58 protein-coding genes and 1 pseudogene (2 of these 59 running past the window's edge) are annotated in these 54,293 nt (G+C 71.4%); 37 read left to right on the top strand and 22 right to left on the bottom strand.

What is annotated here, in order from left to right:
- Positions 1-636, bottom strand: partial view of an FAD-dependent oxidoreductase gene (locus ACIRSS_RS05980; protein ID WP_400891090.1) — the 5' portion only. 537 nt of this gene lie to the left of the window's left edge; the window shows 636 of its 1,173 coding nt (coding positions 1-636); it begins with the start codon at positions 634-636; its stop codon lies off the left edge, out of view.
- A 23-nt stretch (positions 637-659) separates the two neighbouring features.
- Positions 660-1,415, bottom strand: a complete 756-nt coding sequence (locus ACIRSS_RS05975; RefSeq protein ID WP_400891088.1) for an SDR family NAD(P)-dependent oxidoreductase — start codon at positions 1,413-1,415, stop codon at positions 660-662.
- A 141-nt stretch (positions 1,416-1,556) separates the two neighbouring features.
- On the opposite strand from ACIRSS_RS05975, the gene ACIRSS_RS05970 reads away from it, so the two are divergent.
- From ACIRSS_RS05970 to ACIRSS_RS05955, 4 genes are all read left to right on the top strand, one after another.
- The gene (locus tag ACIRSS_RS05970; protein ID WP_400891086.1) at positions 1,557-2,216 is read left to right on the top strand and encodes a TetR family transcriptional regulator; all 660 of its coding nucleotides are present in this window, start codon (positions 1,557-1,559) and stop codon (positions 2,214-2,216) included.
- Between the two features lie 58 nt (positions 2,217-2,274).
- A complete protein-coding gene (locus tag ACIRSS_RS05965) occupies positions 2,275-2,682 on the top strand; it encodes a DUF6153 family protein (RefSeq protein ID WP_400891083.1) in 408 nt (135 codons plus the stop codon).
- A 55-nt stretch (positions 2,683-2,737) separates the two neighbouring features.
- The gene (locus ACIRSS_RS05960) at positions 2,738-3,352 is read left to right on the top strand and encodes a DUF305 domain-containing protein (RefSeq protein WP_400891080.1); all 615 of its coding nucleotides are present in this window, start codon (positions 2,738-2,740) and stop codon (positions 3,350-3,352) included.
- Between the two features lie 64 nt (positions 3,353-3,416).
- Positions 3,417-3,611 (top strand): BlaI/MecI/CopY family transcriptional regulator, encoded by a 195-nt coding sequence (locus ACIRSS_RS05955; RefSeq protein ID WP_400891077.1) that lies wholly within the window; start codon positions 3,417-3,419, stop codon positions 3,609-3,611.
- A 17-nt stretch (positions 3,612-3,628) separates the two neighbouring features.
- On the opposite strand, the gene ACIRSS_RS05950 is transcribed toward ACIRSS_RS05955, so the two are convergent.
- A complete protein-coding gene (locus ACIRSS_RS05950; RefSeq protein WP_400891074.1) occupies positions 3,629-3,970 on the bottom strand; it encodes a hypothetical protein in 342 nt (113 codons plus the stop codon).
- 121 nt (positions 3,971-4,091) lie between these two features.
- Positions 4,092-5,474, bottom strand: a pseudogene (locus ACIRSS_RS05945) (IS1634 family transposase).
- A gap of 129 nt (positions 5,475-5,603) precedes the next feature.
- Between ACIRSS_RS05945 and ACIRSS_RS05940 the strand changes: the two are divergent.
- Positions 5,604-5,960 (top strand): VOC family protein, encoded by a 357-nt coding sequence (locus ACIRSS_RS05940; RefSeq protein WP_400891071.1) that lies wholly within the window; start codon positions 5,604-5,606, stop codon positions 5,958-5,960.
- Positions 5,961-5,963: 3 nt separating this feature from the next.
- On the opposite strand, the gene ACIRSS_RS05935 is transcribed toward ACIRSS_RS05940, so the two are convergent.
- On the bottom strand, positions 5,964-6,620 hold the full coding sequence (locus ACIRSS_RS05935; RefSeq protein ID WP_400891069.1) for an alpha/beta hydrolase: 657 nt from the start codon (positions 6,618-6,620) through the stop codon (positions 5,964-5,966).
- A gap of 455 nt (positions 6,621-7,075) precedes the next feature.
- On the bottom strand, positions 7,076-7,732 hold the full coding sequence (locus ACIRSS_RS05930; protein ID WP_400891067.1) for a TetR/AcrR family transcriptional regulator: 657 nt from the start codon (positions 7,730-7,732) through the stop codon (positions 7,076-7,078).
- A 167-nt stretch (positions 7,733-7,899) separates the two neighbouring features.
- Here ACIRSS_RS05930 and ACIRSS_RS05925 point away from each other — a divergent pair, with 167 nt between their 5' ends.
- The 7 genes from ACIRSS_RS05925 (at position 7,900) to ACIRSS_RS05895 (ending at position 15,337) form a co-directional block, all read left to right on the top strand.
- The gene (locus tag ACIRSS_RS05925) at positions 7,900-9,084 is read left to right on the top strand and encodes a cytochrome P450 (RefSeq protein WP_400891065.1); all 1,185 of its coding nucleotides are present in this window, start codon (positions 7,900-7,902) and stop codon (positions 9,082-9,084) included.
- 12 nt (positions 9,085-9,096) lie between these two features.
- The gene (locus ACIRSS_RS05920; RefSeq protein ID WP_400891063.1) at positions 9,097-9,294 is read left to right on the top strand and encodes a ferredoxin; all 198 of its coding nucleotides are present in this window, start codon (positions 9,097-9,099) and stop codon (positions 9,292-9,294) included.
- A gap of 317 nt (positions 9,295-9,611) precedes the next feature.
- Entirely contained in the window at positions 9,612-10,757 is a 1,146-nt protein-coding gene (locus ACIRSS_RS05915; RefSeq protein WP_400891060.1) for a VOC family protein, read from the top strand.
- On the top strand, positions 10,754-11,689 hold the full coding sequence (locus tag ACIRSS_RS05910; RefSeq protein WP_400891058.1) for a fumarylacetoacetate hydrolase family protein: 936 nt from the start codon (positions 10,754-10,756) through the stop codon (positions 11,687-11,689). Before ACIRSS_RS05915 ends, ACIRSS_RS05910 begins: the two co-directional genes overlap by 4 nt.
- Positions 11,686-13,569 (top strand): acyl-CoA synthetase, encoded by a 1,884-nt coding sequence (locus tag ACIRSS_RS05905; protein ID WP_400891055.1) that lies wholly within the window; start codon positions 11,686-11,688, stop codon positions 13,567-13,569. The genes ACIRSS_RS05910 and ACIRSS_RS05905 overlap by 4 nt, the downstream gene beginning before the upstream one ends.
- Complete coding sequence (locus ACIRSS_RS05900) at positions 13,566-15,071, top strand: bifunctional 3-(3-hydroxy-phenyl)propionate/3-hydroxycinnamic acid hydroxylase (protein WP_400891053.1); 1,506 nt, start codon at positions 13,566-13,568, stop codon at positions 15,069-15,071. Before ACIRSS_RS05905 ends, ACIRSS_RS05900 begins: the two co-directional genes overlap by 4 nt.
- 35 nt (positions 15,072-15,106) lie before the next feature.
- Positions 15,107-15,337: a hypothetical protein gene (locus ACIRSS_RS05895; protein WP_400891051.1), complete on the top strand. Its 231-nt coding sequence runs from the start codon at positions 15,107-15,109 to the stop codon at positions 15,335-15,337.
- Here the strand turns inward: ACIRSS_RS05895 and ACIRSS_RS05890 are convergent.
- The gene (locus tag ACIRSS_RS05890; protein WP_400891048.1) at positions 15,334-17,892 is read right to left on the bottom strand and encodes a LuxR C-terminal-related transcriptional regulator; all 2,559 of its coding nucleotides are present in this window, start codon (positions 17,890-17,892) and stop codon (positions 15,334-15,336) included. The two genes, ACIRSS_RS05895 and ACIRSS_RS05890, sit on opposite strands and share 4 nt — an antisense overlap.
- Positions 17,893-17,951: 59 nt before the next feature.
- Between ACIRSS_RS05890 and ACIRSS_RS05885 the strand changes: the two genes are divergently transcribed.
- The 6 genes from ACIRSS_RS05885 (at position 17,952) to ACIRSS_RS05860 (ending at position 24,904) form a co-directional block, all read left to right on the top strand.
- On the top strand, positions 17,952-19,118 hold the full coding sequence (locus ACIRSS_RS05885) for an acyl-CoA dehydrogenase family protein (protein WP_400891046.1): 1,167 nt from the start codon (positions 17,952-17,954) through the stop codon (positions 19,116-19,118).
- Positions 19,119-19,127: 9 nt separating this feature from the next.
- Positions 19,128-20,789: an alpha/beta fold hydrolase gene (locus ACIRSS_RS05880; RefSeq protein WP_400891044.1), complete on the top strand. Its 1,662-nt coding sequence runs from the start codon at positions 19,128-19,130 to the stop codon at positions 20,787-20,789.
- Entirely contained in the window at positions 20,786-21,577 is a 792-nt protein-coding gene (gene phaZ, locus ACIRSS_RS05875; protein ID WP_400891042.1) for a poly(3-hydroxyalkanoate) depolymerase, read from the top strand. Before ACIRSS_RS05880 ends, phaZ begins: the two co-directional genes overlap by 4 nt.
- A gap of 13 nt (positions 21,578-21,590) precedes the next feature.
- Entirely contained in the window at positions 21,591-23,093 is a 1,503-nt protein-coding gene (locus ACIRSS_RS05870; RefSeq protein ID WP_400891040.1) for a long-chain fatty acid--CoA ligase, read from the top strand.
- A 78-nt stretch (positions 23,094-23,171) separates the two neighbouring features.
- The gene (locus ACIRSS_RS05865; protein ID WP_400891038.1) at positions 23,172-24,422 is read left to right on the top strand and encodes a PP2C family protein-serine/threonine phosphatase; all 1,251 of its coding nucleotides are present in this window, start codon (positions 23,172-23,174) and stop codon (positions 24,420-24,422) included.
- A 62-nt stretch (positions 24,423-24,484) separates the two neighbouring features.
- Positions 24,485-24,904 carry a DUF6292 family protein gene (locus ACIRSS_RS05860; protein WP_400891035.1) on the top strand — a complete coding sequence of 140 codons (420 nt, stop codon included), beginning with the start codon at positions 24,485-24,487 and terminating at the stop codon, positions 24,902-24,904.
- A 48-nt stretch (positions 24,905-24,952) separates the two neighbouring features.
- Here ACIRSS_RS05860 and ACIRSS_RS05855 read toward each other — a convergent pair whose 3' ends face one another.
- Positions 24,953-25,669 carry a hypothetical protein gene (locus ACIRSS_RS05855; RefSeq protein WP_400891032.1) on the bottom strand — a complete coding sequence of 239 codons (717 nt, stop codon included), beginning with the start codon at positions 25,667-25,669 and terminating at the stop codon, positions 24,953-24,955.
- A gap of 192 nt (positions 25,670-25,861) precedes the next feature.
- Between ACIRSS_RS05855 and ACIRSS_RS05850 the strand changes: the two genes are divergently transcribed.
- From ACIRSS_RS05850 to ACIRSS_RS05840, 3 genes are read left to right on the top strand one after another with little or no spacing between them, the layout of a single operon-like run.
- The gene (locus ACIRSS_RS05850) at positions 25,862-26,779 is read left to right on the top strand and encodes an undecaprenyl-diphosphate phosphatase (RefSeq protein WP_400891030.1); all 918 of its coding nucleotides are present in this window, start codon (positions 25,862-25,864) and stop codon (positions 26,777-26,779) included.
- Positions 26,780-26,805: 26 nt separating this feature from the next.
- Positions 26,806-27,171 (top strand): BlaI/MecI/CopY family transcriptional regulator, encoded by a 366-nt coding sequence (locus ACIRSS_RS05845; RefSeq protein WP_400891027.1) that lies wholly within the window; start codon positions 26,806-26,808, stop codon positions 27,169-27,171.
- A complete protein-coding gene (locus ACIRSS_RS05840; RefSeq protein WP_400891024.1) occupies positions 27,168-28,082 on the top strand; it encodes a M56 family metallopeptidase in 915 nt (304 codons plus the stop codon). The genes ACIRSS_RS05845 and ACIRSS_RS05840 overlap by 4 nt, the downstream gene beginning before the upstream one ends.
- Positions 28,083-28,104: 22 nt before the next feature.
- Here the strand turns inward: ACIRSS_RS05840 and ACIRSS_RS05835 are convergent, their stop codons facing one another.
- Positions 28,105-29,727: an alkaline phosphatase family protein gene (locus ACIRSS_RS05835; protein WP_400891021.1), complete on the bottom strand. Its 1,623-nt coding sequence runs from the start codon at positions 29,725-29,727 to the stop codon at positions 28,105-28,107.
- A 237-nt stretch (positions 29,728-29,964) separates the two neighbouring features.
- On the opposite strand from ACIRSS_RS05835, the gene ACIRSS_RS05830 reads away from it, so the two are divergent.
- The 3 genes from ACIRSS_RS05830 to ACIRSS_RS05820 are packed head-to-tail and all read left to right on the top strand — an operon-like array spanning position 29,965 to position 32,909.
- Positions 29,965-31,002 (top strand): glycosyltransferase, encoded by a 1,038-nt coding sequence (locus ACIRSS_RS05830; RefSeq protein ID WP_400891018.1) that lies wholly within the window; start codon positions 29,965-29,967, stop codon positions 31,000-31,002.
- On the top strand, positions 30,999-31,691 hold the full coding sequence (locus ACIRSS_RS05825) for a polysaccharide deacetylase family protein (RefSeq protein ID WP_400891016.1): 693 nt from the start codon (positions 30,999-31,001) through the stop codon (positions 31,689-31,691). Before ACIRSS_RS05830 ends, ACIRSS_RS05825 begins: the two co-directional genes overlap by 4 nt.
- 45 nt (positions 31,692-31,736) lie before the next feature.
- A complete protein-coding gene (locus tag ACIRSS_RS05820; RefSeq protein ID WP_400891015.1) occupies positions 31,737-32,909 on the top strand; it encodes an alpha/beta hydrolase in 1,173 nt (390 codons plus the stop codon).
- Here ACIRSS_RS05820 and ACIRSS_RS05815 read toward each other — a convergent pair.
- A complete protein-coding gene (locus tag ACIRSS_RS05815; RefSeq protein WP_400891013.1) occupies positions 32,888-33,157 on the bottom strand; it encodes a hypothetical protein in 270 nt (89 codons plus the stop codon). The two genes, ACIRSS_RS05820 and ACIRSS_RS05815, sit on opposite strands and share 22 nt — an antisense overlap.
- Positions 33,158-33,330: 173 nt before the next feature.
- Between ACIRSS_RS05815 and ACIRSS_RS05810 the strand changes: the two genes are divergently transcribed.
- Genes ACIRSS_RS05810 through ACIRSS_RS05785 form a run of 6 tightly spaced genes read left to right on the top strand, consistent with a single transcriptional unit; the run spans position 33,331 to position 38,047 of the window.
- The gene (locus tag ACIRSS_RS05810; RefSeq protein WP_400891011.1) at positions 33,331-34,260 is read left to right on the top strand and encodes an ABC transporter ATP-binding protein; all 930 of its coding nucleotides are present in this window, start codon (positions 33,331-33,333) and stop codon (positions 34,258-34,260) included.
- A complete protein-coding gene (locus ACIRSS_RS05805) occupies positions 34,257-35,096 on the top strand; it encodes an ABC transporter permease subunit (protein ID WP_400891008.1) in 840 nt (279 codons plus the stop codon). Before ACIRSS_RS05810 ends, ACIRSS_RS05805 begins: the two co-directional genes overlap by 4 nt.
- A 22-nt stretch (positions 35,097-35,118) precedes the next feature.
- Positions 35,119-36,369 carry a sensor histidine kinase gene (locus ACIRSS_RS05800; protein ID WP_400891005.1) on the top strand — a complete coding sequence of 417 codons (1,251 nt, stop codon included), beginning with the start codon at positions 35,119-35,121 and terminating at the stop codon, positions 36,367-36,369.
- Entirely contained in the window at positions 36,366-37,040 is a 675-nt protein-coding gene (locus ACIRSS_RS05795) for a response regulator (protein ID WP_400891003.1), read from the top strand. Before ACIRSS_RS05800 ends, ACIRSS_RS05795 begins: the two co-directional genes overlap by 4 nt.
- A 33-nt stretch (positions 37,041-37,073) precedes the next feature.
- Entirely contained in the window at positions 37,074-37,370 is a 297-nt protein-coding gene (locus tag ACIRSS_RS05790; protein WP_354817329.1) for a PadR family transcriptional regulator, read from the top strand.
- The gene (locus tag ACIRSS_RS05785; protein WP_400891001.1) at positions 37,367-38,047 is read left to right on the top strand and encodes a hypothetical protein; all 681 of its coding nucleotides are present in this window, start codon (positions 37,367-37,369) and stop codon (positions 38,045-38,047) included. The genes ACIRSS_RS05790 and ACIRSS_RS05785 overlap by 4 nt, the downstream gene beginning before the upstream one ends.
- Before the next feature lie 27 nt (positions 38,048-38,074).
- Here ACIRSS_RS05785 and ACIRSS_RS05780 read toward each other — a convergent pair whose 3' ends face one another.
- The 4 genes from ACIRSS_RS05780 to ACIRSS_RS05765 all read right to left on the bottom strand — a co-directional run bounded on the left by ACIRSS_RS05780 (position 38,075) and on the right by ACIRSS_RS05765 (position 40,473).
- On the bottom strand, positions 38,075-38,224 hold the full coding sequence (locus ACIRSS_RS05780; RefSeq protein ID WP_400890999.1) for a hypothetical protein: 150 nt from the start codon (positions 38,222-38,224) through the stop codon (positions 38,075-38,077).
- 31 nt (positions 38,225-38,255) lie between these two features.
- On the bottom strand, positions 38,256-38,483 hold the full coding sequence (locus ACIRSS_RS05775; protein WP_400890996.1) for a hypothetical protein: 228 nt from the start codon (positions 38,481-38,483) through the stop codon (positions 38,256-38,258).
- A 104-nt stretch (positions 38,484-38,587) separates the two neighbouring features.
- A complete protein-coding gene (locus tag ACIRSS_RS05770) occupies positions 38,588-39,238 on the bottom strand; it encodes a response regulator (RefSeq protein ID WP_400890994.1) in 651 nt (216 codons plus the stop codon).
- Positions 39,226-40,473, bottom strand: a complete 1,248-nt coding sequence (locus ACIRSS_RS05765) for a sensor histidine kinase (protein ID WP_400890993.1) — start codon at positions 40,471-40,473, stop codon at positions 39,226-39,228. The genes ACIRSS_RS05770 and ACIRSS_RS05765 overlap by 13 nt, the downstream gene beginning before the upstream one ends.
- A gap of 274 nt (positions 40,474-40,747) precedes the next feature.
- On the opposite strand from ACIRSS_RS05765, the gene ACIRSS_RS05760 reads away from it, so the two are divergent.
- Positions 40,748-41,149, top strand: coding sequence for a hypothetical protein (locus ACIRSS_RS05760; RefSeq protein WP_400890990.1), 402 nt, complete (start codon positions 40,748-40,750; stop codon positions 41,147-41,149).
- A gap of 33 nt (positions 41,150-41,182) precedes the next feature.
- Complete coding sequence (locus ACIRSS_RS05755) at positions 41,183-41,665, top strand: ATP-binding protein (protein ID WP_400890987.1); 483 nt, start codon at positions 41,183-41,185, stop codon at positions 41,663-41,665.
- 256 nt (positions 41,666-41,921) lie between these two features.
- Here ACIRSS_RS05755 and ACIRSS_RS05750 read toward each other — a convergent pair whose 3' ends face one another.
- Positions 41,922-42,596, bottom strand: a complete 675-nt coding sequence (locus tag ACIRSS_RS05750) for a fasciclin domain-containing protein (protein ID WP_400890984.1) — start codon at positions 42,594-42,596, stop codon at positions 41,922-41,924.
- A 377-nt stretch (positions 42,597-42,973) separates the two neighbouring features.
- Between ACIRSS_RS05750 and ACIRSS_RS05745 the strand changes: the two genes are divergently transcribed.
- From ACIRSS_RS05745 to ACIRSS_RS05735, 3 genes are all read left to right on the top strand, one after another.
- Positions 42,974-43,279, top strand: a complete 306-nt coding sequence (locus ACIRSS_RS05745) for a hypothetical protein (protein WP_400890982.1) — start codon at positions 42,974-42,976, stop codon at positions 43,277-43,279.
- Positions 43,276-43,995, top strand: coding sequence for an anti-sigma factor domain-containing protein (locus ACIRSS_RS05740; protein ID WP_400890980.1), 720 nt, complete (start codon positions 43,276-43,278; stop codon positions 43,993-43,995). Before ACIRSS_RS05745 ends, ACIRSS_RS05740 begins: the two co-directional genes overlap by 4 nt.
- 292 nt (positions 43,996-44,287) lie before the next feature.
- Positions 44,288-45,247: a ferritin-like domain-containing protein gene (locus tag ACIRSS_RS05735; protein ID WP_400890978.1), complete on the top strand. Its 960-nt coding sequence runs from the start codon at positions 44,288-44,290 to the stop codon at positions 45,245-45,247.
- A 90-nt stretch (positions 45,248-45,337) separates the two neighbouring features.
- Here the strand turns inward: ACIRSS_RS05735 and ACIRSS_RS05730 are convergent, their stop codons facing one another.
- Together ACIRSS_RS05730 and ACIRSS_RS05725 are read right to left on the bottom strand one after the other, a co-directional pair.
- Positions 45,338-45,922 (bottom strand): DUF2218 domain-containing protein, encoded by a 585-nt coding sequence (locus ACIRSS_RS05730; protein WP_400890975.1) that lies wholly within the window; start codon positions 45,920-45,922, stop codon positions 45,338-45,340.
- 3 nt (positions 45,923-45,925) lie between these two features.
- On the bottom strand, positions 45,926-46,546 hold the full coding sequence (locus tag ACIRSS_RS05725) for a class I SAM-dependent methyltransferase (protein ID WP_400890972.1): 621 nt from the start codon (positions 46,544-46,546) through the stop codon (positions 45,926-45,928).
- A gap of 76 nt (positions 46,547-46,622) precedes the next feature.
- Between ACIRSS_RS05725 and ACIRSS_RS05720 the strand changes: the two genes are divergently transcribed.
- A complete protein-coding gene (locus ACIRSS_RS05720) occupies positions 46,623-47,231 on the top strand; it encodes a TetR/AcrR family transcriptional regulator (protein WP_400890970.1) in 609 nt (202 codons plus the stop codon).
- Here ACIRSS_RS05720 and ACIRSS_RS05715 read toward each other — a convergent pair.
- The 3 genes from ACIRSS_RS05715 to ACIRSS_RS05705 form a co-directional block, all read right to left on the bottom strand.
- Positions 47,212-48,570 carry a hypothetical protein gene (locus tag ACIRSS_RS05715; protein ID WP_400890968.1) on the bottom strand — a complete coding sequence of 453 codons (1,359 nt, stop codon included), beginning with the start codon at positions 48,568-48,570 and terminating at the stop codon, positions 47,212-47,214. The two genes, ACIRSS_RS05720 and ACIRSS_RS05715, sit on opposite strands and share 20 nt — an antisense overlap.
- 15 nt (positions 48,571-48,585) lie before the next feature.
- Positions 48,586-49,905: an LVIVD repeat-containing protein gene (locus tag ACIRSS_RS05710; protein ID WP_400890966.1), complete on the bottom strand. Its 1,320-nt coding sequence runs from the start codon at positions 49,903-49,905 to the stop codon at positions 48,586-48,588.
- 248 nt (positions 49,906-50,153) lie between these two features.
- On the bottom strand, positions 50,154-50,909 hold the full coding sequence (locus ACIRSS_RS05705; RefSeq protein WP_400890964.1) for a methyltransferase domain-containing protein: 756 nt from the start codon (positions 50,907-50,909) through the stop codon (positions 50,154-50,156).
- Between ACIRSS_RS05705 and ACIRSS_RS05700 the strand changes: the two genes are divergently transcribed.
- Complete coding sequence (locus ACIRSS_RS05700; RefSeq protein WP_400893391.1) at positions 50,908-51,345, top strand: MerR family transcriptional regulator; 438 nt, start codon at positions 50,908-50,910, stop codon at positions 51,343-51,345. The genes ACIRSS_RS05705 and ACIRSS_RS05700 overlap by 2 nt on opposite strands.
- 105 nt (positions 51,346-51,450) lie before the next feature.
- On the opposite strand, the gene ACIRSS_RS05695 is transcribed toward ACIRSS_RS05700, so the two are convergent.
- Together ACIRSS_RS05695 and ACIRSS_RS05690 are read right to left on the bottom strand one after the other, a co-directional pair.
- Positions 51,451-54,009: an ABC transporter permease gene (locus tag ACIRSS_RS05695; protein ID WP_400890961.1), complete on the bottom strand. Its 2,559-nt coding sequence runs from the start codon at positions 54,007-54,009 to the stop codon at positions 51,451-51,453.
- 8 nt (positions 54,010-54,017) lie between these two features.
- Positions 54,018-54,293 carry the end of an ABC transporter ATP-binding protein gene (locus tag ACIRSS_RS05690; RefSeq protein WP_400890958.1) on the bottom strand. It continues 510 nt past the right edge of the window, so only the last 276 of its 786 coding nucleotides appear in the window; the start codon falls outside the window, past its right edge; its stop codon occupies positions 54,018-54,020.

Raw genomic sequence — 54,293 nt, 5'->3', positions numbered from 1 at the left:
CTGAAGAGCACCCTCACCGGTGTGCCGGGCCACGAACGAGCCGGGGCCGGGGTCGCGCACATCGGCGTGGATGAACGTGATGCCGCTGTAGGCCGGTTGCTCGGCGGTGACGAGAGGACGTGCACGCGAGCGGATGCCGTCGGCGGCGATGACGAGGTCGGCGTCGAGCCGGCGACCATCGGCCAGGCTCACCCGGTGCCGGCCGCCCTTCAGCGGGGTGACACCGCTGACCTCGGCGCCCCAGGTGATCGTCTCCGGCGGCAGGGCGTCGATCAGGAGCCGGCGGAGCTGCACCCGGTCGATCTCCGGCCGGTACTCGCCCGCCGAGTCGTCCACGTCGAGCCGGACGGTCCCGTCCGGGTCCATCAGGCACAGCCGCTGCCCGAGCGGCCGGGCCAGCTCCTCGAACTTCCGATCGAGACCCATCTCCCGCAGAGCCAGCTGGCCGCCCTGTTCGGCTAGGTCGAGGCTGCCGCCCTGGGACCGGGCGTGCGGACTGGCATCGCGTTCGAGGACGCGCGGGGTCAGGCCGCGCTGGTTCAGCAGCCGGGCGGCGGCGAGCCCGGCGGGGCCACCGCCGAGGATGACGACGTCGGCGGTGCGTAGGGCCTGTGCCGCGGTGGCGCGTTCGGTCATGGCGGACTCCTGTCCTGGATGGTTCAGATCTGGGCGAGACCGCCGTCGACGACGATCTCCGAGCCGGTGAGGTACGAGGCTTTCTCGCTCGCGAGGAAGACCACCGCGTGCGCGACGTCTTCGGGGCGGCCCCAGCGCCCCAGGGGAACGGTGCCGGTGACGTACTCGTCGATCGCGGCCTGGAGGGTGGGGTCGGCCTGCGCGGTGAGCGGGGTCGCGATGCACCCGGGGGTGACCGCGTTGACCCGCACGCCTCGCCCGAGGACGTCGTCGTCCAGCGCGAGCGTGCGCACGAGGCTGCGCACCGCGGCCTTGCTGGCCGAGTACAGCGGGTCGCCAGGACGGCCCTTGGCCTCGGCGACCGAACCGGTGACCACCACCGAGCCGCCCCGGCGCAGCAGCGGCAGCAGCTTGACGACGCTGAAGAACACGCTTTTGACGTTGGTGGCCATCATCAGGTCGAAGTCCTGCTCACCGGTGTCGAGGATCGGCGGCGCGTCGGACCGGCCGGCGTTGGCGAACAGCAGGTCGACGTGCTGGTACCGCGCGCCGACCTGGGCGGCGACTTGCTCGATCCCGGCCACGGTCGACACGTCCGCGCCCACGGTGTGCACCGGCGCGGTGCCGCCGATCCGGTTCGCGGCAGCCGCGAGTTTGCCGGGATCGCGGCCGACGATGACCACCGCGTAACCCTCCGCCGCCAGTTCGGCCGCGGTGGCCAGCCCGATTCCGCTGCTCCCGCCGGTCACCACCGCGACCCGGCCGCTCCACTCCACCACCGCGTTCTCCCTTCGTCCGGCTACCTCACCACCGTAGCGCCATCGAGTAACAAATGTTAGTGAGTGTATTAATCGCGTGGATCACATAACACACAGAGGCACGAAGGTTATCGGCTGCCTGACGCGTGCTAGCATGCTCGGATGGGCGGCGGGCACGAGGAAGACGGCGCGCGGCTGAGCCTGCGTGAGCGCAAGAAGCTGCTCACCCGGCAAGCGCTCATCGACGCGGCCGAGGCGATGTTCGCCGAACGCGGGTTCGACGGGGTCACCGTCGCGGAGATCGCCGACGCGGTGAACGTGGCGACCAAGACCGTGTTCGTCTACTTCCCCACCAAGGAGGACTTGGTCTTCCAAGGCGAGGACGAGGTGCTGCGCAGCCTGGTCGACGGCATCCGCGACCGTCCCACCGGCACCACCCCCCTCGACGCCGTCGTGGACGTGCTCAGCACGAGCATGACCGCCAGCCCGGCCGGGGCGGTCGCCGAGCTGGAACGCCTGCACCGCATCGTCGGTGACAGCCCGGGCCTGCACGCGCGGATGCGGCTGATGTGGGAACGCTTCGAACAAGCCGTCGCCGCCGAACTCGCGGCGGAAACCGGCGTGCCGCCCCACGCACCCCAGCCGCGCATCGCGGCCGCGCAGCTCGTGATGATCTACCGCACCATGGCCTCCCCCGAGGTGATGGCCTACATCCGGTCCCACCCGAAACCCCAGCGGCGCAAGGCCTTCAGCGACTGGCTCGAGGCGGCGCGAGACATGACCGGCCACGGGATCGGCGACTACGCCCGCCGCGAGAACTGACGACCGCGCTCTCCCCCGCGGCCGCCATGGGACTGCACGTGGTTGATACGGTGAAGTCGTGACGGCGACCCGGCTCGGCAAGGTGCAGCAGGTTCTCCTCCTGTGCGCGCTCGCCTTGGGCGTCGTCGCCATGCACCACGTCGGCATGGCGAACGCCGCCGGCGGCACGGCGATGCACGCCATGTCGGCCCCTGGCCCGCAGGCAGCCACCGCTCCGCCGGAAACCGGCTCCGGTGAACACGATCCGGGCATGCCGGGCGGCCTGCACGACGTCCTCCACCTCTGCCTCGCCGTCTTGTGCGCGGCGGGCGCCCTTCTGCTGACCGTCGCCGTCCTTCTGGGCACTTCGTGGTTCACCACGACGTTCCCCCGGGCGCCCGGCTCCCGTGGCTCACCGAGCCGGGGACGCCCGCCGGACGGGAACGGCCGCACCATCCTGACTTCTCTGTGCGTTCTGCGGACCTGATCGGGCGGTTTCCCCCGACCGTCGAATCCCGCACACCCACAGAGAAAGATTTGTCATGCGCAAAAACTTCATCATCGCCGGCTTCATGCTGGCCTCCGCCGTCCTGCTCGGCGCCTGCGGCGGCAACGACTCCATGCCCGGGATGAGCTCGAGCTCGTCGGCAGCTTCACCGGCGCCTTCATCGGCCCAAGCGGAGGCGGGCCACAACGCCGACGACGTCACGTTCGTCCAGCAGATGATCCCGCACCACAGCCAGGCGCTCGACATGGCGAAGCTCGTCCCGTCGCGCAGCACCAACCCGAAGGTGCTCGACCTCGCGAGCCGGATCGAGAAGGCCCAGGACCCCGAGATCCAGCAGATGCACGGCTGGCTCTCCACTTGGGGCGCCGGTATGCCGGGGATGTCCTCGCAGTCGATGCCGGGCATGAGCGGGTCGATGCCCGGCATGATGTCCGACGCCGACCTGAAGCAGCTCGGGGCCGCCAAGGGCGCGGAGTTCGACAAGATGTGGCTGGACATGATGATCAAGCACCACCAGGGCGCGATCGACATGGCCAAGACGGAACTCACCAAGGGCGCCAACGCCGACGCCAAGGCGCTGGCCCAGAAGATCATCGATGCCCAGCAGGCCGAGATCACCGAGATGCGGGGCTTGCTCACGCAGGGCTGAGCCCGGGTGGCCGGGGCGGCCGAGTGCCGCCCCGGCCACAAGTATCCTGGCCCGGGGAGGTGCCATGCCGGGCTTGGGCGAGCTTGAAGCGTCGGTGATGGACGTGCTGTGGGACGCAACGGAACCGATGCGGGTCCGCCAGGTGCTCGACGCGCTCAACCGGCACCGCGGCCACCAGCAAAAGCTGGTCGTGCCCACGCTCGACGCCGCCGCCTCTTCCGCCAACCATCAAGGCTCACCACTCAGCACGTCGACCTGATAGACAGGCGTCACCAGTCAAGATCGATCACGCAGTCTCCTGAAAATATTGCTGCCAGGAGCGCGCCAGGCAAAAGCCATTCCCCGTCGCAATAGCTTAGGGACGCGTTTGTTCCGCCCCTCGGTCAAGTCGAGGTCAGGTACTCCACGGCCGTTGACGGCCACCTCGTAGTCCACTACTTGAGAGAAGGTCGACCTGTCACCGTGGTAGCTGTCGTACCAGCGCGACAATAACAAGGCCCCATCGATGATGCGCCATCCTTGCCTCACCACCGCATCCAACTCGGGCGTCAAGTCATCTCGACGAAGCGTGCGCAGAATCTGCACTCCGCCAACCGCTTCCGCTTCGACGTAAGCCATGACACGCCTTTTACTCCTCTGCAGCGGTACATCATCCGCACGTTCCAACTCCCACTGGAGAGCGGGGCATCCCCTCAAAATCACCGTAGACGGGTCGAACTGATACCTGACTTGGCTCAAATCAGTGCGCACCGCGGTCGTGGATGCGGGTGAGGGCATCGCGGAGGTCGTCGGGTAGCGGGTCGACGGCGGTGAGGGTGTGCTCGCCGGCCTGGATGTTGATGGTGCGGTAGCGGCGGGTGGTGCGCACGAACTTTCTTGATCGACCAGCCGGTGGTCTGCTCGATCCACCTGCTGACGGCCAGGGCGGCGAACACGACCGTCAGGTGCGCGTCGCTCGACTCGCGCTTGTGGTGGTAGATCGGCCGCGCACGTAGGTCGAGTTCAGACATTCGGAACGACTTCTCGATGTGGAACAGTCGGTGGTAGGCGTCGATCACGAACTCGGCGGTGACGTCCGGGAGGTTCGTGACGTGGCCTTTGAGGCCGGCAAGGGCGCGTGCCTTGGCTTCCAGGGTCCGGTTGACACCCTTGGTGGCGCCGGTGAGCTGGATGAACCGGTTGCGTTCGACCGCGGTCTTGCCGGCGACGGCCTGCTCGGCCTTGGCGACCTGTTCGTCGATGCCGTGCAGGGTGCGCCGAGCCCGGTCCGCCCGGTACTGGTAGTAGATGATCTGGTCGCGGCGCTGGTCCTTGGGGCCGGCAGGCCAGGGCTGGGTGAAGATGTGCCCGTCGGGGATCTGCTCATCCGGGTGCTCGTGGCGCCACGCCTGGACCACGTACGGCACGTCGGGTATCCGCGCGCCGAGGATGAACGACAACCCCGCGGCCTCGATGGCCTGCTGGTTGGCCGCAGAGATCATGCCAGCGTCGGCCACGACCGTGACATCAGCCAGCTGGTGGGCATCCATGAACGCACGGATGGTCGGCAGCATCGTAGTGGTCTCGCCCCGGTTGCCCTCGAACGCGTCAACCATCAACGGAAACCCGCTTGCGTCGGTGAGCAGCCCGATCGTGATCTGCGGCTCCAGGCGGCGTTCTTTGGAGAACCCGGGCTCACGGAACCCGTCCCCGGCATCGGTCTCGAAGTACAAGGTGGACACATCGTGGAGAACCAGTGACGCCGGCCCCAGATCAGCGGTGCGGCGCACGCCGCGGCCAACTTCTGCCGCCAGGACTCTTTCGCGAACGCGGGCAGACGCCGCTCGAGGGTCGCGTACGCCGGCGGGTCGAAACCTGCCTCCTCGACCACCCGCAGGCTGTCCAGCTTGCTGGTCGGCTCGACGATCGGTGCCAGTACCAGTAATCGGAACACCTCGTCACCACCAGCACCACTGCCGGCCTGCAACGCCGCGAAGTCCGGGCCAAAGTCGAGCTCGGGCTGCCCCACAGCCAGACGCTGCCTCGCCACCGCCTTGAGCGCCTCCAACGCCGCATCGTCATGCGCCGAGCCGATGTGCTCGATGTCCCGCGACCCGCGACGCGAGGAGTGCACGATCTGCACCGCCCTGGCCCCCGACGCCGTCTTCACCGTGCGCAGATTTTCGCCGTTCACACGACGAAACCACAGCTCAACAGCCAGCACCCTACCCAAGATCAGCGATCTTGAGCCAAAGTCGGGTAAGGTGACGGAATGGTCATGCGGGTGGCGATTCCCGTGCTGCCGTGCCGAGATGTGCAGGCAGCGCGGTCGTACTTCACGGACGCGCTCGGATTCGACACCATATTCACCTGGGAGACCCCACCTAGCTACGCGGCCGTGATCCGCGACACCGCCGAGTTCCACCTGTACGCCGAAAGCAGCGTCAGCCCGGCCAGGGTGACGGTTGTCGTCGACGACGTCGATTCCTGCCACGACGAGCTGCGCGCCCGCGGCGCCGACATCGTCGAGCCACTGGCTGACCGGCCCTACGGGATGCGCGACTTCAACGTACGGACACCCGATGGGCACTTGCTGATCTTCAGCCAGCCGCTTACCGAGCACGGGTGACCATCAGCGGACCAGCCGGAAGAATGACCGGACCTCGTCGACGAACAACGCCGGCTGCTCGAACGCCGCGAAGTGGCCGCCCTTGCCGGGCTCGTTCCAGTACCGGATGTTCGGGAACCGGCGCTCCGCCCACCGCCGAGACGGGCGCTGCAGCTCCTTGGGGAAGACCGAACAGCCGGTGGGTACGGTCACCGGCGCGCCGGCCGACCCGGAGATCCATTCGTTGACCTGCCGGAGGCTTTCCCAGTACAGCCGGGCGGATGAGGCACCGGTGCCGGGCAGCCAGTAGAGCATCAGGTTGTCGAGCAGCTCATCTCGGGTAACAACCCGATGCAGGTCGCCACCGGAGTCGGTCCACGACCAGAACTTCTCGACGATCCAGGCGCAGAGGGCGGCCGGCGAGTCGACCAGCCCGTAGCCGACCGTCTGCGGCCGGGTCGACTGCTGCGCCGTGTATCCGGAGCCCCATTCGTCCGCCTCCCGCAGTGTCGCGAGCGCCGCCCGCTCGGCACCGGTGAGGTCGTCCAACGTGGCCGGATCGGGCGGTACGAGCGGCGGCATGAGATGGATGCCGGCGACCCGATCGGGTTGCCGTTGACCGATGCTGGTACCCCAGTCGCTGCCCTGGGCGCCGAACCGCCGGTAGCCGAGCCGGGCCATCAGCTCGCACCACGCGTCGGATATCCGCTCGATCCCCCACCCCGGCGCGGCCGGCTTGTCGCTGAAGCCGTAACCGGGAAGCGATGGGCAGACCCCTAGAACCGGCCGCTTAGTGCGCAGATTTTCGCCGTTCATACGACGAAACCGCAGCTCAACAGCCAGCACTCTACCCAAGATCAGCGATCTTGAGCCAAGTCAGGTACACCATCCGCACGTTCCAACTCCCACTGGAGAGAGCGGGGTATCCCCTCAAACCACCGTAGGCCCATTGCGAGACTCGATATCGATTCGGCATGCCCCACTCGGCCACACAGCACAGCTCTTGCCAGGCTGCAGGCCCGAACATCGAGGAGCGACGACGTCGCAGCGCCGGACCCGAGCTCGCGCAGCAGGTTCGCGGAGCGGTGCACGTCGGGCGAGCAGATGGCGTTGCCCCGTCCGCGGCGCCGCAACCGTCAGGCGGCGGGGTTCGGCCGTTTGAAGACCGTGTCGAGGTCGGGTAGGGGCCTGGTGCACAGGTCGTGGGCTTCGGCGGCGGAGAGGCCGAGCATCCGCAGGACGTCCTCGGTCACCTGATCGGTGGTTTCGGCGTCGTCGCGGTCGGGGTGGCTGTGGAGCAGGCGGGCGAGGCCGAGTGCGGCGCCGGCGACCGTCAGCATGGCCAGCTCGGTGTCGCGGACGGTGAAGCGGCCGGCTCGGACGGCGGCGTCGATGTCACGGCGGGCGCGGGGGGCCAGGCCGTGGTCGGCGGTGGCCAGTTCGAGCCCGTAGTGCAGGAGCACCTTGCTGAGTTCGGGCTGGCGGCGGTGCATGCGCCCGATGAGGCGGAAGCTCTGGGCGAACGTCTGGGCCGGGTCGCTCAGGTCGGTGGTCAGTTCGTCGAGTAGCGCGCCCTGGGCTTCGAGGGCGGCTTCGACCGCCGCCTGGTACAGCTGCTCCTTCGTTTCGAAGTGGTTGTAGAACGACCCCATCCCGACGTCGGCGACCTGGGTGATCTCCAGGACCGGGACGTTCGTCCGCCCCGTCGCGATGAGCGTCTGCGCCGCCCGGACCAGTGCCGCGCGGGTTTGGGCCTTGCGCCGCTCCAAGCGGCTCGAAACCTGCTCTGGCATGGATGCTTCGTCCTCCCGGCCTGCCGAAGCACAGGATAGCGGAAGGCGTCAATCCTGACGATTTCAGCAGACGGTCTTGACTGACGACCCGTTCGTGACTGACGATATCGTCATTAACCGACGAAGAGGTGGACCGTGTGGCAGGAGTTCGCCGAAAAGGAGCAATGATGCCCCCGCGTCCCGATGTTCCCGTGTACCAGCCGGACATCTACTCGCCGCAGGCGATCCTCGACCCGTACCCGCACTACGCGAACCTGCGTGAGCTGGGCCCGGTGGTGTGGTTGCCGAAGCACCAGGTCCATGCCCTGCCCCGGTACGCGGAATGCAAAGCCGTGCTGCTGGACGATGAAACGTTCATCTCCGGCGACGGGGTCGCGCTGAACCCCGTGACGAACCGGCTTTCGCGCGGCACGACGCTCAACAGCGACGGCGAAGACCACGCTCGCCGCCGGGTCCTGGTCGCCCACCGGCTCACCCCCCGGGCGCTGCGCGGGATGAAGGACGTCGTCGAAGAGCAGGCCGCGCAGGTGGTCGAGGCCGCGGTCGCGCAGCGGATCGTCGACGGCGTCGACGTTGCGGCGGCCCTGCCTTCGGCCGTGGTTCCGGACCTCGTCGGATGGCCGCAGCAGGGACGGGAAAACCTCCTCCGCTGGGGTGCGGCAACCTTCGACTCCCTGGGCCCGCTGAACGGGCAGGCGCTGAAGGCCGTGCCCGCCGGGCTGGGAATGATGCGCTTCGCCCGCAGCGTCGTCCGGCAGCGATCGGTGCTACCGGGAAGCATGGGCGACGATCTGCTGCGCGCCGCCGACGAGGGCAAGCTCGGCCACGCCGAATGCCCGGCCCTGATGATCGACTACCTGGCGCCCTCCTTGGACACCACGCTCAGCGCGATCGCGAGCGCCTTGCACCTGTTCGCGACGCACCCTGGACAGTGGCAGCTCCTCAGGGAAGAGCCGGGCCTGATCCCCAACGCGGTCAACGAGATCGTCCGGTTCGAGTCCCCACTGCGAGCGTTCAGCCGCAAGGTCGTCCTCGACACCGAGGTGGCCGGCACCGAGCTGCCCGCGGGTTCACGCGTGCTCGTCCTCTACGCCTCGGCCAACCGCGACGCGCTGGAATGGGCGAACCCGGACACTTTCGACATCCGCCGGGAGGCGGCGCGCCAGCTCGGTTTCGGCTACGGAACGCACGGCTGCGCCGGGCAGGGCCTCGCCCGGCTGGAGACCCAGGCGATGCTGCGCGAACTCGTCGCCCGAGTCGAGAAGATCGTGCCCGCCGGCGAACCCGTGTGGGCGCGGAACAACATCATCCACCGCCTCGAGCGGCTGCCGCTCGAACTCGTCCCGGCCTGAGGGGAACGACCGATGAAGATTTCCGTCGACCACGACCGTTGTGAAGGCCACGGCCTGTGCACCGAACAGGGCCCGGCGCTCTTCGAACTCGACGACGACGGCGAACTCGTCTACCGCTTCGACGGCGGCACCGTTCCGCCGGAACACGTTGCCGCTGCACGGGCGGCCATCACCTCCTGCCCCGTCGCCGCCTTGAGGGAGATCGCGTGACACCGGGCCATTGTGGACGGATCACCCCACTCGGACGAAAGTCGCGTGAATCCCGGACGCAGCGGCCGGAAGTGCGCGCCGAAGCATCGGCCGGGTCCGCGGTCCAGCGCGTCCTTCACCGCCGCTCGGTAGAGCTGCTCCTTGCTCTCGAAGTGGTTGTAGAACGAACCCATCCCGACATCGGCCTGGGCGCCCGGAGCAGCGCGGCACGAGTGCGGACCCTCCGGACCAACCTTCGCGGATCGCCTCGGAAATGAGGAAATCGTCAGAACCACTTGACTGACGATACGCTCTAGAGTGACGATATCGTCAATCAAATGGGAGGGGCGATGATCGACCACCACGATCCCCACGCCGACCTGCACAGCGAGCAGGGCTCGTTGCCCGGCGAACACCCGGGGAGGGCGCCCAACCCGGTCGTCAAGGTGCACGACCTGGCGTGGCTGGAATTCGAGAAGCCGGACCTGGCCAAGGCCGAAGTGTTCGCCCACGCCTTCGGGTTCACCACGTCGCTGCGCACCGCGGACGAGCTGCAGCTGCGTGGCACCGAACCCGGCGCGCCCTGCGTCCTGATCCGCCGTGGCCCGCGCTCGCGGTTCACCGGACCGGCGTTCCGGGCCGCCGACCCGGCGGACGTGCTACGCCTGGCGGAGGCGACCGGGCACCAGGTCACCCGCCTGCCCGAGAGCCTCGGCGGGGCCACCGTGGACCTGCACGACCCGAGCGGCGCCCGGGTGCGGGTCGTGTCCGGCACGCACGAGTTGCCGGCGTTGCCGGCGCAGGAGCCGCTGACCTTCAACTTCGGGCACGACATCACGCGGGTGAACGCCACCCAGCGGCCGCGGCGGGAGCCGGTCAAGGTGCAGCGGCTCGGCCACGTCGTGCTGCAGACCCGGAAGTACCGCGAAACGCTCGACTGGTACCTGGCCCACCTGGGCCTCATCGTGAGCGACTTCCTCTACTACCCGGGCCAGCGCGGGCGGGGCCCGGTCATGAGCTTCATCCGCTGCGACCGCGGTGACACCCCGACCGACCACCACACCCTCGCGATGGTGCTCGGCCCGGCGAACCGGTACGTGCACTCGGCCTACCAGGTGCCCGACCTCGATTCGCTCGCCGCCGGCGGCGAGTACCTGCTCGAGCGGGGCTACCGGCGGTCGTGGGGCATCGGCAGGCACATCCAGGGCAGCCAGCTGTTCGACTACTGGCGCGACCCCGACGGGTTCCTCGTCGAGCACTTCAGCGACGGCGACGTGTTCGACTGCTCGCTCGAGCCCGGCTGGGCGCCGATGACCGCGTCGGGACTGGCCCAGTGGGGCCCGCCCGCCACCAAGGACTTCCTCGGCGTCAAACCCGGCCGGGAAGCGTTCGGCGAGCTGCGCGCCATCATCGGCGCGCTGCGCGAGGAGAACGAATTCGACTTCGACCGCCTTCGCGGCCTGCTGAAAGTAGCTGTGTCATGAGCATTTCCGTCCTCCGCACCGCCGACGCCTGGTGGGTGGCCACCCCGGCCGGGGCGGCCGAGGTCGCCACCCGCGCCACGACCACCGCGCAGCTGCTGGCCGACCGCGACGCCCTCGACGCGGCGGCGTCGAGCGGGCGCACGGTCGGCGTGGAGACCCTCGCACTGGTCTCGCCGGTCACCGCGCCGTGCCGGGTGGTGGCCCAGATGACCAACTTCGCCTCGCACGTCGAGGACACCGGCGGGAACCCGGACACCGTGCCGCTGACGTTCTTCCGCAAGTCGTCCGGCTCGATCAGCGGCCCGCACGACGACGTGGTGCGGCCCGCCCACGTGCGGCTCCTGGACTACGAAGTCGAAATCGGCCTGGTCATCGGCACGGAAATCCCGGTCGGCACGGAGATCGGCGACGACATCGCCGGGTACGTCGCGGGCCTGGTGGTGACCAACGACATCTCGGCGCGCGACATCCAGCTGCCCCAGACCCAGTTCTACGAAGCCAAGTCCTACCCGACGTTCACCCCCACCGGGCCCGCGCTGGTCCTGCTCGACACCGACGAACTCAAGCGGTTCACCGACCTGCGGCTGAAACTGACGGTCAACGGCGAAACCCGCCAGGACCAGACGGTTGCCGACATGATCTACCGGCCCGCCGAAACCCTCCGGGCGCTCGCCCGGTTCCAGCGGCTCGACCCGGGCGACCTCGTCCTGACCGGCACCCCCGTCGGCACGGCGTTGTCCGCCCCGCCGAAACCGGTGGAGATCATCGGCTCGCTGCTGCCACCGGCGCTCAAGTGGAAGCTGTTCTTCCGTGGCCAGGCACGCAATCCCCGGTATCTCCAGGACGGCGACGTCATCGAGGCCGGCGTGGCCACCGACGACGGCGCGATCGACCTGGGCACCCAGCGCACGGTGGTGAGGCACGCCCGATGACCGGGAACCTGCTGTGGCCGGAGTACTCCGCCCCCACCGACGTCGCCGCGATCGAAGCCGTGCCGCTGACGGCACGCGGCCTTCCCGCGTCCACCTACGCCCTCCTGGTCCGCGCCGCGACCACCTGGCCGGACCGCACCGCGCTCACCGTGCTGCCGGAAGCCGCGCGCTGGCGCGAATCCGAGCAGTGCACCTTCGCCGAACTGCTCGGCGACGTCCACCGCTACGCGAACCTCCTGCACGAACTCGGCGTCCGCCGGCAGGACGCGGTCGCGCTGATGTCGCCCAACACCGCCGAGCTGGTGCCCGCCACCCTGGCCGCACAGCTCGCCGGGATCGCGGCGCCCCTCAACGGCGGCCTCTCCCGCAAGCACCTCACCCACCTCCTGCGGCGGTCCGGCGCGCGGGTCCTCGTCACCGCCGGTCCCGAGCTGTCCCCGGCGGTCTGGGAGACCGCGCAAGCCCTCGCCCAGGACGGGCACGTCGACTCCCTCTTGGTCCTCCGGCCCACCGGCGCCGCCGAGCCGGCCCCGGACCTGCCGAGCCTGCCCGGGGTCCGCGCCGGCTACCTCGGCGAACTGGCGGCCGAGCAGGACACCTCGGTGTTCTTGGGTGATCCACCGAGTCCAGCGGACCTGGCTGCGTTCTTCCCGACCGGCGGCACCACCGGCGCGCCGAAACTGGCCGCGCACACCCACGCCGGCGAGATCGCCGACGCCTGGATGCTGGCCGCCAACTCGCTGCTCGACGACGCCGCCACACTCTTCGCCGCGCTACCGCTGTTCCACGTCAACGCGCTGGTCGTCACCCTGTTGACTCCGCTGTTCAAGGGACAGGCCGTGGTCTGGGCCGGGCCGCTGGGCTACCGCGACGTCCCGCTCTACGGCGAGTTCTGGAAGATCGTCGAGCACCACCGGATCGCCACGATGAGCGCCGTCCCCACCGTTTACGCGGTGCTCGCGCAGTGCCCGGTCGACGCCGACATCAGCAGCCTGCGGTTCGCCATGGTCGGGGCCTCTCCGCTGCCGGCCGCGGTCCGCGAAAGCTTCCAGGCCCGCACCGGCATCACGCTCGTCGAAGGCTACGGCCTGACCGAAGCGACCTGTGCCAGCGCGCGCAGCTTCCCCGACGCGCCCCGGACCGGCTCGGTCGGTCAGCGGCTGCCCTACCAGCGGGTGAAGACCGTGCGCGTGCGCGAGGACGGCACCTGGGAAGACCTCCCGCCCGGCCACACCGGCGTGCTCGCGATCAGCGGCCCCACCGTGTTCCCCGGCTACGTCACCGGCCGGGACGAGCACGGCCACGTCCTCGACGGCCTCGGCAAGCTCGTCGACGGCTGGCTCGACACCGGCGACCTCGCCCGCCTCGACGCCGACGGGTTCGTCCACCTCGCCGGCCGCGCCAAGGACCTCATCATCCGCGGTGGCCACAACATCGACCCCGCGCTCGTCGAGGACGCCCTGCTCGCCCACCCCGCGGTCACCGCCGCCGGCGCGGTGGGCCGGCCCGACGCCCACTCCGGCGAAGTCCCCGTCGCCTACGTGACGCTCGCTCCCGGCGCCGTGGTCACCGAGCGGGAACTGGGCGACTGGGCCCGCGACCAGGTCCCCGAGTCCGCGGCCGCGCCGAAGACCGTCACGGTGCTCGACGCCCTGCCGCTGACCGACCTCGGCAAGCCGTACAAGCCCGCCCTGCGCGCCGACGCCACCCGCCGCGAGCTGACCGAAGCGCTGGCCGGCGTCCCCGGGGTGCTGGACGTCGAGGCCGAGATCGACGACGGTGCCGTGGTCGCGGTGGTACGGACCACAGGCGACGACTCCGCGATCAAGGCCGTCCTCGGTCGCTACGCGATCGGCTGGCGCCTGGCAGGTGCCTCGTGAGCGAGGTACCGGTGGTGATCATCGGCGCGGGCCCGACCGGCCTCACCGCCGCCACCCTGCTGGCCCAGTACGGCGTCGAGTGCCTGGTCCTCGACCGGTGGGAAACGATCTATCCCCGGCCCCGCGCCGTCCACCTCGACGACGAGATCTGCCGCATCCTCGGCCGGCTCGGCGTCTTCGAGGAGTTCTCGGCGATCTCCTGGCGCTGCAACGGGTTGCGGCTCGTGGACCGGGACCTGCACGTGCTCGCGGAGTTCCGGCGCGACGCGGCGCACGGCAGGCACGGCTACCCCGAGGCGAGCATGTTCGACCAGCCCGAGCTGGAAGCGCTCCTGCTCTCGGGCCTCAAGCGGCACAGCGCGGCCACGCTGCGCGTCGGCGCCGAGGTCACCTCCCTCGCCCCGGACGCCGGCGGGGTGCGCGTCGCGTTCACCGAGTCCGGCCGAGGAGACTCCGTGCTCGCCAAGTACGTCCTCGGCTGCGACGGCGCGAACAGCCTGACCCGGACCTCGATCGGTGCCGTCCTGCGCGACCTCGGGTTCACCCAGCGCTGGCTCGTCGTCGACATCCGCACCGACGCCGAACTCGGCGCCTGGGAAGGGGTCCACCAGGTCTCCGACCCGGCCCGCGCCGCCACTTACATGCGCGTCGGAGAGAACCGCTACCGCTGGGAGTTCCAGCTGGCCGACGGCGAAACGGCCGGCGACTACCGTGCACCGGCCACGCTGCTCCCCTTGCTCAAGCCGTGGACCGGGGAGACACCGGCCGACCGGCTGGAGATCGTGCGCGTCGCCGAATACACCTTCCGCGCCCAGGTCGCCGACCGCTGGCGCGACCGGCGGGTCTTCCTCCTCGGCGACGCCGCCCACCTCACCCCGCCGTTCATCGGCCAGGGCATGGGCGCCGGAATGCGCGACGCGATGAACCTCGCCTGGAAGCTCGCGGGCGTGCTCAACGGGACGCTCGCGGAAACCGTCCTGGGCAGCTACGAGACAGAACGCAAACCCCACGCCACCACCATGATCCGGCTCGCCAAGCTGATGGGCACCGCGATGACCGAAGGCGGCGAACTCGGCAACCTCCTTCGCCGCGTCGCCGCACCCCGCCTGCACCTCGTACCCGGCCTGCGCAACCGCGTGCTCCGAACCGAAAGCCCAGCCCTGCACCGCTCCGCCCTGGTGGTGCGCCCGCCCCTGGGGCCTTCCCTCGCCGGCCGGCAATGCCCCAACGCACCGGTCGACGGCGGCCGGCGCCTCGACGACGTGACAGCCGGCCGGTTCGCCGTCATCAGCGCCGCCGAGCCGTCGCCCGCGCAGCGCGCGGACATCGAACGACGGGGAGCCGTGCTCGTGGTGGCCCGGCCGGGGAGTGCCCTGCACCGCTGGCTGCGCCGCGGCTTCGCCCGCGCCGCGGTCGTCCGTCCCGATGCGACGGTGCACCGCGCCGGGCGCGACCTGGCTGCCCTCTGCGCGGCGATACCGCCATACCGCGCAACCCCGTGAAACGTGGCCCCGACGATCGACAGGAAGGACCCGTCGTGACGACAACTCACGCGACGCGGATCACCACCGCCGATCTCCACGAATGGCCGGGACCGGATGCCGAACTCCTGGGCGCCGTCGACGCCGTGGTGCGTGACCACTCGCTCTCCGAAGCACAGTGGGCGAACCTCTCCGGCCGATACCGAACGGCCGGAGCGATCGTCCGCACCTACAGCCTGCTCCGGCCGCTCCACGTTCGGCCGCAAGAGCGGACGGGCGGCGCCTAAAGGAGGTCGAGCTCGCGGGCCCGCGCCACCGCCTCCGTGCGGTTGCGGGCCTGCAGCCTGCCGAAGATCTGGTTCAAGTGCCACTTCGTGGTGCCGACGGTGATGAACAGCTTGTCCGCCACCTGCTGGTTCGACATCCCGGTGGCGATCAGCCCGAGGATCCGCCGCTGCGTCTCGGTCAGCGTCTCCACCACGCCGACGCCCGGCACCGTCCGCAGGTCCGAACCGCGCGCGGGCACCGAAGGCGCGCCCCGGAAGCGGGACAGCAGGTCGGTGACGAACTCCGGTGCCGTCGCGCGGACGTCCTTCAGCAACGGCACTATCCCCGCGCCCTCGTCGAGGAACGTGCGGCGGTAGCCGTCCGGCGCCGCTATCCCGACCGCCTCCGCGAGCACGTCCCGCGACCGCGCACGAGCCAGGGCGCTCACGACGAGGATGGCCACCAGGCTCCCGTCCCGGCCCTCTTCGCGGGCGCGGTCCTCGATCACGCCCAGCACGTCCAGTGCCGCGGCGGGCGAGCCGCGCGCGATGAGCAGGCGGGCACGGGTCAGCTGCTCGTAGTCCGACGAGGACGGCTGGTCGCCGGTGATCTCGGCCAGTGCCTGCGACGCGGCCGCGATGTTGCCCGAACGCAGGTGCAGCTCCACGATCGTCGCCACGACCAGCCGGGCGCGGCGGTAGTCCTCGGCGGCGTCCGCCTGGCGGCGCGCGGCCAGCAGTGCCTCGAAACCCTCGTCCACGTGGCCGGTCGCGTGGTGCAGCCGCGCCAGCGTGCGCAGCCCCAGCAGCGTGTACGACGTCGTGCCGAGCTGCTCGCAGCGCGCGATCCCCTCGACGAGGTGCGTGCGTGCCTCGGTCAGCTCGTCACGCTCGTACAGCAACGTCCCGAGCGGCACCTCGGCCAAGCCGGCCATCGGCGCCGAGGGGTGCGCGCGCAGGGCGTCACGGCACAGCAGGACGGCCTCGCGCAGCCGGCCCTGGACGTACAGCAGCGGCGCGAGGTAGCCGGTGGCCTCCAGCGCGCTCAACGGGTTCCCGCTGCGCTCCCCCAGCCGGACGGCCTCGCGCAGCACCTCGATCGCGCCCCGCCGGTCGCCGGTCAGCCGCCGGGCCTGGCCCAGCACGCCCATCGCCGCGGCGCGGAAGAACGACGTGCTGTCCCCGAGCAGGTCGAGCGCCGTGGTCGCCAGCCCGGCGGCGTCGGCGGGACGGCCGTGCGTCAGGGCGAGGTAGGCCTGGAACGTCCGGAGCATCGCGCGATCCGCGGCGGGCGAGGACGGGCCCATGCCCGCGTCCGCGATCGCCGCGTACGCCTCCGCGTCGTCGGCGCGCCCGGCGAGGTAGAGCAGCCAGCCCTTGAACCCGGCCAGGTCGGGGTGGGCCCGCACCTCGTCCTCGGGCAGCCGGTCGAGCCACGACAACAACGTGGCCAGCTCGCCGCGCCGGACCTGGTCGTCGGCCTGCGCGCGCACGGTTTCGACCGCCAGGCCGATCTCCCGGCCGGGCACCGCGTGCCGGATCGTCTCGGCGGGCATCTCCCGGGTCGAGAACCAGCGCGCCGCCCGCGCGTGGCACTCGACGGCCACCTCGGGATCCAGCTCACCGCGCAGGAAGTCCGCGAACAGGCCGTGGTACCGGTGCCACTCCCCCGCGTCGTCGATCGGCGTCAGGAACAGGTTGGCGCGCTCGAGGTCCCGGATCACCCGGTCGCTGTCGGACCGCCCCGTGACGGCGTCGCAGAGCGACGACGACAGCGTCTCGAGCACGCTCGTGCGCAGCAGGAAGTCGCGGATGTCGGCGGGTTGGCCGGCCACGACCTCCTCGGCGAGGTAGTCCAGGACGTACCGGTTGCCCGGCTGCAACCGCACCGACGGCGCCGCGGCGGTGCCCTCCCGCAGGCCGATGCCGAGCATCTGCAGTGCCGCCGCCCAGCCCTCGGCGCGGCGGTTCAGCTCACCGACGGTGCCCGCGTCGACCTCGCGCCCGATGACGGCCGACAACAGCCCGGCGGCCTCGCCGGCCGAGAACCGCAGCTGGGCCGCGCCGATCTCGGCGAGCAGGCCCCGCCCCCGCCAGCGGGCGAGGGGCAGGTCCGGCTCGGTGCGGCCCAGCAGCACCAGGTGCACGCCCGGCGGGCAGTGCTCGACGAAGAACGTCAGCGCGTCCAGGATCTCCGGTTCGCCGAGCACGTGGACCTCGTCGAGCACGACCACGAGTTCGGCGTCGACGAGCTGGTTGACCAGTTCGGTCATCACCGCCGGGGTCGACGCGGTGCCGGAGTCCAGCAGCGTCCGGCTCGTGCCGAGGGCGGTGAGGAGGTAGTCGAGGACGCGGCCGGGGACGTCGTCGTCCTCGTCGAGCGTGAGCCACGCCGAGCGGCCCCCGAAGTCCCGGAGCCACGTGCTCACCAGCGTCGTCTTGCCGAACCCGGCGGGCGCGGTGACCAGGGTGACCGGGTGCGCCGGCACGGCGTCGAGCAGGCGCAGCAGCCGCGGCCGCGCGACCGCGCCCGGCCGGGCCGGCGGGATCAGCAGCTTCGTCGCCACCACCTGCACAACCCCAACCTAACTTTGGACAGGGCCGCTGACCAGCGCGGAAACCTACCTTCATCCACATGGACACCACGGACTTCTACGCACTGGCCGACGACCTCCCGGCCGAGGACCGCGACCTGCTGCACCGGCTGCGCGAGTTCCTCGACAACGAACTGGCGCCGGTCGCCACCTGGCACTGGGCGCGCGAACGCTTCCCGCACCACCTCGTCGAACCGCTGGGCAAGCTCGACCTCGGCGGACTCTCCTACTCCGGCTACGGCCTGCCCGGCCGCACCAGTCTGCTGGACGGCTTCGTCGCCCTCGAGCTCGCGCGCACCGATCCGTCGTTCGCGACGTTCTTCGGCGTGCACACGGGCCTCGCGATGGGCTCGATCTACCTGTGCGGCTCCGAGGAGCAGAAGGCGAAGTGGCTGCCGCCGATGCACCGCTTCGAGAAGATCGGCGCGTTCGGCCTGACCGAGCCGCACGTCGGCTCGGCCGTCGCCCGCGGGCTGACGACCACCGCCCGCCGCGAGGGCGGCGAATGGGTCTTGAACGGCGAAAAGAAGTGGATCGGCAACGCCACCTTCGCCGACGTCGTCGTGATCTGGGCCCGGGACCTCGAGGACGGCCACGTCAAGGCCTTCCTCGTCGAGAAGGGGACGCCCGGGTTCACCCCGACCAAGATCGAGGGCAAGATGGCGCTGCGCACGGTGCAGAACGCGCACATCCTGCTCGAGGACGTGCGCGTCCCCGAAGCCGACCGGCTGCAGCACGCGAACACCTTCGCCGACACCGCGGCGGTGCTGCGGATGACCCGGACGTCGGTGGCGTGGCTGGCCGTCGGCTGCTCCATCGGCGCGTACGAGCGGGCGCTGGCCTACGCGAAGGAGCGCGAGCAGTTCGGCCGCCCGATCGGCGGGTTCCAGCTCATCCAGGACCTGCTCGTGAAGATGCTCGGCAACATCACCGCGTCGCTCTGCCTGGTCGCGCAGCTGTCCCGGCTGCAGGACGCGGGGAAGATGACCGAAGAGCAGGCGTCCCTCGCGAAAGCCTTCTGCACCACCAAGATGCGCGAAACCGTCGGCATGGCCCGTGAGCTCATGGGCGGCAACGGAATCCTCCTGGAGCACGAGGTCGGCCGGTTCGTCGCCGACGCCGAGGCCATCCACTCCTACGAGGGCACGCGCGAAATGAACACCCTCATCGTCGGCCGGGCCATCACCGGCCAGTCCGCATTCGTTTAAGGAGTCACCATGTCCACCCCCGAAATGGTCGCCGACGCGATCGGCGGACCCAACCCCATCATCGGCTTCCGCCGCAAGGACCTGCTGGACTCGCTGCGCACGGTCGTCGGCGAGGCCGTCAAGCACCCGAAGCACACCACGGCGAGCCTGCGCCACCTGGCCAGGACCGCGGTCGCCGCCGCCCGCGGTCGCGGCGAGCTGACGCCCGCGCCGAAGGACCGCCGCTTCAGCGACTCCGCCTGGACGCAGAACTTCCTCTACCGGCGGCTGCTCGGGATCTACCTCGCCGCCGACGCCGAGCTGGACGCCTGGCTCGGCGGGAGCGAACTGTCCGAAGTGGACCGTGAACGCGCCAGGTTCGTGCTGTCGCTGGCGCTCGACGCGCTTTCGCCGAGCAACCTGCCGCTGAACCCGGCCGCGGTCAAGCGGTTCATCGACACCGGCGGCGAGAGCGCCGTCGAGGGCGTGCGCCACTTCGCCGGCGACGTCCGGCGCAACGGCGGGTTCCCCAGCCAGGTCGACACCGAGAAGTTCGCCGTGGGCAAGAACGTCGCCACCACCGAGGGTTCGGTCGTGTTCCGCAACGAGGTCCTGGAACTGATCCAGTACGTCCCGCGCACCGAGCAGGTGCACGCGCGGCCCCTGGTGATCGCGCCGCCGCAGATCAACAAGTTCTACGTCTTCGACCTCTCGCCGGAGAAGAGCCTGGTCAAGTACGCGCTGGAGCAGGGCCAGCAGGTGTTCATCGTCAGCTGGCGCAACCCGACCGCCGACCAGCGCGACTGGGAGCTGGTCACCTACCTCAAGGCCCTGGAGGAGGCGATCGACGCCGTCCGCGAGATCACCGGCAGCCCGGACGTCAACCTCGCGGGCGCCTGCTCCGGCGGCATCACGTCGGTGTCGCTCGCCGCCTGGTTCGCCGGCCGCGGCAAGCCGGTGATCCACGCGCTGACGCTGTTCGTGAGCGTGTTCGACATGGCCGAGGACAAGACGCTGCTCGGCGTGTTCGCCAGCGAGGAGACCCTCGCCGCGGCCAAGCGCCACTCGCACGTGCACGGCGTGCTCGACGGGCGCGAGCTGGCGCGGGTGTTCAACCTGCTGCGGCCCAACGACCTCATCTGGTCGTACTGGGTGAACAACTACCTGCTCGGCAAGCGGCCGCCCGCGTTCGACATCCTGTTCTGGAACAACGACACCACCCGGCTGCCCGCCGCGTTCCACGGCCAGCTCATCGACGTCTACCGCGACAACGCCCTGGCCCACCCGGGCGAGGTCGTCGTCGACGGCGTCCCGCTGGACCTGGGCAAGATCACCGCGGACGCGTTCGTGATGGCCGGCACCACCGACCACATCACGCCGTGGGACGCCTGCTACCGCTCGTCGAAGCGGCTCGGCGGCGACGTCGAGTTCGCGCTGAGCAGCTCCGGGCACATCCAGAGCATCCTCAACCCGCCGGGCAACCCCAAGGCGAGCTACTACCGCAACACCGAAAACCCGGAGTCCGCAAAAGAGTGGAAGGCGGAGGCGGAAAAGGTGGCGGGGAGCTGGTGGCCACGCTGGCTGGAGTGGCTCGGCGAGCGCTCGGGCGAGCTGGTCGACGCACCGGCCGTCGTCGGCAGCGACCGGTACGCGCCGATCGAAGCGGCGCCCGGCAGCTACGTGCGCGCATGATCATCACGGTCCGCGGAATCGCTCTGCACATCGACCACCGGCCGGGCGAGGGAACGCCGTTGCTGCTGTGCAACGGGATCGGCGCCAACCTCGAACTGCTGGAGCCGTTGGTGGACGACCTCGCCGCCCAGCCGGGGCGGCGGGTGCCGGTGATCCGGTTCGACATGCCGGGCACCGGCGGCTCGCCCGTCACCCGGCTGCCGCGCCGGCTGCCCCGGCTGGCGCGGATGCTCGCCGATCTCGTCACGGAGCTCGGCTACGACGAGGTCGACGTCCTGGGCATCTCCTGGGGCGGCGCGCTGGCCCAGGAGTTCGCCCACCGCAACCCGCGGCGGTGCCGGCGGGTCGTGCTCTGCGCGACCAGCATGGGCATGGTGATGGTGCCGGCGAAACCGGCGGTCCTGCTCACGCTGGCGAGCCCGCTGCGGTACTTCGGCCCGCGCCACCTGCGCGAGACCGGCGCGCGGATCTACGGCGGCGGGTTCGGCGACGACCCCGCGATCGCCGCGCACTTCGCCGCGTCGACCCGGGCGCCGGACCCGCTCGGCTACTACTGGCAGATCCTCGCCGGCGCCGGCTGGACCAGCGCCTGGTACCTGCCCCGGCTGCGGCAGCGCGTGCTGCTCGTGGCCGGGGACGACGACCCGATCATCCCCACCGTCAACGCCCGGCTGATGGCGCGGCTGCTGCGCCACGGCACCGTCCACATCGTCCCCGGCGGCGGTCACCTCGCCCTGCTGACGCACGCCGCCGACCTCGTCCCGCTCATCCACCGCTTCCTGTCCTGAAGGAGACGCTCCGATGCTCAACCTGGCCATGCTGCTCGAAGAAAGCGCCGCCACCCACCCGGACCGCGACGCGCTGGTCGCCGGGGACACCCGGCTGACGTACCGGGAGGTGAACGCCGCCGCGAACCAGGTCGCGAACCTGCTGCGGGCCCACGGGATCGGCGTCGGCGACAAGGTCGCGCTCGCCTCGGTCAACATCCCCGCGTTCGCGATCGTCTACTACGGGATCCTCAAAGCGGGCGCGGCCGTCGTGCCGTTCAACGTCCTGCTCAAGAGCCGCGAGATCGCCTACCACCTGGCCGACTCCGGCGCGAAGGCGTTCTTCTGCTTCGCGGGCGGCCCGGGACTCCCGCTCGGTGCGGAAGGGCGGGCCGGATTCGACGCCACGCCGTCGTGCGAGCAGTTCTTCCTCGTCGATGAGTCCTTTGTAGACTCGCTGACCGAGCCGACCACCTTCGAGACGGCCGTCACCGAGCCCGGGGACACCGCCGTCGTCCTCTACACCAGCGGCACCACCGGCACCCCCAAGGGTGCCGAGCTGACGCACGCCAACATGGTCCTGAACGCGCTGACGTGCCACAAGGTGTTCGGCACCGGCGAGCACGACGTCCACCTCGTGACGCTCCCGCTGTTCCACTCCTTCGGCCAGAGCGTCCAGCTCAACTCCGGCTTCGGCGCGGGCGCCACGCTGGTGCTGCTCCCCCGCTTCGACGCTCGCACGGCGCTTTCGCTGATGCGGCGGGAAAAGGTGACGTTCTTCGCCGGCGTCCCGACGATGTACTGGGGCCTGGTCACCGCCGACACCGCCGAGTTCGACGTGGAGGCCATCGCGGACTCCCTGCGGATCGCCGTCTCCGGCGGGGCCGCGCTCCCGGTCGAGATCCTGGAGCGGACGCGCGAGATCTACGGCGTCGAGGTCCGCGAAGGCTACGGGCTTTCCGAGACCAGCCCGGTCGCGACGTTCAACCACCCCGGCCGCGTCGCCAAGCCCGGGTCGATCGGCCAGCCGGTCTGGGGTGTCGAGGTCAAGCTGGTCGACAAGGACGGGCAGGACGTCCCCGAAGGCGAGGCGGGTGAGATCGCCATCCGCGGGCACAACGTGATGAAGGGCTACCTCGGCCGTCCCGAGGCGACCGCCGAGGCGATCCGCGACGGCTGGTTCCGCACGGGCGACATCGCGACGCGCGACGAGGACGGCTACTACTTCATCGTCGACCGCGCCAAGGACATGATCGTCCGCGGCGGCTTCAACGTGTACCCGCGCGAGCTGGAAGAAGTGATCATGACGCACCCGGCGGTGAGCCTGGTCGCGGTGGTCGGCGTCCCCCACCCGAGCCACGGCGAAGAGGTCAAGGCGTTCGTCATCCGGCACCGGGACGCGACGGTGACCGAGGCCGAGCTGGTGGCCTGGAGCAGGGAGCGCATGGCCGGCTACAAGTACCCGCGGCTGGTCGAGTTCCGCGAGGAGTTCCCGATGACGGCCACCGGCAAGGTCCTCAAGCGCGAGCTGCGCTGACGCACAGGTCACCGCGCGCTGCTTTGGTCCCGGTGCCCGGCCGGGTGCGATGATGGGGTCGGTCGGGTGGAGTTCCGGGTGATCGGAGTGGCCGTGGACGGTGTGGCGTTGGGACCGGGTGACGTGCTGGCGGCCGCCGAGACCGCCCCGCCCGTGGAGTCGGTCGAGGTCGTCGCCCGCGACCTCGCGAAGCGGCTGGGCGCCTTCGACGTGTCGTTCCTGCTGGTCGACCTCGTCGAGGAACACCTGGTGCGCCTCACTTCGACCGCGCAGGACCCGGACGGACGCGCCCCGGAGCCGGTCGATCTGCACGACAGCGTCTACGAGCGGGTGCTGCGCACCCAGCAGCCGTGGCAGGTGGAGAACGACAGCGGGGTGCGGGCCGTGCTGCCGGTGACCAACCGGGGCGACTGCGTCGGTGTCCTGGAAGCGACCGTGCCCTTCTGCGACGAGGAAGTGCTGGCCCAGCTGGGGCAGGCCGCACACGCCCTGGCCTACGTCATCGTCACCGACCGCCGCTTCACCGACCACTACCACACCGGCCGGCGCACCACGCCGATGAGCCTGGCCGCGGAGATCCAGCACCAGCTGCTGCCCTCGGCCGCCTGCTGCGAGGCGGCCCAGTTCACCATCGCCGGCGCCCTGGTGCCCGCCGACGACATCGGCGGCGACACCTACGACTACGCCCTGGACCGCGACACCCTGCACCTGTCGATCACCGACGCCGCGGGTCACGACGTGGCCTCGGCGCTGACCGCGACCCTGCTGGTGGGTGCGCTGCGCGGCGCCCGCCGAGCCGGTCGCGACCTGGCCGGGCAGGCGCAGCACGCCAACCAGGCCCTGCTCGACCACGGCGGCGAGGTGGCACTGGCGACCGGGCTGCTGCTGCGCGTGAACCTGCGGACGGGCGATGTCGAGCTGGTCAACGCCGGACATCCCGCACCCCTGCTGCTGCGCGACGGCGCGGTCGAGCCGGTCGAGCTGGAGAGCGACCTGCTCTTCGGCGTCCGGCCGCACCAGTACCGGGTGCAACGGCTGGACCTGCGCCCCGGTGACCGGCTGGTGCTGCTCACCGACGGCATGTTCGAACGGAACGCCGCCGACGCCGACCTGCCCGCCCTGATCCGCCAGACCGCCGGACTGCACACCAGGGAGCTGGTGCGGGCCGCGACCAGGGCCGTGACGCGCGCCAGCCGCGGTCACCTGCAGGACGACGCCACCGTGCTGTGCCTGGACTGGCACGGGACCGGGCGCACCGAACGCCAAGCCGACAACGGCGCCGACACCGACATCGCCTCCCCGGCCGGCACCTCCGACGACCCGGTGTGACCACCGGGCACCGCGGCCGGCACCGAGGGCACCGGCCGCGGTGGCCCTCTAGCGTGGCGGGCATGGAGCACCCCGAACCCGACACCAGAACCCTCGAACGCGGCTTGGGCGAGTACGTGCGCGCGGTGGCGGCCGCGGTCGGCGTCCCGGCCGAGAGCACGACGGTGGAGATCAGCGACACGGCCACCGCCTACCTCGGGCTGCCCCGGCGCTGGCTCGACCGGCCCGATCACGACGTGATGCTGGTGTGGAGCGAACGGCGGGGCTGGTCGCTCGCGGTGGAAACCGACCCCGCCGACGACCCGGTCGTCATCGCGCGCCACGCCGACGACCTCGTGCCGTCCCCGAGCGCGGTCGCGCAGTTCGTCGCCGACGCCGTCGCCGGGCACCACCCGGGCCAGGACAGTCCCGGCCCGGCGACGGCCGCGACCCGCACGTCGCTGGCCGAGAAGCTGAGGCCTTACCTCCACGACCCACGGTGATCACCACGCCGCGGGTCGTGCCCGGCGATCCCCGGAACTCGGCGGGCGTTACTTGAGCACGCTGACCGCGCGGGCGATGACCAGCAGCGACGTCAGCAGCGCCGCGATGCTCTGGATCGCCATCAGCACCTTGGCCCGCGAGGACAGCGGCATGGTGTCGGTGGGGCTGAACGCCGTCGAATTGGTCACCGACACGTACAGGTAGTCCAGCAGGGCCGGCACCCAGTCGGACTTGACGCTGGAGCCCTCGGCGACCTCCTCGACGGTGTCGGCGTTCTCGTCCTGGGAGAACCGGAAGTCGGCCAGCGGCAGGTCGGCGCGGCCGGCCTGGGTGCGCTTGACGGGGCCGCCGCGGTCCAGCTCCCAGTAGGCCAGGCCGAACGCGATCACGTTCGTCAGCCACACCTGCAGCGCGCCCAGCAGCAGGGCCTGGCCGCTGTCGGCCGCGCCGGCGACCAGGTCGTGGATGAGCAGCGCGAGTGCCCCCAGGTTGGTGACGCCGATGACCACGACGAGCGACAGGGACACGACCCGGGAAAACCGGGTCTGCCGCGTGACGCGCCGCGGGTTGATCGCGATCAGCGGCACCAGCAGCACGATCTCCAGCGCGGGCACCACGAACCGGGGACCGACGAGCAGTTGTTCGGGCAGTGCCACGTAAAGCGCGATGGCCACGAGGGTCGCGACGGCGGCCGGCAGGCGCGCCTCACCGCGGCGCTGGTGACGAGGGTGGCGGGTGCGGGCCGCGGCCCGATCGGCTGGCATGACGGCGAAGCTCCTGGGGAACGGCCGCTGACCGGCCCTTGTTCGTCGGGCGGCCAGCCTAGCGCGTGCCCGGCCGACGTCGAGGCGGGCGGCTGGCGTGTCGCGGTTCCGTTTCGTGGCACCGAGTTCAGGCAACTTCTACGACCATGTAGTATTTGGGCGACCAAGACGCGCTCACCCCCGGAAGGCACCGTGCTGGACTACTTCGAAGCGATCGTCGTCGGTGCTTTCCAAGGCGTGACCGAGCTGTTCCCGGTCTCCAGCCTCGGCCACTCCGTGCTGATCCCCGCCGTGGTGGGCGGCCAGTGGGCGCAGGACCTGAACGTGTCCTCCCCCGAGTCGCCCTACCTGGCGTTCATCGTCGGCCTGCACGTCGCGACGGCGGCCGCCCTGCTGCTGTTCTTCTGGCGGGACTGGGTCCGGATCATCGGCGGGTTCGTCAGTTCGATCCGGTACCGCCGGATCCGGACCCCGGCGGAACGGCTCGCCTGGCTGATCATCCTCGCGACGATCCCCGTCGGTGTCAGCGGCCTGCTGCTGGAGCACCTGTTCCGCACGACGCTCGGCAAACCGGTGCCGGCGGCGGCGTTCCTCATCGTCAACGGCGTGCTGCTGTACCTGGCCGAACGCCTGCGCCGGCGGGCGGCCACGGCCGAACCCGCGGTCGCCGAGCCGGCGGACGCGCCCGGCGCGGCGGAGGACGCGGATATCAAGGCCGACGAACGGCTGTCCCGGATGTCCCTCGGCCGCGGCACCCTGATCGGCACCGCGCAGGTGCTCGCCCTGCTGCCCGGGATCAGCCGCTCCGGGGTCACGATGGCCGCCGGGCTGCTGCGCGGGCTGTCGCACGAAGACGCCGCCCGGTTCTCGTTCCTGCTGGCGACGCCGGTGATCCTGGCCGCCGGCGTGCTGAAGATCCCCGACCTGTTCGGGCCGCTGGGCACCGGGATCCACGGTCAAGTGCTCGCCGGGAGCGTGGCCTCGTTCGCCAGCGCCTACCTCGCCGTCCGGTTCCTCACCCGCTACTTCCACACCCGGACGCTGAGCCGGTTCGCGCTCTACTGCGTGCTCGCGGGCGCCGGCGCCCTGGCCGTGCTCACCCTTCGCTGATACGACAGCAGTGTAGATTCGGGAGTATGCGGAAGGAACCGGCGCGGCGCGCGCCCGGCACGCTCGAGGCCGAGGTGCTGGGCGTCCTGGGAAGCGCGGCCGAGCCCCTCACCCCCGCCGAAGTCCAGGCCCGGCTGGCGGACGACCTCGCGTACACGACCGTCGTGACGATCCTCAGCCGGCTGCACGACAAGGGCGCCGCGACCCGGGAGAAGCACGGACGCGCGTACCGCTACCACGCCGTCGACGACGAAGCCGGCCTCGCCGCCCGGAAGATGACGAAGGTCCTCGACGGCGAGCCCGACCGCGACAGCGTCCTCGCCCGGTTCGTCACCCAGCTGTCGGACTCCGACGAGGCCTTGCTGCGCTCTCTCCTGCGCGGCAAGAAATGACCATCGACCTGCTGATCCCGCTGCTGCTGCCGCTCCTGGCGCGGCCCGCGGCCCAGCTGGTCGAACCCCGCCTGCCGCCGCGGACGGCGAGCTGGCTGCTCACCGGCGCCTGCCTGGTCCTGGCGGCCGGCAGCACCGCGGCGCTCGCGCTGCTCGCGTTTTCGGGCCTGTCGCTGCTGCCGGTCGTCGCCGACCTCGGCCACTGGTCGCCCCAGACCCTGCGGGCCGAGAACGGGGTGGACGTCCCGGCGTCGATCGCGGCGGGTGCGGTTCTCGGCGTGCTCCTGGTCCTGCTGACGCGGGCCGTGCTCCGGTACGTGCGGTGGGCTCGGCGCCTCTCGCGGGAGCTGGACGTGCACGGCGGCGGCGAAGTCGTGCTGCTGCCGGGTGAAGACGCGGTGGCCTTCGCCGTACCAGGGCGAGGCGGGCGCGTCGCGGTCTCCACCGGGATGCTCGCCGCACTCGACCCGCGGGAACAGTCCGCGCTGCTGGCCCACGAGCGGGCCCACCTCGCGTTCCGGCACCACTTGTTCCTGATCGCCTTGACGCTGTCGGTGACCCTGAACCCGCTGCTGCGGCCGCTGTGCTCGGCGGCGAGGTTCGCCCTCGAACGCTGGGCCGACGAAGCCGCGGCCCAGCGGATCGGCGATCGCACCGTGGTCGCGCACGCGGTGGCCAAGGCCGCCCTCGCCGGCCGCCCGCACCACGGGTTCGCGCTCGCCGCGACCGGCGGCCCGGTCCCCCGCCGGGTGTCGGCGCTGCTGACACCACGGCCGCGCGTCCGCGGCCGGGTCCCGGTGGCGTTGCTGAGCGCGCTGGTCGTCGGGCTCGCGGGCGTGTCCGCCGAGACCGCCCTCGACAGCGCGGCCGACCTGCACGACGGAATCGAGATCGCGCAGATCGGCCGCTAGCCCCGCACCGGAGGCGCCGAGGTCAGCCGAGGCCCGGCAGCACCCGCGTGCCTTCAGCGCGAACGGCCTGCAGCGCGCGGGGCTCCAGCCCGAGCTGCGCCAGGATCGTCGGCGCGATCTGGGTCGTCGTCACCGGCGCGGAGATCGTCCGCCGATCGGTGCCGGGGCCGCTCACCACGAGCGGCACCGCCCGGTCGTCCGGGGCGACTCCACCGTGCTCGGCGATCTTCTTCGTCCCGCCGGTGTAGACGACGCCGTACTGCGCCACACCGAACAGGTCGGGAACCCGGTCATCACCCGGGCGCGCCCCGAAGTAGCGCGCGGCGTCCGCGCCCGCGTACACCTGCCGCAGGCCGGAACTGCTGAACGCCTTGGGCGCACCCGCGCGGTCCGTGCCGGTTCCGTTCTGCGCCAGCAGGTAGCGCTTCGCGAACTCAGTGGCGGCCTGCGAGCGGTCGGCGAGCCAGAGCAGCATCGCGTCGTCGTCGGCCGACTGGACGACGAGGTCACCGGCGCCCGGGTGAGCGGCCTTCCAGGCGGCGTTCAGGCCGTCGAGCAGCTTGCCGTCGTCGACGCGGGTCAGGGCGCCCGGGTCGGTCGGTGACTGGCCGTGCTTCGCCGACAGGATGATCGTCGTCGTGCGGTCGAGGTGCCGGCGGCGCAGCTCGGCCACGAACGCGCCGATGCGGGCGTCGACGAAGTCCAGTGCCGAGGTCAAGACGGGTCCGGGCACCGTGCCGCCGGGCAGGTACCCGCCGGGCCGGCCGCCCGACATGGGCAGCTTCTGCGCCGTGGACACGGACTGGAAGTTCAGCCCGAACACCGCCGGCGTGCCGACGCGGTGGGTGCCGGAGTGGTCGTAGCCGTCGATCTCGTTGAGCACGGCCTGCGCCTTGTAGGCGTCGTACTGCTGGGTGGCGGCGTTGTCGGTGGTCCAGTCGCCGGTGCCCGACGGAGGCGTGCTGTTGATCTCCGGGGTGAACAGGTCCTGGATCCCGGTGCCCGAGGGTCCGTTCAGGATCTCGTAGGCCGGGTGCTTGTCCGACCACGCCGTCCGCAGGCCCGCGCGGCGGGCGACCTCGAAGACGGTGTTGACCTTGAGGTATTCGTGCGGCAGCACCGGGCGGCAGGTGTGCGGGTCGACCGGCAGGCCGGCCGGGTTCAGCAGGGTCTGCGGGGTGCCGGTCATGCCCAGCACCGAGTTCGGCAGACCGGTCAGGCCTTGTCCCGCGTCGAGCTTGCTCTGGTCGCGGTCGAGGTCCTCGGTGAGGTCCACCTGCGCGCCGGGTCGCACGCCGGCGCACCGGGTGGTGCCCGCGGGCAGCAGGCCGTGGTTGTACGCGGCGTCGTAGTAGATCCCGGTGACGGCGGGATCACCGCCGGTCAGCTGGCCGATGAGGCCGGGGAACGAGTCCGACGGCACCGGGGTGCTCGCGCTGCGGTAGGCCGTCCCGCGCGCCAGCAAGCCGGCCATCGCCGAGTCCGGGTGCCCGGCCGCGTACGCGACGAGGTCGGCCTGGTGCATGCCGTCGACGGAGATCAGCAGGACGTGGCGCGCGTCGGCGGCCGTGGCGGCGGTCGCCGTGATGGGGAGCAGCGTCAGGGCGGCGAGCGCGGCCGTGGCGCGAATCCGTTTCCGGGTCAAGGTTCCTCCTCGTGCGAGCCCTCGGGCAGGGCGTCCCCGGCATCCCACGCCCCCGATCCGGCCGCCAGAGGAGCACAGCGCGAACAGCAAGTGAACAAACGATTCTTGTCCATCCACAATGGATTTATCAAGGCACGGCAAAGGACCGCTCGCTGCATCTTCCACCGGCGGGCCGTAAACCCCACTTTAATCTACGAGCGTGTAGAACTTCTACTGAATTGTCGTAGGAGGAGGATCATGACGCGCATCGTGATCGTCTCGGCGCGCGTGGGCGCTGGGCACGACGGAGCGGCCTACGCCCTGGCCGACCGGCTGACCGGCCACGACGTCGAGGTGATCGACTTCCTGGACCTCCTCCCCGGCTCGCTCGGCCGCCGCCTCTGCGCCTTCTACCACCGGCAGCTGGACGTGGTGCCGCGCAGCTGGGACTGGACCCTCGCCGCGCTCGGCACCCCCTGGGGCGCCGGGCTGGCCCGCCGGGCCGCCACCCTGGCCCGCGGCCGGACCGCCGACACTCTCGACGGCGCCGACCTCGCCGTCTCGACCTACCCGCTCGCCACGCAAGCGCTCGCCGCCCTGCGCCGCAGCCGGCACCTGACGGCTCCACTCGCGGTGTACCTCACCGATCCCGCGGTGCACCGGCTGTGCGTGCACGCCGCGGCCGACCTGCACCTGGCCCAGAACCACTACGCCGCAAGCGAGGCCCGGGCGTTCGGCGCACCGGACGTGGCCGTGGCGGCTCCGCTGGTCGGCGGGCGGTTCCGGCCACCCACGGCAGCGGAACGAACCGCGGCGCGGCGAGCCTTCGGCCTGCCGGACCGCGGTCGCCTGGCCCTGGTCGTCGCCGGCTCGTGGGGCGTGGGCGACGTCCGCGAGACGACCGCCGACGTCGCCGCGTCCGGCGCCGCGGTCCCGGTCGTCGTCTGCGGCCGCAACACCGCGCTGCGCGAGCAGCTGGCCGCGGTTCACCGGCACGTTTTCGGGTGGGTCGAGGACATGCCCCGCCTGCTGCACGCCGTCGACGTGGTGGTGCAGAACGCCGGCGGGCTCACCACGTCCGAGGCCCTGGCCAGCGGCCTCCCGGTGCTGACCTACCGCTGCCTGCCCGGCCACGGACGGGCCAACGCCGTGACGCTCGACCACCTCGGCCTGGTTCCGTGGCTGCACTCCCGGAACGACCTCGCCGCCGCCCTTCTCTCGGCCCGCCCGGACCACCGCCCCCAGCCGGCCGCCGACGCGGTCCCGTTGCTGGAAAAACTCCTGGAGGTCGCGTGAAAGCCGTACTGGCGGCCGCCGCCGTCGCGCTCGCCGCGCACGCCGCGCCCGCGGCCGCGTTCCTGCCGGGCCCGCGGCGCGCCCTGCTGCCGCGTCTGGCGGGGACCACCCAGCCCGGCCGGGTCGCCTTGACCTTCGACGACGGCCCGGACCCCGCCTCGACCCCACAGTTCCTGCGCGTCCTGGCCGAGCACGACGTGCGCGCCACCTTCTTCGTCCTCGGCGCCGAGGTCCGAAGGTCGCCGGACGTCGTCCGCCAGATCGTCGCCGGCGGTCACGACCTGGGCGTCCACGGCTGGGACCACCGCTGCCTGCTGCGACGGACGCCCCGCGCCACCCATCGCGACCTCCGGGCCACCCGCGATCTGCTGCACCACCTCACCGGCACGCCGCCGCGCTGGTTCCGGGCGCCTTACGGTGTTTTCAGCACCGCGTCCCTGGTCTCCGCGCGGCGGCTCGGGCTCACGCCCCTGCTGTGGAGCACGTGGGGCTTCGACTGGACCGAGGGCTGCACGCCGGAGTCGATCCACCGCCGGGTGGCCGCGAACCTCGGCCGCGGCGGCACGATCCTCCTGCACGACAGCGACGTCACGACCGGCAACGGCGCGTGGCGCGCCACCCTCGGCGCCCTTCCCGCGATCATCGCCGACTGCCGCGGTCGCGGCTTCACCTTCGGACCACCGGCGTGATCGGTTACTACGTGTCGCGTAGTACGCGCCGTGTACTATCGCGGCATGGCTCGCGCGCTCCGGGTTCTCCTCGTGCTGGTGGCCGCCCTGGTCCTGCTGGGTGGCGGCTACCTCGGATATGCCGCCGTCCGCGCGTCCCGGCCGGTCACGCTGCCCACCCCGGCCGGCCCGTACGCGGTCGGCCGCACGATCGCCGAGTGGACCGACCACACCCGCGACGATCCCCTGGCTCCGCGATCCGGCACGCCGCGGCGCCTGTCCGTGTGGTCGTGGTACCCGACGACGGTTTCGGCCGGCTCGAACCCGGCCCCGTACACCCCCGGCCCGTGGGCGGGGCTGCACCTGGGCGCCCCGATGGGCTGGGGCGAAACGAGCTTCGACGAAGTCCGCACCCATTCGACCGCCGACGCGCCGGCGGCCGCGGGCCGGTTCCCCGTGATCGTCCTGGAACCCGGCCTCGGCTTCGCGGCGCCGCAGTACACCGCCTTCGCGGAATCCCTGGCCGGCCGGGGATATCTGGTGCTGGGCGTCACGCCGACCTACAGCGCCAACCTGACCGTGCTCGACGGAGCCGCGGTGCCGGCCACCGAAGCGGGCAACCCACCGGTGTTCGACGCCGGGGACCTGCACCAGGGTGCGGCCCAGGCCGCGGGCGACCGGCTGGTCGACGTCTGGGCCGCCGACGCCCGGTTCGCCGCGTCCCAAGCGGCGGCGAGCCCGCTCGCCGACCCGGCCACGACCGTCTACATCGGTCACTCCCTCGGCGGGGCCGCCGCATTGGAGGCGTGCCACTCCGATCCGCACTGCGCCGGCGCGGCCGACCTCGACGGAACCCAGTACGGCGCGGTCGTCCACAGCGGACTCACCAAACCGGTGCTCCTCTTCGGCAGCGAAAACTCGTGCGTCACCGGGATGTGCCTGCCGGCGGCACCCGCCGACCGGGCGGATCAAGAGACCGCGCGGACCATGCTGGCCGCGAGCAGCGGCCCGGCCTGGCGCTACCGGATCCGCGGCACCGAGCACTTCGACTTCAGCGACTACAACGCCTACTACCTCGCCGCGCCGATCCGGTCGGCGCTCGCCCTCGGCGACATCGCCGGCTCCGAAGCCCTCACCATCGTCGACGCCTACCTCGGCGCGTTCGCCGACCACGTGACACGCGGCGAACCCGAGCCGCTGCTCACCGGCCCGCCGCCCTATCCCGAAGTCGAGCGGTGAGTTCGCCGGTCCCGCAAGGACAACCACGCCAGGACAACGGAGACCGGCGGCGCGAGCACGGCCGCGGCCCGCGCCGCACGCACCGGAATCCCGGCTCGCACCGGCGGAAAGCCCGGCGGGACGGGCGGTGGGGCGAAGCGGAGCCGGGCGTCCAGGTGGTGCCACCGGTGCACCTCCAGGTACATGATCCGCCAGCTGCCCGCCCAGATCGCGACCGCACCCGCCAGTGCCCAGCTTTCCGACTTCATGACGCCACTCTCGCACGAGACGACCCGCGCAGCGGCGAAGATGCGACTTGCGGCGTACGGACTACGCCGCAAGTCGCACACCTCCGCCGCACAGATCGCCCGTCAGACCGTCGATCCCGCGGCCACCGCGGTCCTAGGGTTCGGCCACGCACCGCCGGAAGGACGAAACACTCATGATCGAAGCACGTGCCGTGTCGAAACGCTACGGCGACAAAACCGCCGTCGACGACCTCACGTTCACGGTGAAACCCGGTGTGGTGACCGGTTTCCTGGGTCCCAACGGGGCCGGCAAGTCCACGACGATCCGGATGATCATGGGCCTGGACGCGCCCACGTCCGGCACCGTCACGGTCAACGGCAAGGCCTACCGCAAGCACTCCGCGCCGCTGCACGAGGTCGGGGCGCTGCTCGAAGCGAAAGCCGTCCACACGGGACGATCCGCCTACAACCACCTGCTCGCCCTCGCGCTGAGCACCGGGATCCCCCGGCGGCGGGTCGACGAGGTCATCGAGCTGGTCGGCCTGGAAGGCGTCGCCCGCAAGCGCGTCGGCGGGTTCTCCCTCGGCATGGGCCAGCGCCTCGGCGTCGCCGCGGCCCTGCTCGGCGACCCCTCGACCCTGGTGCTCGACGAGCCGGTCAACGGGCTCGACCCGCAGGGCATCCTGTGGATCCGCAACCTGCTGCGCGGCCTGGCCGCCGAGGGCCGCACCATCTTCGTCTCCTCGCACCTGATGAGCGAGATGGCCTTGACCGCCGAGCACCTGATCGTGATCGGCAAGGGCAAGCTCATCGCCGACACCTCGGTCGAAGAGTTCATCCAGCGCGCGTCGAGCCGGGTCGTGCGGGTGCGCACGCCGGAGGCCGAGCGGCTGCGCGACCTGCTCGCCGGGCCGGGGGTCAGCGTCACCAGCCTGGCGCCGAGCCTGCTCGAAGTCAGCGGGCTCGACGGCGCCGAGGTCGGCCGGATCGCCTGCCGCGAAGCCGTCCCGCTCGAAGAGCTCACGCCCGTCCAGGCCTCCCTGGAACAGGCGTTCATGGAACTCACCGACGACGCCCTCGAATACCGGGTCTCCCCCACCGCTCAGGAAAGGTCCGCGTCATGACGACCACCACCGCCCCGGCCCCCAGCGGCGGTACGCGGGCATCGCTGCCGGACGACCTCGCGGTGACGCCCGTGCGGGTGCTGCGCTCGGAATGGCTGAAGTTCCGCACGGTCCGGTCCTCCCCGCTCGCGGTCGCGGTGACCGTGGTCGGGATGATCGCCCTCGGCTGGATCTTCTCCGCCGCCGACGCGAGCCGCTGGCCGGTCATGCGTCCCCAGGCCAAGGCCCACTTCGACCCGACCGACGTCAGCATCCGCGGCTACGTCCTCGCGCAGCTGGTGCTCGGCGTGCTGGGCGTGCTCGTCGTCTCGGGCGAGTACGGGACCGGGATGATCCGCGCGACCTTCTCCGCCGTCCCGACCCGGACGCCGGTGTTGTGGGCGAAGCTCGTCATCTTCGCGGTCGTGGCGTTCGTGGTGGGAACGGTCAGCTCCTTCGCCGCGTTCCTCGGCGGGCAGGCCTTCCTCAGCTCCCAGCACATCGAGACGACGCTGTCGGCGCCGGGCGTGTTCCGGGCCGTGTTCGGCGTCGGTCTCTACCTGACCGTGGTGGGCATGCTCGGCGTCGCCCTCGGCTGGCTGATCCGGCACACGGCCGGCGCCATCGCCACCCTGTTCGGCCTGCTGCTGGTGCTGCCGGGGATCGCCGAAGCGCTCCCGGACAGCTGGGCGCCGCACATCGTGCCGTACCTGCCGAGCAACGCCGGCCAGGCGTTGATCACGGTCCGCCCGGACTCCGCGATGCTCGCGCCGTGGACCGGCTTCGCGGTCTTCTGCGCCTACGTCGCCGTCGCGCTCGTCGCGGCGGTCATCCTGCTCGATCGCCGCGACGCCTGAGGCGGTGGAGGATGATGGCGGCGTGAGCGACGCGGGTGCGGCGTGGCCGGTCTCCGAACACGGCCTGGTCAGCGGGTGGCCCGGAGCCGAGGGGCTCCGGAGCTGGGCGCGGCGTCATCCCGTGGCCGCGGACGTGCTGCTGGCGTGCGCGCTGCTGCCGCTCGCCCTGACCGTCGAGCACCGCGGGGTCGCGCCGAGCGCCCGCCCGGTCTTGTTCGTGCTCGGTGTCCTGCTGGTCTCGACGCTCGCGTTCCGCCGTCGCCTCCCCCTGACGACCCTGGCCGCGTCCAGCGCCTTCGCGCTGGTCCAGGGGTTCCTCGGCCCGCCGTTCCCGCCGACCGTGATCGCGGTGCTCGTCGCCGTCTACACGGTCGGCGGGCACACCGGGCGCCGGCGCGCCCTCATCGCGGTGACGGCGCTCGGTGTGGTGATCGCGGTCGTGGTCTTCCGCACCGACGAGCTCGCCGAGTCCGCCGCCCGGTTCGTGTTCGCCGCGGCCGTGGTCGTCGCGGCGTTCGTGCTCGGCGTGAACGTGCGGATGCGCCGGGTGTACCTGGCGTCGCTGCGGGACCGGGCACTGCGGGCCGAACGCGAACGCGACCAGCAGTCGCAGATCGCGGCGGCCCGGGAACGCGCGATCATCGCCCGCGAGATGCACGACATCGTCGCGCACAACCTCTCGGTGATGATCGCGCTGGCCGACGGCGCCGCCTACGCCGCGCGGACCGATGCCGGCGCGGCCGAGACCGCGTCCCTGCACGTGTCGGCGACCGGACGGCAGGCGCTCGACGAGATGCACCGGCTGCTCGGCGTGCTGCGCGGCACCGGCGGCGAAAGCCCGCGCACGCCGCAGCCCGGCGTCGCCCAGATCGACGACCTCGTCGCCCAGGTCCGCACCACCGGCCTCCCGACGTCGTGGACGATCACCGGCGAACGGTTCCCCTTCTCCCCCACCGCCGGGCTCACGCTCTACCGCGTCGCCCAGGAGGCGCTCACCAACGTGCTGAAACACGCCGTCCGGCCGTCGGCCGCGCGGATCCGGCTGACCTACGCCGACCCGGTCGTCACCCTCGAGGTCGACGACGACGGCGCCGGATCCGGCCACCACCCCGGCCCGTCGGCCGGACACGGCCTGAGCGGCATGCGCGAACGCGTCGGCGTCTTCGCCGGGGAAGTCACCGCCGGGCCGCGCCCGGGCGGCGGCTGGCGGGTGACCGCCCGGCTCGAACCGGGGCGCGTCCCCGGGGACGTCGGATCGGCGGCCGGCACGTGATCAGCATTCTGCTCGTCGACGACGAACCGTTGCTGCGCTTGGGTTTCCGACTCGTCCTGGAGTCCCAGCCGGACTTCACCGTCGTCGGCGAAGCCGCCGACGGCGCGGCCGCGGTCAGCCGCACCGCCGAGCTCGACCCCGACGTCGTCCTGATGGACGTCCGCATGCCCGGCATGGACGGGATCGAGGCCACCCGCGAGATCGTCCGCGCGCACGCCCGCTCCCGGGTGCTGATCCTGACCACCTTCGACGTCGACGAGTACGCGTTCCCCGGGCTCAAGGTGGGCGCGAGCGGGTTCCTGCTGAAGAACGTCCCGCCCGAGGACCTGATCTCCGCGATCCGCGCCGTCGCGAGCGGCGACGCGGTCGTCGCGCCGAGCGTCACGAGACGGCTGCTGGACGCCATGGCCGACCGCCTCCCCGACCCGGCGGCGCCCCCGGGTACCCCGGTCACCGAACGCGGCCTCGACCGGCTCACCGAGCGCGAGCTCGAAGTCCTCCGCAAGGTCGCCCGCGGCCTGTCCAACGCGGAGATCGCCGACGAGCTGGTGCTGTCGGAGGCGACCGTGAAGACCCACGTGGGGCGCATCCTCAACAAGCTCGAGCTGCGTGACCGGGTCCAGGCGGTGGTCCTGGCCTACGACGTCGGCTTGGTGGTACGTCGCACGTAGTACGCTGAACGTACTACCGCGGAGGAGCCACGCATGCCGAACGACGCCCAGATCCTGGTGCTCTACGCGCTGACCGACGGACCACGGCACGGCTACGCGATCAACACGGCCATCGACGAGCTCACCGGCGAACGGCTCGGACCGGGCAGCCTCTACGGCGCGCTCGCGCGGCTGGAGGCGAAGGGACTGGTGGAGGCGCTCGACGGCGAAGGCCGGCAGCGTCCGGTGCGGATCACCGAGCAGGGCCGCGCCGTCCTGGAACGCGAGCTCCGCGCCATGGCCCGGGTAGCCGACGCGGGCCTGCGCCGCCTCGGCGTCCGGCCGGCATGACCTGGCTGGTCCGCGTCTACCCCCGCGCCTTCCGCGAGCGCTGGGGCGCCGACCTCGCGGCGGAGTTCCGGGCGAACCCCCGGTCGTGGCCGAACGTGCTGGTGAACGCGGTGGGCATGTGGCTGCACCCGGCCGCGTGGCCCGCGCGCTCCCCGGCCCAGCGCCAGGCCCGGGTCGCCGCGATGGCCGTCATGGTGACGGGCATCGGCTGGTTCGCGGCGCACCTGGCGGTCGAAGACACCCGCGCTCTCCCAGGAGTACTCGACGGCTGCGCGGTCGCGGTGCTGGCCGGCCTGCTGCTGGTCGCACCACGCCCGGCCTTGGCCGCCGGACGACGGCTCGCGCTCCGGCTGCTGGCACCGGCCGTACTGGGCATCGCCGTGGTCGCCGTCGTCCACGGCATCGAGGCTTCCTTCCCCCAGCCGATCCGGCTGGCTCTGCTCTGGAGCTGGTGGGGATCGTGGGCGCTGGCGGTGATCCAGGTCGGCCGGACGGTGGCCGAGCTGGCTGTGACACCGAACCCACGCGCGTTCCGCCTCGGTATCCGGCTGCTCGCCGCCTCAGCCGCCACCATCGGCGCGACCGACCTGCTGGCGGCAGCGACCGGGCCCGCGTGCTGCGGGGTGTGCCTGCTCTCCGCGTCGTGGTTTGTCCGTCCTCCGGAGCCGGCGATCTGAGCGGTGGCCCGATGCGCCTCAGGATGCCTAGTCGTCCTGCCCTGGGTAGAGGATCGGGTCGATCTCGGCAAGGGCGGCGATCAGCTGATCCGCGCCGCAGCGCATCTGCGCGTCGGAGTCACGGGCCAGCACCTCGCATACCCGCACAGCGGCGTCCCGGTCACGCGCAAACACCATGAACACATCACGTATAGCACTGTGAATCCAGTCAATTAGCGGCGAGCGCTGAGGCGACCACCGCGAGCCCGGCCAGGTCTTGACGCCGGAGCAAGGCCTCCGCCGTCACACGGGTGACGAACGTGTCGCGGTCGTCGAGCACGAGCTCCAACAACGGTCCCCGGGCCTCGGGCATCTCGGCGAAGCCGGCCAGGCCCCGACCTGCGTCCGCCCTGTCGCGATAGTCCGCGCTTCCCGCAAGCTCGATCAGCGCCGCCACCACAGCGACACGCCCGACCTACACTCCTCCGCCGAGAGTCAGATACGCGACCGCATCGCGGAGACTCGAATGAATGGGCGGCTTGGTGATCACGGCTGGGAAGCTCAGGCCCGGGACGCCTCGAGGAACCGCAGCACGGCCAGGACGCGGCGGTGATCGGCGTCGACCACGGGCAGATCGAGCTTGGCGAAGATGTTGTTGATGTGCTTCGCCACAGCGCTCTCGCTGACCACCAGCGCCTGCGCGATGCCGGCATTCGAGCGCCCCTCGGCCATCAGGGCGAGCACCTCCCGTTCGCGGGGGGTCAGCCGCGCGAACGGGTCGCTGTCGCGCCGCAGCAGCAGCTGGGCGACGACCTGCGGGTCCAGGGCCGTGCCCCCGTCCGCCACCCGGCGGACCGCCGCCACGAAGTCGGCGACGTCGGCGACCCGCTGCTTGAGCAGGTAGCCCACCCCGCTGGTGTTCGCGGACAGCAGGTCGGCCGCGTACCGCTCCTCCACGTACTGCGAAAGCAGCACCACCGGCGTCCCCGGCCAGCGCCGGCGGATCTCCATCGCCGCCCGCACCCCCTCGTCGGTGAAGCCGGGCGGCATCCGGACGTCGATCAAGGCGAGTTCGGGCCGGTGCTCCGCCACCGCCGCCAACAGCCCCTCCGCGTCGCCGGCTTCCGCGGCGACCTGGAACCCGCCCGTCTCCAGCACCTTGATCAGGCCGACCCGCAACAACACCGAATCCTCGGCGATCACCGCGCGCACGGCAGCTCCGCGGTGATGGTGGTGGGCCCGCCGACGGGGCTGCTGACGTGGAAGGCCCCGTCGAGGGAGCCGACCCGCTTGGCCAGCCCCGTCAGCCCCGAGCCGGCGGCGGCGTCGGCACCGCCCAGCCCGTCGTCGGTGACGCGCACTCGCAGCACCTCGCCGACCTGGCGGACCATCACCTCCGCACGCATCGCGTCGGCGTGCTTCGTCGCATTGGTCAGCGCCTCGGAGATCACGAAGTACGCGACGGACTCCACGGTGGGCGCCACCCGCTCCTCCAGATCGACCCGCAGCCGCACCGGCAGGGGCGTGCGGGCGGCCAGCCCGGACAGCGCCGCGTCCAGACCTCGGTCGTCGAGCACGGCCGGGTGCAGCCCCCGCACCAGGTCATCGAGTTCGGCGATCGCCTCCTTCGCCTCCAGGTGCGCTCTCTCGAGCACCTCGCGGGCATCACCTGCCAGGTCCGGGCGGGTGGCCATGGCCAGCCCCAGGTTGACCGCGAGGGACACCAACCGCTGCTGGGTGCCGTCGTGCAGGTCGCGCTCGATCCGGCGGCGCTCCGCGTCGACGGCCTCGATCAAGTCGGTCCGGCTGACGGCCAGCTGATCGACCCGCTCCTGGAGCCGCTGCGCCCGGCTGGGCCCGAGCAGACCCGACGCCAGCCGCGCCTCGGCCCGGGCTACTGCCCGCGCGGTCCAAGGCAGGGCGCACAAGAGGCCAAGCCCAGCCGCTGTGTAGGCCGGCAGCTGGGTCAGGTAGCCGAACCAGTCCTGGCGGATTCCGGTGGGCAGCGCCCATGACCAGGCGTAGGCGCTGACGCCCGCCAGGCACGCCGCTGCCACCGCGAGCACCAGCAGCTCCAGCAACGCGAGCAGCGGGCCCAGCAGGAGGTGGTAGCCGATCTTGCGCCACGGCCGCGTCGCCGCGAGCCACCGGGCGGTCGAGGCCCACGTCCACCGTTCCGGCGCGGTGGGGGTGAGCCGGGGGACGTCCACACCGATGAGCACCCGGTGGCGAGCCCGCTGAACGGCCGTCAGCACCGGGGTGCCGAGCAGGACCAGGGCGGCCGACACGGAAACCGCAAGGAGCCAGTTCCCCGTCCTGGCGGTGGTCGTCGCCGCCCAGGACCACACGGGCACCAGGGCCAGGTGCGGCAGCACACCGGCGGCGAGAAAGCCGGTGTCCCGCTGCGCCCGGAGGACCGTGCGCCTCAGTCCGGCTGGAATCGTCATGGCACGACGCTAAGGCACCGCAGGAGGACGGTACCAGGAAGCCTGCACCCGATCTCATGGTGAACCTAGTACCACCTGTAGATCTTGATCTTGGCCTGTGGGCGGGCAGCACCGGGCCGACGGCGCCATCACGCAGGCGCCCGGGTCGATGCGGTACCAAGCACCACCACGAAGTCGGAACCCCGGGCTACTGATCTCGGCAGGCCGCGGCGGCAAGGTTTTGCCGCAGGGCCGCCGACGCCGGCGGCATCACGACTTCGGTGGAGGAATTCTCATGACCGTTCGGACGATGCCCCGGCCGCGACCCCGGACCAGCTGGGCGCCCAAGGTGCTCGGCGCGGTCGCCGTGGGCTTGGTGCCGTGGGTGTTCGTACTGGGCCGGTCCCTGCCCGAAACCACGCAGGTACGGCACTGGCCGGCCGCGTGGATCGGACTCGACCTGACGGTGGCGCTCGGCTGCGCGACCACCTCGCGCTTGTTCCACCGCGGCGACGACCGCGCCCGCCTGTCGGCATCGGCCGTCGCGGCGCTCATGGTGATGGACGCGTGGTTCGACGTCCTCACCGCCCAGGCCGGCACCGAACTCACCCAGGCCATCGCCTGCGCGGTTCCGGAACTGGCCTTGGCCGGCCTGTGCACCTGGGTCGCCTTGCGCAACGCCGAAAGGGAGTCATGACGATGAGAGCACCACCGGCACCAATCCGATCGCTTGGCCGGCCCGAACACGACGTGGCGTGGTGTCGAGGGAAGGCCGGTTCCAGCCATGGATTTCGAGGAGGACTTGGCGGGTCTCACTCGCCGGCTCGCCGGCGCGGCCGAAACCGTGGTACCGCTGGCCGATCTTCCGGATCTGCGTGTGGTCCGGTCCCTCGTCGCCACGTCGCTGGCCTTCGGTGCGGACGCCGGTGACAGGTTCGGGGCCGTTCTCCTCGTGATCGACGAACTGGTCGGCAACGCCTACCGGCACACCGCCGCGGCACGCGAACTGCACGTCACCCGCACTGGCGAGAACCTGATGGTCGAAGTCAGCGACCACGATCCGGACGTCACGGCGGTGCGAACGGGAACCGGCCGCCACGGACTCCGGCTGGTCGGCCAGCTTTCCCTCGATTGGGGCGTACGAGCCGACAGCGGCGGGAAAGTCGTCTGGGCGCTGGTGCCGATCAGGCTCTTTTCCGCGCTGTGGTCCTGATTCGTGCGTACCGATGGGAGGCCGGCCGCCGCCAAAGCTCCGGAGTGACGAAGCCGTGGCGGCGACCGGCGGGACACCGCCGCTTGTGGCGTCCCCCGCCGGCGGACCTCCTGCGACCCGCCGGCAGACCACAGTCGCTGCCCGCTCCCCCGATCCCGCGGCGGGCAACGAAAACAGCCGCTCCGGCTCCAGGAGGTGAGTGGAGCCGGAGCGGCCGTCGACACCGGGCCACCCGTCGGCGGCCCGGACGCTGGTGTCAGTTCTTGTTGGTACCCGGGGTCAGCACCTTGTCGATCACGAAGACCGTGGCGTTCTTCGTGGGGATGTTGCCGCACAGGATCTTCGCGCCGTTGACGGTCAGGTTGTCACCCGAGCCCTCGATCTTCAGCGGCCCGCCCGCGGTGTTCAGCGAGTCCAGCGTACCGGCGGCCGCGAGACCCTTGGCGTCGTAACGCTTGCCGACGACGTGGTACTGGAGGATCGGCGCCAGCTCGGCCGGCTTGCCCGCCAGCTCGTTGAACTTCGCGTCGCCCAGCGCCGCGAAGGCCGGGTCGGCCGGCGCGAACACGGTGATGGCCTGCTGGCTGTTGAGGGTGTCGACCAGGTTGGTGGCCTTGACCGCCGCCACCAGCTTGGTCAGCAGCGGGTTCGTCGACGCGGCCGAGGCGACCGGCTGCGGGCCCATCGAGTCCAGCGAGCCGGGCGCGGAACCCTGCGGCAGCTGCGAACAGGCGGGGCCGAAGACGTCGGCGTTGGTCGTCACGCCGTTGGACGCGGCGGAGTCGGCGGAAGACGACGGCGCGGCCATCGACGACGACGGCGCGGGGGCCGGGGCGCTGCCCGAGGAAGCGGTGTTGCTGCTGCCACACGCGGTCAGGGTCAGCGCGGCGGCCGCGGTCAGACCGATACCGGCAATACGAAGGTTACGCACGAAAATCACTCCATGTGGTTAATGAAAGCGGCTGATCCCTTGCGGGAAACTCCCTGGCTGCTGGTGATTCGCGGCCTCACGCGAACCGGATTGGTCGTTCGCGAATGTTTTCTCAGGCGGCGGTGACTTCGCCCCTCTCGATGCCGGCGTGCTGCGCCGACCCGGACCTTTCCCTTGTGGACGTTGACGAACTCCGCCGGGACCCGGCGCGCGGCTCGTCCGATCCACTGTGGACATCGGGCTTCCGCTCGTCCTCATGGGTGACCGGCCGGGTTTTTCGTCACAGCACCAATCCGCACGGGCCGGCCGGGACGAACTCCTCGTGACGCCGCCGACCGCGGCACGTGACTCGGCGCCCGCCGGGGAGGACAGGTGCCATGACCGCCCGCGCAGTCGCGCTCCGCACCGGCATCGCGTCGGTGCCGGAACCGGAGACCACACCCGAGCGGCTGCTCGCCCGCTCCGCCCTCGGCGATGAGCAGGCGTGCGTCAACCGGGAAGACCGGGCCGAGCGGCTGGACCTGCGCCGTCCCTACGACGACGTCACCGAGGCGACGCTGGACCACCTCGACCACGCGCAGGTCCGCGCTGCCTTGGCGGTCCTGACCGAGCTCAGCACCGTCAAGACCCGCATGCGGGACGGCCTGATCCGCCTGCGCGACGCTCGGGGAGTGCACCGATGACCACCGCCGACGCCCACATCCTCGCCGGCGCGTACGCCCTCGACGCCGTCGACGACCTCGAACGCGCCGCGTTCACCCGGCACCTGGGTGAATGCCCGGTCTGCGCCGGGGAAGTCGCCGGCTTTCAAGAGACAGCTGCCCTTCTGGGTGCCGCGGCCGCCGCCGTTCCGGACGGAAGCTTCCGCGGGCGGGTGCTCGCCGAGGTCGCCCAGACGCGGCAGCTGCCGCCCCGCGTCACCACCGAGCCCGCCGTCCCGGCCCGTCGCGCTCCGTGGCGCAAGCGCGCGCTGATCGGGATCGCGTCCGTCGCCGCGGCGGCCGCCGTGCTCACCGGCGGGATCAGCATCGGGCTGGACCAGTCGGTCTCCGGCCGTCCGGTACCGGTGGCCGAAGGCGGCGCGGTGACCTCCGCACCGGACGCGACCACCGTGCGGACCACCGCGGCCAATGGCAGCTCGGTCTCGGCCACGGCTTCCCGCCGGCTGGGCCAAGTCCTCGTCGCCGCGCGGGCGCTCCCACCGCTGGACGCCGGCCACGCCTACGAGGTGTGGCTGACCGGGCCGAGCGCGCCACGGTCGGCGGGACTGCTCGGGCCCGACGGCGCCGTCGAGACCGCGCTCCCCGCGGGCGTCGACGGTGTCGCGGTGACCGTCGAGCCCGCCACCGGGTCGCTGCGGCCGACCACACCGTCGGTCGCGACCCTCACGGTCAGCTGACACCAGCGTGAAGGGGGCGTGACCGCCGGCGCGTTTTCTACCGTTCAGTAACGGGTACGCTTCGCCACTTTTGCGCAGCTGCGGGGGTTCTTCGGGCCCGGCCGGACAAAGTGGACACCACTTGCCGCCGCTGACCACCTCGTTCACCTGATCCGGTATCCGACCTGTCCGCCGGCCCTCCGGCCCCGAACAGGAGAGGTCAACGACGGATCCATCCCGCGTGCCCGGGAGGCCATGCCGGTGCACGGGACACGCTCGTGCCCGGATTGCGCGCGAGCGGGAAGGAGAGCACGTGTTCGGCAAACGCTATGCCGCCTCGATGATCAACCGGAGCGCCGAGAACGACCAGGACCGCCGCCGCTTCCTCAAAGCCGCCGGCATGACCGGCCTCGGCGTCGTCGGCGCCGGAGCCCTCAGCGGCCTCGCCGCCGGGACGGCGTCCGCCGCGACCGCCCGGCCCACCGCCGAGGCCGCGTCGAGCGGGGTGAGCGACGGCGCGGTCTTGAACTTCGCCCTCAACCTCGAATACCTCGAAGCCGAGTTCTACCTGCACGCCGTCACCGGCAGGGGCCTCGCCGACTCGATGACCACCGGCACCGGCACCCGCGGCGGCGTCACCGGCGGCCGCGCCGTCCGGTTCGAGACCAGGGCCGCGCGCCAGTACGCCCAGGAGATCGCGGGCGACGAGAAGGCCCACGTCCAGTTCCTGCGCTCCGCACTCGGATCAGCCGCGGTCAGCAGGCCCGCCATCGACCTGCAGTCCAGCTTCACCGCCGCCGCCCAGGCCGCCGGGCTCGTCAAACCCGGCCGCAGCTTCGACGCCTTCGCCTGCGAAGAGAACTTCCTGCTCGCCGCGTTCCTCTTCGAAGACGTCGGCGTCACCGCCTACAAGGGCGCCGCCCCGCTGATCACCAACAAGACCTACCTCGAAGCGGCTGCCGGGATCCTCGCCGTCGAGGCCTACCACGCCGGCAACATCCGCAGCGCGCTCTACCAGCGCGGCGACGCCAAAGCGACGGTCAAGCTGTCGGACGCCCGCGACAGCCTCGACGGCCCCACCGACGACGACCAAGGCGTCATCGACAGCCACGGCAACGCCAACATCGTCCCCACCGACGCCAACGGCATCGCCTACAGCCGCTCCCCCGGCCAGGTTCTCAACATCGTGTACCTGACCAACAAGGCCGCCACCTCCGGCGGCTTCTTCCCCAAGGGCGTCAACGGCGAGGTCAACACCAGCGCCGCCCACTGACCCACGGCGAGCCGGGGCCGGGTCCCGTCGGGGACCCGGCCCCATCCCGCTCGGCCCCGATCGGCAACCGGAAGACCCCGGTCATCGCCCTTACCGCCGGAAACGTGCGGCACCACGTCCCCGGAGCCGGCGCCGTCCCAGCAGGACCATGGCGACGATCTTGAGGATCACCAGCGCGAGCAGGACATCGGCGGCCACGCTCGTCCAGCGCCACGCCGCCACCGCGGCGGTACCGACCACCGCGTGTGCGGTGATGGCCAGCACGACAGCCACCGCGAGCGCGATCACGGTGACGCGCGACCGGCTCCCCTTCTCGTGAACGGTCGCGTCGGCAACCCGGCCACCTTGCCAGCTCACGGTCAACCCGTCGCGCCGGCCGAACCTTTCCAGGTCCGCGGTGAGAAGGCGCTGGAGCCCCGCCAGCTGGTCCGCGTCATCGGCTTCGACGCGCACCGTCAATGTGTCCGTTGTGGACTCCAGGACGCAGTCACCCCAGCTGAAGACGATTTTCCCTTCGTTCCCGCCGTACTCGACGTCGACCACGTCGGGACGCGCTTGGCCATCCCCGCCGTGCAGGTGCCGCGCCTTCCCGCCCATGGCTTCGGCGTGGCGGCACAGCTGGGTGAGGAACCGCTCGGCGCGCGGGGTTTCGATGAGTGCTTCGGCAACCGGCATGGTTCAGATCCTCGTCACGGCGGCGAGCCACGCGCGGATGCCGTCAGGGTCGGTGGTGATCTCGATGGTCGCCGGCTCGATCGAGTCGACGTGCCACCCGTCGGCGAACGCGGCGGTGATGTCCGCCTGCGTCACGCGGTGCACCCAAGGCCAGTCGCCGGCCGGCTGGCGGTCGCTGAAGCACAGCATGAAGTAGCGGCCGCCGGCGTTCAGCACGGCTCGCAGGCCCCGGACGTAGGCGGCGCGATCGTCGGCATCGAAGCTGTGGAACAGACCGCAGTCGAGGACGGTGTCGAACGACTCGCCGAGTTCGCCCAGTTCACGGGCGTCGTGGTGCCGGAACCGCGCGGTTCGCCCTCGCTCGCGCGCCTTCTCTTCGCCACGGTGCAGAGCCGCGGACGCCAGATCGACTCCGGTGGCGTCCAGGCCGAGCCCGGCGCACATCAGCACGTGTTCCCCGGTCCCGCACCCGCAGTCGAGGACCCGGCCGCGGATCGCACCCGCGTCGGCGAGAGCCCGGAATGCGCCTTGGGGCCGTCCGATATCCCACGGCGGCGGGCTGCGGTACAGGTCGTCGGGCCCGCCCGGGCGGTGGGAACGGGAGTAGCTCGCTGAGGCGTTCATCGTCCCAGTTTTATCGAGACACTCTGTCGCTGTCAATCCATCCTGTCTCGAAGGCGTCGTTATGTATGCTCAGGGCGTGCCGAAGCTATGGAACGACACCATCGAGGCGCACCGGGAGGCGGTGCGCGACGCGACCCTGGACGCCGCGGCCGAGCTGGTCGCCGAGCACGGCCTGACCGGCGTGAAGATGGCGCAGATCGCCGCGAAGACGGGGATCGGCCGGGCGACGCTGTACAAGTACTTCCCGGACGTCGAGGCGATCCTGGCCGCGTGGCATGAGCGCCACATCCGCGCCCACTTGGCCCAGCTCACCGAGATCCGGGACCAGGACGGCACGGCCGCCGAACGTCTCGAGAAGGTGCTGAACGCGTACGCGAAGATCCAGCACGAGCGCGCCCAGCACCACCACGGCACCGAACTGGCGGCGCTGCTGCACCGCGGCGAGCACGTCACGCAGGCCCAGCACCACTTGCACGCGCTGTTCCGCGACCTGATCACCGAAGCGGCGAAAGCCGGAGACGTCCGGGAGGACGTCTCCGGCGACGAGCTGGCGAGCTACTGCCTCCACGCCCTGACCGCGGCCGGCACCCTGCCCTCCCGCGCCGCCGCCGGCCGATTGGCGAGCGTCACCCTGGCCGGACTGCGCCGGCCAGATCCCGGGCCGGTCAGCGGTGGGGCGGGGTGAAGCGCAGAACGTCGATGCCTCCCGAGTACTGGGCCGCGTAGACCAGCCCGTCGTGATAGGCGGGGACGGCGGCTTCGCTGCCCTTCGGGAAGAAGTAGCCGACCTGGACCGGACGCCGCGGGTCGGAGAAGTCGATGAACTTCGTTCCCTGGCCGTAGAAGGTCTGGACGAGGATGTTGCCGTCCCCGACGCCGGGCATCGGGTCGAAGAAGTGCGCGGAGCAGTCGGCGTTGGGCTGCTCCCCCGGGCTGCCGACCGGACCCCAGTCACCGACGACCTTGAGCCGGAAGGGATGCTCCGGCGTCGAGCGCCAAGCTTCGCCGCCGTAGCTGCCCTCGAGCGAGACGATCAGCAGCCGTCCGGCGTCGGCACAGGTGTCGCCGAAGTCCTCGTCGGTGACGAACAGCAGCTCGCCGGGCGCGAATCCGCCGATCGGGCGCAGCGGGTGCCAGGAGTTGTGGTCGAACGTGTACGCGGGATCGTTGGGGCTGATGATCTTCCCACCGGCGTAAGGGATCGGGTCACTGGCGCTCGCGAACCGGATCCGGCCCTGGACCGGGTCGAAGTGCACGCCCGTGGTCCAGTAACCGCGTACGCCGCCGGCGCCGGACGTCCAGGCGACGCCGGCCGCGTCGACGTCGGTGTTGTGCACGTAGTCGGTGACGCCGTCGTTGCGGTGCAGGTCCACCGGCGTCGGGTAGGTGTACGGGTGGCTGGGCCGGCTGACGTCGGTGACCCAGGCGGGCTGCCCCTGCCAGTCCGGCGGCTGGTTTCCCGTTCCGGTGTGCGAAGGCCCGCCGCTCCACAGGTAGTGGCAGCCGTTGATGCACTGGGAGGTGTGGCCGCCCGGTTCCTCGTGGAAGCCGATCAACCGCAGGTGGGCCGGGTCATGGGCATCGACGAGGTCGAGGCCGGAGGTGCCGGTTTGCTTGTTGCCGCCGAAGGCCCGCGGGTCCCGGGTCAGGAAGACGAGCTTGCGCACGGGGTCGACCTGCAGGTGTTCGCCTTCCCAGAAGCCCTTGCTCACGTCGTCGCCGGGCAGCGCCAGCGCCGACGCGGGCAGCTCGCCGATCAGCTTGGGGTGCCGCGGGTCCGTCAGCGACCACGCGCGCAGGCCGAACACCCCGTCGGCGAACAGGACATCCGAGTCGTGCCGTCCGGGGTAGGCGATGAACGCCAGCCCGGCGACGGCCGAGGGGGTGTCCGCGTGCGCCAGCCAGGTCACGTTCTGCGCGTCGACCGGTCCGGTCGGTGGGCCGTCGACGGCGTAGGCGGCGGTGCTGCCGGCGGCCAGGCCCACAGCGGCGAACAGGGAAAGGAACAGGCGAGAACGGCCCATCGGATGTCTCCTCGCTCAGAAGCTGCCGAGCCGGTTCGGTTTGACGATCCACAGGCCGTTGGTGATGTCGCTGGCCAGGATCACGTTGTGGATCTTGTCGACGTACACGCCCCAGACCTCGGACGACGAGCCGTCGCTGTTCGGTGGCGGCACGAACTGGCCGCGCTGGGCGCTGACGCCGTGACCGGTCATCGTCCACCACACGATGCCGTCGGAGTACCAGGAGGAGAAGAACTGGTCGTGTGCGGCGACTTCGGTGTTGTGGTCCGTGAACTCCCCGTCGGTCCGGGTCGAGCGGCTGTCGCTCGTGGAGAAGGTGCCGAGGAACACCGGCTGCTTCGGGTTGCTGTTGTCGTAGACGTGGACTTCGCCCCAGCCGCCGAAGGCGGAGTCGCCGGGGCAGTCGGCCGGCGAGGTGTCTTCGGTGTTGATGATCAGCCATTGCCCGTTGTGGGCCAGGGTCATGGAGTGGTTGTCGCCGTCCTCGTCGGGCGGGGTGATCTTGGTGTCGCTCACCACCGCGGGCGCGGCCGGCTTGCTGATGTCGAGGTGGACGGTGCCCGCGTCCCAGTACGAGACGTACACGGAGTTGCCGCCGTCTTCGAAGCGGGCGCTGTGCGCGAACTGGGCGGCCGTGCAGCCCACGCCCTGGTTGGGGTCGACGTTGAGGGACCAGTCAGCTCGCGTCGTCGGACCGGCCGGGTTGGTGGCGTCGATCAGGTGCAGGGCGGTCGCGCCCTTGCTGTTCCGGTGGTCCACCAGGTTGCGGGCGCAGGCGACGAGCACCTGGCCGTCGGCGCGCTGCACGGCGTCGATCTCGTGGCAGCCGATCGTGCCCTGCGGCAGGTCCCAGTGCCCCAGCAGCGCCGGGTGCGCCGGATCGGTCACGTTGAACAGGCGGACGCCGGGCACGACCTCGGCTTCGTGGCCGCTGCCGAAGCAGGCCTGGATCCCGACCACCGCGAGCGCACCGGTGAACGACGGCGTGTGCACGTCGAGCACGGTGACGTCCTCGGCGCGCGTGTAAGCCGGGTTCGGCAGCTTGCTCACCAGGCGGGGGCGGTTCGGCCGCGAGATGTCGACGACCTGGACGCCGTCGCCGCCCTGGTGCGCCGCCGCGCACCGGCTGCCGATGTAGGCGTAGTTCCCGTGCGCGTAGAGGTCGCCGTAGTCACCGAACCCGTCGAGCCCGGAATGTCCGACGAACGTGAAATTGTCGAGCACCGTGCCCGCCGGCGGCCGGCCGGCGTCCGGTGCCGCACTGGCCGGCACCGCGGAACCCAGGAACACCAAGCCGAAAAGGCCGCTCAAAAGCACCGACCGTGAACGTCTCATCCCGCACCCCCGGCGACGATGGAGATTTTCGTCTGCGACGCGAAGCCGGTCGGATTCTCCTCCACGAAATCACCGATGTCACCAGACGATCGGCTCATGAGAGCGGACAAAGAAACCAAAGTAGACGGGCTGCCGGAACGTCACCCGGGTGGCGGAGCGAGGGCGGCCGGCAGGGTCGCCCGGGATGGGTCGCCGTGCGGTCTTCGCCGGGCCGAGCGTCGGCTGGGTCGCCCTCGCGGTCACCGTCTTCAGCGGACGCCTGCCGCGATGAACAGCGGCATGGCCAAGAACAGCCGGTCCGCCTCGGCGCGGTGCGACTGCTCGGCCAGCCAGGCGTCCGCCTGCTCCCGCTCGACCGCCCCGGCCGCGCACGCGGCGGCGGCGAACCCGGACAGCACGGCCGGCACCAGCCGGTCGGTGAAGACCGCGGTCTTCACCTCGACGGTGACGTCGCCGAAGCCGGCGTCGAGCAGGGACGACCGGAAGCCGCGGGCGGCACGCGGGCTGGGGACGGTGCCGGCGCGGGCGCGCACGATCGTGCGGGTCAGGTCCGGATCGCCGGCGTCGATGACGATGGTGTCCCAGTCCTGGCCGATGAGGACGATCCGGCCGCCCGGCGCGAGGACCCGGCGGGCTTCGGCCAGCGCCGCGGCCGGATCGGCGATCTCGTGGAACACCTTGTCAGCCCGGTAGCCGGCCACGGAACCGTCGTCCAACGGCAGTTCGCCGGCGGTACCGGAGCGGAAGTCGAGCCCGGGCCACCGCTCCCCTGCCGCGGCGAGCATCCGCGGATCCGGATCGATCCCGATCGGGCGGACTCCGCGGCCGGCGAGTTCGGCCACCGCGCGCCCGGCGCCGCACCCGACGTCGGCGACGGACTCACCAGGGGAAAGCCGGAGCAGGTCGTAGGTGTGCGCGCGCAGCTCAGCCGCGCCGGGCAGCGTGTCAGCGGCGTCGAGCAAGCGGATCAGCGACGCGGTGGAGGTGGGTGCGGTGCTGGACATGATCGCCATGCTGCGACTTAATGTCGACATGAAGTCAAGCATGAGCATCGGCGAGATCGCGCAGCGGTTCGGCCTGGCCACGCACGTGCTGCGGCACTGGGAGTCGATGGGCCTGCTGAAGCCGGCGCGCGTCACGGCGTCCCGCCGCCGCTACGGTCCCGCGGACCTCTACCGCGTCGCGGCGATCCTGCGTGCGAAGGAAGCCGGGTTCGGCCTGGAGGACATCCGGGAGATGTTCGCCGCGCAGAACCCCGCAGCCCGGACCGCTATCCTGCGCCGCCACCGAGCCGAACTGGCGGCCCGGATCGCGGCGGCGCAGGCGTCGTTGGCGCTCCTCGACGGCGCGCTCGAATGCGACCACGAGGACATCGCCACGTGCCCGCACTTCCAGGGGGCGATCGACGCCCTGATCAGTCCCGGTCACGTGTCCGCCTGAACCGGCTCCGCGTTCAGGCGGAGCGCTTGGCTCTGTAGAGCAGCCACCACTCGTCGGCGGTCTCGCCGCTCCCGACGAGGCCGGGCCCGCGCGGACTGTGCTGGCTTATCCGGTGGCGATCGCGGTGAGGGTGTTCATGCGCGCGGCGCGGTAGGCGGGCAGGATCGCCGCACCCAGGCCGATGACCACGGCGCCGGCCAGCACCGCGACGATGGTGCTCCACGGCACGGTCAGCGCGGTGATTCCTTGGGACGTCAGGGCTTTCTGCCCGGCGACGCCCCAGGCGAGGCCGAGCGCGACACCGAGCAGCGCGCCGTGGACGGCGATGAGGACGGATTCGAGCCGGATGAGGCGGCGGATCTGGCGGCGGCTGGTGCCGACGGCGCGCAGCAGTCCGATCTCTCGGGTGCGTTCGATCACCGACAGGGTGAGGGTGTTGATCACGCCGAGGATCGCGATGAGGATGGCCAGGGCGAGCAGGCCGTAGAGCAGGGTGAGGATCGTGGTGACCTGCCCGGTGACCTGGTTGCGGTAGTCGGTCTGGTTCTGCACCCGGATCTGGGGGTTCCCGGCCAGGGTGCGGTCGAGCGCGGCAGCGACGGTGGTCTTGTCGGCACCGGGTGCGGTGGTGACGTAGAGGGTGACGTCGGCGGCGGCCGGGGCGTAACGGGCCAGAGTGTCGAGGGAGACCTCGAAGGTGCCGCCGTCTTTGCCGCCGCCCGCGGGGGTTTTGCTGATCGCGGTGACGGTCAAGGTCGCGGTGGCGCCACCGAGGAGAGTCAGCGGGACCGGGGAGCCGAGGTGGAGGTTGTTGGTGGCGGCGGTGGTCTGGTCGACCATCAGCCCGCCGCGGGCGAGGTCCGTGGTGGAGCCGGCGACGTACTGGGTTTTGACGGCCTGGTCGATGGTGGCGGTGTCGACGCCGGCGAGGGCGATCTGGAATCCGTTGTAGTGGGCCAGCGCGTAGCGCTGCCGGGTCACGGTCTGCACGCCGGGCACGGCACGGACTTTCGCGGTGACGTCGGAGCTGATCGGCTGGGCGCCGCCGGCGGAGACGACGAAGTCGGCGCCGAACGTGCTGTCCACCTCGCGGGTGATGGAGGTGTTGAGCGAGGCGGCGAGCACGGCGGCGGCGCTGACCATGGACAGGCCGATCATCAGCGCGGCGGCGGTGGCTCCGGTGCGGCGCGGGTTGCGGATGGCGTTGCGCTGGCTGAGTTTCCCGACCGTGCCGAACACCAGCGGGAACACCACGCCGAGGCCGTTGACGACGACGCGGGCGATGAGCGGCCCGAGCACGATCGCCGCGAGCAGGCTGGTGATCACTCCGCCGCCGAGCAGGATGGCGGCGGTGGTGAGGTCGTCGGACACGGCGGTGGTCCCGGCCAGCGCGGCGGCGCCGGCGACCAGCAGCGGCAGGCCGAGCAGGGCCCGGCGGCCCAGCGACGGCGAGGCCGGGGCAGCGGCCTCGCGCAGTGCCTCCATGGGGGCTACGCGGGCGCCGCGGCGGGCGGGCAGCCAGGCGGCCAGCACGGTGACCAGCACGCCGACCGCGTACGCGGCGATCGGGACGGGCGCGCTGATGACCAGTGGGGTGCCGGACAGGTCCACCCCGGCGCGTCCGACGAAAGACTTCAGCAGGGCGGCGAGGCCGACACCGGCGGCGAGCCCGACGGTCGAGCCGACGACACCGAGCAGCAGCGCTTCGAGCAGGACCGCCCGCAGGACTTGGCCGCGCCTGGCGCCCAGGGCGCGCAGCAGCCCGAGTTCGCGGGTGCGCTGCGCGACGAGCATGGAGAAGGTGTTGAGGATGAGGAAGATTCCGACCAGCACGGCGATCCCGGCGAATCCGAGCAGCGCGTAGGTCACGACGTCCAGGAACGACCCGATCTGCGCGGCAGCGGAAGCGGCCTGTTCTTCCTTGGTGTTGACCGTGAATCCGGTGCCGAGCGCCGTCCGGGCTTCGTGCTGCACCGTGGCGTCGCCGGCGCCGGGCGCCACGTCGACGATGATCGCGGTGAACGTGTCTTTTTGGCCCAGGAACACGTTCTGGGCGGTGGCGGTGTCGAACAGGGCGAGTCCGACGCCGGGGTTGGCCGCGGTGAACCGGGCGAGACCGACCACGGTCGCCGACGTCGCGCCCGACGGGGTGATCACCCGCAGCGGGTCACCGAGCCGGACGGCGCGACGCTGGGCGCCGGCCTGGTCGATGACGATCTCACCCGCCTTCGCCGGCGGCCGGCCCTGCACCATCGTGACCGACGGGTGGGCGGTGGGGACCCAGTTCTGGCCGAGGGTGGGCGCGCCGCTCGTCGGGCCGACCGGCTGGCCGGTCTTGTCCACAAGAGTCAAGTTCTGCACGCTGACCTGGCCGTGCGCTGCCTGCACACCGGGCAACCCGGCCACTCTGTCCACTGTGGACGCGGGCAGGGTGGGCGTGGCGCCGGCCAGGCCCTGGTCCTCGACCTCCGGGGTGAACGCCTGCTGGGGCGAGACGGTCACGTCGGCGGCGGTGGAGGTGAACAGGCCGGTCACGGCCGAGTTGATGGTGTCGGAGAAGACGAGGGTGCCGGTGACGAAGGTGACGCCGAGCACCACCGCGAGCCCGGCGAGGGCGAGGCGTCCTTTGTGGGCGAGGAAACTGCGCAGGCTTGTCTTCAGCATGATCGGCCTCAGCTCCGCCGGCCGGCGGTGTCGAAGCGGGTCATCCGCTTCAGCACCGCATCGGCGGTCGGGTCACTGATCTCGTCGACCACGCGGCCGTCGGCGAGAAACAGCACCCGGTGGGCGTGGGCAGCGGCGACCGGGTCGTGGGTGACCATCACGATCGTCTGCCCCAGCTCGTCCACGCTGCGCCGCAGGAACTCCAGCACCTGCGCGCCCGCGCGGGAGTCCAGGTTGCCGGTCGGCTCGTCGGCGAAGATGATCTCCGGGCGTCCGGCGAGGGC

Source organism: Amycolatopsis sp. NPDC101161 (assembly GCF_044768185.1).
GTDB lineage: Bacteria > Actinomycetota > Actinomycetes > Mycobacteriales > Pseudonocardiaceae > Amycolatopsis.
This window is presented reverse-complemented; position numbering and strand designations above follow the sequence as displayed.

What these genes read in the sequence shown, in the direction of transcription:
- ACIRSS_RS05830 (WP_400891018.1), top strand. Translation starts at nt 29,965, where the DNA reads ATGACGCGCATCGTGATCGTCTCGGCGCGCGTGGGCGCTGGGCACGAC.
- ACIRSS_RS05860 (WP_400891035.1), top strand. Translation starts at nt 24,485, where the DNA reads ATGGAGCACCCCGAACCCGACACCAGAACCCTCGAACGCGGCTTGGGC.
- ACIRSS_RS05780 (WP_400890999.1), bottom strand. Translation starts at nt 38,224, where the DNA reads ATGGTGTTTGCGCGTGACCGGGACGCCGCTGTGCGGGTATGCGAGGTG.
- ACIRSS_RS05940 (WP_400891071.1), top strand. Translation starts at nt 5,604, where the DNA reads ATGGTCATGCGGGTGGCGATTCCCGTGCTGCCGTGCCGAGATGTGCAG.
- ACIRSS_RS05715 (WP_400890968.1), bottom strand. Translation starts at nt 48,570, where the DNA reads ATGGGCCGTTCTCGCCTGTTCCTTTCCCTGTTCGCCGCTGTGGGCCTG.
- ACIRSS_RS05845 (WP_400891027.1), top strand. Translation starts at nt 26,806, where the DNA reads ATGCGGAAGGAACCGGCGCGGCGCGCGCCCGGCACGCTCGAGGCCGAG.
- ACIRSS_RS05920 (WP_400891063.1), top strand. Translation starts at nt 9,097, where the DNA reads ATGAAGATTTCCGTCGACCACGACCGTTGTGAAGGCCACGGCCTGTGC.
- ACIRSS_RS05855 (WP_400891032.1), bottom strand. Translation starts at nt 25,669, where the DNA reads ATGCCAGCCGATCGGGCCGCGGCCCGCACCCGCCACCCTCGTCACCAG.
- ACIRSS_RS05740 (WP_400890980.1), top strand. Translation starts at nt 43,276, where the DNA reads ATGACCACCGCCGACGCCCACATCCTCGCCGGCGCGTACGCCCTCGAC.
- ACIRSS_RS05880 (WP_400891044.1), top strand. Translation starts at nt 19,128, where the DNA reads ATGTCCACCCCCGAAATGGTCGCCGACGCGATCGGCGGACCCAACCCC.
- ACIRSS_RS05840 (WP_400891024.1), top strand. Translation starts at nt 27,168, where the DNA reads ATGACCATCGACCTGCTGATCCCGCTGCTGCTGCCGCTCCTGGCGCGG.
- ACIRSS_RS05935 (WP_400891069.1), bottom strand. Translation starts at nt 6,620, where the DNA reads ATGGCCCGGCTCGGCTACCGGCGGTTCGGCGCCCAGGGCAGCGACTGG.
- ACIRSS_RS05725 (WP_400890972.1), bottom strand. Translation starts at nt 46,546, where the DNA reads ATGAACGCCTCAGCGAGCTACTCCCGTTCCCACCGCCCGGGCGGGCCC.
- ACIRSS_RS05730 (WP_400890975.1), bottom strand. Translation starts at nt 45,922, where the DNA reads ATGCCGGTTGCCGAAGCACTCATCGAAACCCCGCGCGCCGAGCGGTTC.
- ACIRSS_RS05955 (WP_400891077.1), top strand. Translation starts at nt 3,417, where the DNA reads ATGCCGGGCTTGGGCGAGCTTGAAGCGTCGGTGATGGACGTGCTGTGG.
- ACIRSS_RS05695 (WP_400890961.1), bottom strand. Translation starts at nt 54,009, where the DNA reads ATGCTGAAGACAAGCCTGCGCAGTTTCCTCGCCCACAAAGGACGCCTC.
- ACIRSS_RS05910 (WP_400891058.1), top strand. Translation starts at nt 10,754, where the DNA reads ATGAGCATTTCCGTCCTCCGCACCGCCGACGCCTGGTGGGTGGCCACC.
- ACIRSS_RS05785 (WP_400891001.1), top strand. Translation starts at nt 37,367, where the DNA reads ATGACCTGGCTGGTCCGCGTCTACCCCCGCGCCTTCCGCGAGCGCTGG.
- ACIRSS_RS05820 (WP_400891015.1), top strand. Translation starts at nt 31,737, where the DNA reads ATGGCTCGCGCGCTCCGGGTTCTCCTCGTGCTGGTGGCCGCCCTGGTC.
- ACIRSS_RS05790 (WP_354817329.1), top strand. Translation starts at nt 37,074, where the DNA reads ATGCCGAACGACGCCCAGATCCTGGTGCTCTACGCGCTGACCGACGGA.
- ACIRSS_RS05710 (WP_400890966.1), bottom strand. Translation starts at nt 49,905, where the DNA reads ATGAGACGTTCACGGTCGGTGCTTTTGAGCGGCCTTTTCGGCTTGGTG.
- ACIRSS_RS05925 (WP_400891065.1), top strand. Translation starts at nt 7,900, where the DNA reads ATGCCCCCGCGTCCCGATGTTCCCGTGTACCAGCCGGACATCTACTCG.
- ACIRSS_RS05870 (WP_400891040.1), top strand. Translation starts at nt 21,591, where the DNA reads ATGCTCAACCTGGCCATGCTGCTCGAAGAAAGCGCCGCCACCCACCCG.
- ACIRSS_RS05805 (WP_400891008.1), top strand. Translation starts at nt 34,257, where the DNA reads ATGACGACCACCACCGCCCCGGCCCCCAGCGGCGGTACGCGGGCATCG.
- ACIRSS_RS05765 (WP_400890993.1), bottom strand. Translation starts at nt 40,473, where the DNA reads ATGACGATTCCAGCCGGACTGAGGCGCACGGTCCTCCGGGCGCAGCGG.
- ACIRSS_RS05745 (WP_400890982.1), top strand. Translation starts at nt 42,974, where the DNA reads ATGACCGCCCGCGCAGTCGCGCTCCGCACCGGCATCGCGTCGGTGCCG.
- ACIRSS_RS05915 (WP_400891060.1), top strand. Translation starts at nt 9,612, where the DNA reads ATGGGAGGGGCGATGATCGACCACCACGATCCCCACGCCGACCTGCAC.
- ACIRSS_RS05815 (WP_400891013.1), bottom strand. Translation starts at nt 33,157, where the DNA reads ATGAAGTCGGAAAGCTGGGCACTGGCGGGTGCGGTCGCGATCTGGGCG.
- phaZ (WP_400891042.1), top strand. Translation starts at nt 20,786, where the DNA reads ATGATCATCACGGTCCGCGGAATCGCTCTGCACATCGACCACCGGCCG.
- ACIRSS_RS05760 (WP_400890990.1), top strand. Translation starts at nt 40,748, where the DNA reads ATGACCGTTCGGACGATGCCCCGGCCGCGACCCCGGACCAGCTGGGCG.
- ACIRSS_RS05810 (WP_400891011.1), top strand. Translation starts at nt 33,331, where the DNA reads ATGATCGAAGCACGTGCCGTGTCGAAACGCTACGGCGACAAAACCGCC.
- ACIRSS_RS05905 (WP_400891055.1), top strand. Translation starts at nt 11,686, where the DNA reads ATGACCGGGAACCTGCTGTGGCCGGAGTACTCCGCCCCCACCGACGTC.
- ACIRSS_RS05700 (WP_400893391.1), top strand. Translation starts at nt 50,908, where the DNA reads ATGATCGCCATGCTGCGACTTAATGTCGACATGAAGTCAAGCATGAGC.
- ACIRSS_RS05885 (WP_400891046.1), top strand. Translation starts at nt 17,952, where the DNA reads ATGGACACCACGGACTTCTACGCACTGGCCGACGACCTCCCGGCCGAG.
- ACIRSS_RS05930 (WP_400891067.1), bottom strand. Translation starts at nt 7,732, where the DNA reads ATGCCAGAGCAGGTTTCGAGCCGCTTGGAGCGGCGCAAGGCCCAAACC.
- ACIRSS_RS05970 (WP_400891086.1), top strand. Translation starts at nt 1,557, where the DNA reads ATGGGCGGCGGGCACGAGGAAGACGGCGCGCGGCTGAGCCTGCGTGAG.
- ACIRSS_RS05960 (WP_400891080.1), top strand. Translation starts at nt 2,738, where the DNA reads ATGCGCAAAAACTTCATCATCGCCGGCTTCATGCTGGCCTCCGCCGTC.
- ACIRSS_RS05950 (WP_400891074.1), bottom strand. Translation starts at nt 3,970, where the DNA reads ATGGCTTACGTCGAAGCGGAAGCGGTTGGCGGAGTGCAGATTCTGCGC.
- ACIRSS_RS05705 (WP_400890964.1), bottom strand. Translation starts at nt 50,909, where the DNA reads ATGTCCAGCACCGCACCCACCTCCACCGCGTCGCTGATCCGCTTGCTC.